The following is a 57,671-nucleotide window of genomic DNA, read 5'->3' as shown; positions in this document are numbered from 1 at the left end:
CGAGACATGCCGCGGATCCACGCGGAGACGGCGGTCGGGCAGTTCACCGGCACGGCCGCGCTCATCCGTGACGAGCTGCCGGGGCTGATCGCGCAGGCGCCGGGCGGCTTCGAGAGGGTCGAGCCGGCGGCGACCGCCGCGATCGCCGCGCTGGACGAGTTCGTCGCGTGGCTGCGGACCCGGTTGGCCGCCGACAGCGGTCCGGGCCGCGACCCGCGTCTGGGCCGGCGCCGCTGGGAGGCGCGGCTCTGGCACACCCTCGACACCGAGCTGGGGGCCGCCGAGATCCAGCGTCGGGCCTGGGCCAACCTGGATCGGGTCACCGAGGAGATCCGCGCGGCGGCCGTCGAGCTGGTCGGTGGTCCGGCCGACGACGAGACGGTACGCCGGGCGCTGGACCTGTTGGCCGCCGAGCACCCGGACGACTCGACGATCGTCGAGCTGGCCGGTGTGACCCTGGACGAGGCGACCGACTTCGTCCGGCTGCACGACCTGGTCACCCTGGTCGACGACCGGTGCGTGATCCAGGAGATGCCGGAGTTCGCGCGGGGCGTCGCGGTGGCGTACTGCGACTCGCCCGGCCCGTTGGAGACCGCGGCCGTGCCGACGTTCTACTGCATCGCGCCCACCCCGGCGGACTGGTCGGCGCAGCGTGTCGACTCCTTCTACCGCGAGTACAACGATCACATGGTTCGTAACCTGACCGTGCACGAGGCGATGCCCGGCCACTTCCTTCAGCTCGCCCACGCCCGGCGTCACGTCGGCGGTACGCGCGTGCGGGCGTTGGCCCGCTCCGGCCCGTTCGTCGAGGGCTGGGCCGTGTACGCCGAGGAGCTGATGGCCGGGCTCGGCTTCGGTGGTCTGCCGGTGCGGATGCAGCAGCTCAAGATGCAGCTCCGGATGACCATCAACGCGCTGCTCGACCAGTTGGTGCACGCCGAGGAGCTGCCCGAGGCCGAGGCCATGGCGTTGATGACCGGTCGTGGCTTCCAGGAGGAGGGCGAGGCCGCCGGCAAGTGGCGGCGCTCCCTGCTCACCTCGACGCAGCTCTCCACGTACTTCGTCGGGTACAGCGAAGTGGCCGAGATCGCCGCCGCCCGCCCGGAGGGCGTGTCGACGCGCGACTGGCACGACGCGATGCTCGCCCACGACTGCCCGCCCCCGCGCCACCTGCGCGCCCTGCTCGGCGTCTGACGCCCCACCGGCCCGTCGGGCGGTCACCCGTCGCGCCGGCACAGCCAGCAGGAGCCGGGGTACGGGGTCAGGAGCCGCCGGGGCGGTTGTCCACGACGCCGGCCCCGGCGGGCGGGTCGAACGCGTCCTTCTCGACCGACTCGGAGTAGTCGCTCAACGCCAGCTCCATCGGTTTGCCGTCGACCGAGCCGAGGAAGCTGCCGAGCACACCCTCGGTGGTCACGCAGGCGCTGAAGTCGCCGTCCGAGCGCTGTACCTCGACGCAGGCGGCGTGGTGCCCGGCGACGGTGGTGTCGCTCTGCTTGATCACCGCCTGCGGGTCGAGGGCGGCGGCGGTCAGCAGGCCGACCACCACGGGTGGGGTGACGAGACCCTGCTGGTTCGCCTCGTCGAACAGGGCCACGGTGGGCTTGCTGCCAGGTGTCGGCGGCGGGACGAGCGTGCACACCGTCCGACCGCCGGTCGCCGTGCAGCGGGTGACGGCGTCGGGGGTGACGGTGAGCCGCCCACCCGGGTAGGTGTAGGCGGAGCGGGCCGGGTCCTGCGCCTGGACGATCGCGGCACTCTGGCCGCCGGGCAGTTGGTAGTCGGCCGTGTAGGTCAACTCCAGTGCCCGGTCGAGGCGGGCGGCGAGGTCGTTGACGAGATCCGAGCGACCCATGGCGCTGCCGGCGTCCTCGAATGTCTGACAGCCGGTGACCGTGAGCGACGCGATGACCGACACGGCGAGCATGCGGAGGGTGGTCGTGGCGGCGGGCATGGCGACCAGCCTGGTGGATCTAGTCCGCGCAGCGCAAACCCGTTGCCGGTTGACGCCCGGAAATACGGGAATGTCCGTCACCTCGGGGCGACTCGGGTGCGCGGGCGACGCCGTGTCCGATCTCGTCGCCCGATACGCTGCGTTCAACACCTGCCTCAGCCGCACCGTCGCGGCCCACCCACGGACCGGATCACAACAACGAGGAGCGACTCAGTGGCAACCATCGAGGGAATCGTCGCGCGGGAGATTCTCGACTCGCGGGGCAACCCGACGGTCGAGGTCGAGATCGGCCTGGACGACGGCACGGTGGCCCGCGCCGCGGTGCCCTCCGGCGCCTCCACCGGCGCGTTCGAGGCGATCGAGCTGCGCGACGGTGACGCCGACCGTTACCAGGGCAAGGGCGTGGAGAAGGCGGTCTCCAACGTCGAAGACAAGATCGTCGACCAGCTCATCGGTTACGAGGCCAGCGAGCAGCGGCTCATCGACCAGAAGATGCTCGACATCGACGGCACCGACAGCAAGTCGGAGCTGGGCGCGAACGCCATCCTCGGGGTCTCCCTCGCGGTGGCGAAGGCCGCCGCCAGCAGCGCCGAGCTGAGCCTCTTCCGCTACCTGGGCGGCCCGAACGCGCACCTGCTGCCGGTGCCGATGATGAACATCCTCAACGGTGGCGCGCACGCCGACTCCAACGTCGACGTCCAGGAGTTCATGATCGCGCCGATCGGCGCGCCCACCTTCCGCGAGGCGCTGCGCTCCGGCGCGGAGGTCTACCACGCGCTGAAGTCGGTGCTCAAGAAGAAGGGCCTGTCGACCGGGCTCGGTGACGAGGGTGGCTTCGCGCCGAACCTGCCCACCAACGCGGCTGCCCTGGACCTGATCGCCGAGGCGGTCGAGAAGGCCGGCTACCGGCTCGGCACCGACATCGTGTTCGCGCTCGACGTGGCGGCCACCGAGTTCTTCGAGAACGGCACCTACACCTTCGAGGGCGCCGCGAAGTCCGCCGAGGACATGAGCACCTACTACACCAAGCTCGCCGACGAGTACCCGATCGTGTCGATCGAGGACCCGCTGGCCGAGGACGACTGGTCCGGCTGGCAGACGCTGACCGCGTCGATCGGCGACCGGGTGCAGATCGTCGGTGACGACCTGTTCGTGACCAACCCGCAGCGCATCGCCCGTGGCATCGCGGAGAAGGCCGCCAACGCCGTCCTCGTGAAGGTCAACCAGATCGGTTCGCTGACCGAGACCCTGGACGCGGTGGACCTGGCCCATCGGGCCGGCTTCAAGTGCATGATGAGCCACCGTTCCGGCGAGACCGAGGACACCACCATCGCCGACCTGGCGGTCGCCACCGGCTGTGGTCAGATCAAGACCGGCGCTCCGGCCCGCTCGGACCGGGTCGCCAAGTACAACCAGCTGCTCCGGATCGAGGAGGAGCTGGCCGACGCGGCGCGCTACGCGGGCGCGGGTGCGTTCCCGCGTTACCGTTCGGCCTGAGTGTGGTTGCCGGGAGGCCCCACGTGGGGTCTCCCGGCGCACGTACGCGACAGACGTAGCCTCGGGGGAGGGGTGTGACGATGCAGCGCCGCACACCGGGTGGTCAACGGCCCGCCCGCCGACCGGGTCAGGCCGGCCGGCCGGGTGTCGGGCGGGCCACCCGCGGGTCGCTCCGGGACGCCGGCGTACGCGCCGAACCACGCGGTGCCGCCGGTCGCGCACCGGGCACGGTCCGGGGCGCCGAGGGTGGGCGCTCCGCGAGTCGTCCGGCCGCTGCCCGGCGTACCGCCGCCGGTGGCGGTGCCGTCAAGCGGCTCGCCGCACCCCATCCCCGTCGCTTCACCGGCCGGGCCACCGTCCTGTTCGCGGTGCTGATCGCGCTCGCCCTGGCGTACACCTACCCGGTGCGGGTCTACCTCGACCAGCAGGCCGACATCGAACGGATGGAGGCCGCGCAGACGGCGCAGGAGAAGGAGATCGCCAAGCTCGCCGCCGAGGCCGCCAAGTGGCAGGACGACGAGTTCATCATGACCAAGGCGCGGGAGCGGTTCTTCATGGGCAAGCCGGGCGAGAAGATGATGGTGGTCCTGAACGACGCCGAGGGCGCGGCCCGCGACGCCGGCAAGCCGGCCGGTTCAGGTGCCCCGGAAGGGCCTTCGACCTGGTACGGCACCCTCTGGTCGAGCGTGCGCGCGGCGGACAGCCAGCAGCCGGGCAAGTGATCCACCGACCAGCACACCAGGAGAGACGAGCACCGTGACTGTCGTACCCCCGTCGGAGCCGGCGGCGGATTCCGTACCCCTGCCGCAGCGGGAACCGGCGACCGAGGCCGACCTGGCCGCGGTGGCCGCGCAGCTCGGCCGCCCGCCCCGGGGCACCCGGGCGGTGGCCCACCGTTGCCCGTGCGGCCTGCCCGACGTGGTGGAGACGACGCCCCGCCTCGCCGACGGCACCCCGTTCCCGACGCTGTTCTACCTGACCTGCCCCCGGGCCACCGCGGCGTGCAGCCGGTTGGAGTCGGCGGGGCTGATGCGGGAGATGGCCGACCGGTTGGCGACCGATCCGGAGCTGGCCGCCCGCTACCGGGCGGCGCACGAGGACTACCTCGCCCGCCGGGACGCGATCGGCGAGGTTCCGGAGATCGCCGGCATCTCGGCCGGTGGAATGCCGGGCCGGGTGAAGTGCCTGCACGTGCACCTCGGCCACGCCCTGGGCGCCGGCCCCGGCGTGAACCCCTTCGGCGACGAGACGTTGGCGCTGGTCGAGCCCTGGTGGACGGCCGGGCCGTGCGTGGACCTACCCGACAGCGAATGACCACACAGGCCGAGGGGCAGATCCTGGTGCGGCGTGCCCGCACCCGGGACGTGCGGGGCATCCGCCGGCTGGTCGACACGTACACCGACGACCGGCGGTTGCTCAGCAAGGCAACCGTGACCCTGTACGAGGACGTGCAGGAGTTCCGGGTCGCGGTCCGGGCCGACGACGGCGTCGTGGTGGGCTGCGGGGCGCTGCACGTGATGTGGGAGGACCTGGCCGAGATTCGTACGGTGGCCGTGGATCCGTCCTGCCGGGGCCAGCGGATCGGGTACCGGCTGGTGCGCGAGCTGATCGACGCGGCTCGCGAGTTGGGCGTGGCACGGATCTTCGTCCTGACCTTCGAGACCCAGTTCTTCGGCTCGTTCGGTTTCCGCGAGATCGACGGCGCGCCGGTGCCGCAGCCGGTCTACGAGCAGCTGCTGCGCTCGTACGACGAGGGCGTCGCGGAATTCCTGGACCTGGAGCGGGTCAAGCCCAACACGTTGGGCAACACCCGGATGCTGCTGCGGTTGTAGTGCTCACCGGCGTCGGTGGCGGGCTGTCGTAGGGTTGCCGGGTGACGACGCGTGTGGCGGCCATCGACTGCGGGACGAACTCGATCCGACTGCTGGTCGCCGACCTGCCGGAGGAGTCGGCCGGGCCGCAGGCCCCGCTGGCCGACGTGACCCGGCGGATGGAGATCGTCCGGCTGGGGCAGGGCGTGGACCGGACGGGCCGGCTCGCCCCGGAGGCGATCGAGCGGACCCGGGTGGCGCTCGCGTCGTACGCCGCCGACATCGAGAAGTTCGGCGCCCAGCGGGTACGCATGTGCGCGACCTCGGCTTCGCGGGACGCCGCCAACGCCGCCGACTTCACCGAGATGGTGCGGCAGACCCTCGGCGTCGCGCCCGAGGTGGTGAGCGGCGACGAGGAGGCCCGGCTGTCGTTCACGGGCGCGGTGCGCGGGCTGCCGGCCGACGCCGAGGAGCCGTTCCTCGTCGTCGACATCGGCGGCGGCTCGACCGAGTTCGTGGTCGGTGACCGGGCCGGTCTGCGGTCGGCGATCTCGGTGGACATCGGCTGCGTCCGGATGACCGAACGGCACCTGGCGGGTGATCCGCCGACGCCGGAGCAGGTCGCGGCGGCGGAGGCCGACATCGCCGCCGTCGTGGACCGGGCGCTCGCGGCGGTGCCCGGCCGCGAGGCCGCCACCCTCATCGGCCTCGCCGGTTCGGTCACCACCGTGGTGGCCATCGCTGAGGGCCTGCAGGGGTACGACCCGGAGCGCATCCACTACGCCCGGGTGTCGTACGAGGCGGTGGCTCGGGTGACCACGGACCTGCTGGAGCTGACCAGGGCGCAGCGGCTGGAGATCCCGGTGATACACCCGGGGCGGGCCGACGTCATCGGCGCGGGTGCGCTGGTGCTGCGCGTGATCATGGAGCGGGCCGGCATGCCCTCGGTGGTGGCGTCCGAGCACGACATCCTCGACGGCATCGCCTGGAGCCTCCGGTAGCAGGCCGCGCCTGACCCTGATCGACTCGACATCGCCGATATCGCGGTATCCGGGCCACCTGGACACCCCGACATCGGCGACCTCGTGTTGATCTAGGCTCAGTTCGTTGACGCTACTTCGCATTGCGCACTAGTGTGCAATGCGTGGACACCACACAGTTGTTGAAGGGCGTGCTCGATCTGGCCGTCCTGGCCGTCCTGCGCGAGGAGGACGGCTACGGCTACGACATCCTGCGCCGGCTCCGCGAGGCCGGCCTGGAGGAGATCGGCGACGCCTCGGTCTACGGCACGCTGCGCCGTCTCTTCACCGCCGGCCTGCTCACCACCTACGTCGTGCCGAGCGAGACCGGCCCGCACCGCAAGTACTACTCACTCAACGCCGCCGGGCGTGACCAGTTGACCCGCTCCGGCAAGCTCTGGCGCTCGTTCGCCACCACCATGGACACGCTGCTCGACGATCGGGGGCTGGCGGCATGACCGTCACGGAGCAGGAGATCACCGACTACGTGGCGCGGGTCCGGGCCGCACTGGCCGACCTGCCGCCGGATCGGCGCACCGAGTTGACCGAGGACCTCGCCGACCACCTCACCGAGGTCGCCGCCGAGGCCGAGGGCACGCTCGTCGAGCGGCTGGGCGAGCCGGAGACGTACGCCGCCGAGTTGCGCGCGGCCGCCGGCGTCGGCGAGGGCGGTGGACGCAACCTCGACCAACGGGTCGCCACCGCCGTGGTCCGGGTCCGCGGCCGGCTGCGCGCGCTCGACTCCCGGCTCGGCCCACCCCTGGGGTACGCGACGGCGAGCGAATTCCTCCGACTGCTGCGCCCCGCCTGGTGGGTGCTGCGCGGCTACCTGGCGGCGATGCTGCTCACCGTGATCAGCACCGGCGGCAGCTTCGGGGTGCTGCCCCGCTTCGGTGGGGAGTTGCTCGCCGGTCTGATCATGCTGGTCGGCTTCGTGCTCGCCTCGATCTGGCTCGGCCGCCGTTCGGCCCAGCTCACCCGCTGGCCGCGATCGGCGGTGCAGATCGGCAGCGCGGTGCTCGTCGTCTTCGCGCTCTCCGCCCTCCTGCAAGCGGAGGACCGGATGCGGTACGGCGACTACGGCTACGAGCCGACCTCGGTCGACAACCCGTACGACCGGATCCGGGACGTCTTCGTCTACGACAGCGAGGGTCGGCTGGTGGAGAACGCCCGACTCTTCGACCAGGACGGCAATCCGATCCGTCTGGGCTACCCGGACTGTGAAGGCCGCGTCGACGAGTACGGCAACCCGCTGCTGCGGCCGTACCCGTACTGCCCGGACCGGCCGCCGTTCGGGCCTCGGGGTCCGCGGCTGCCCGAGGCGACCAGCACGCCGTCGGCCAGCGAGTCACCGACCGTGGCGACGCCGACGGCGACGCCGGCGAGTCCGAGCGCGTCGCCGAGTGACGAGCCGACCCCGACTCCGACCCGGACGAGCTGAGGGACGATGTGAATCAGATCATGCACACGATGCTGGGAAATAGCTGAACGGACGAGGCGAGCGGGACGGCACCGGAAATCAATGATCGTTACGGTGTCGTCTGCTCATCCATCCCTCGGAAGGAACCCCCGTGTCAGAGCAGGTCGCACCGCCCCCCGCGTCCGACGCAGCGCCGGCCCAGCCGGCCGCCGAGACGCCGGCCCAGCCGGCCGTCGGCACGCCGGCCCAGCCGGCCGTCGAGACGCCGCCGCCGGCCGAGCCGGAGGGTAAGTCCGGTGGGAAGAAGGCGCTCGGCATCATCGGCGCGATCGTCATCTTCCTCGTCATCGCCGGCCTGAAGTTCGGCCTGGGCACGGCCATCGGCAACTTCGTGAACAAGGACGAGACCGCCGACGCGAAGGCCGGCGACTGCATCGCCGAGCTGCCCGAGATCAAGGGTGACAAGGAGGAGGAGGTCGACGGCGCCAAGGTCGTCGAGTGCACCTCCACCGACGCGGCGTACAACGTGGTCGGTCGGCTCGACGGGCAGACCGAGGCGCAGGCCAAGTCCGAGACCACCTGCAACGAGTTCTTCAAGGAAGGCGAGGAGGGGTACGTCTTCTACAGCATCGAGTCGGGCAAGAAGGGCTACGTGCTCTGCCTGACCAAGAAGGCCTGATAACACGTCTGAAGCACCGATGACGGCGGCGGGGAACATTCCCCGCCGCCGTCGGCGTACCCGCGGTCACCACCCGGCGAACGGGAGGTGAATGCCACTGTTCCGACGTCTTCCCGGCCGGGGTCACGGCGTGGCAGGCTACCGGCACGTAGGACCACTGGGCGACCAGCCAACGATGACTGACCGCTAGGAGGACGGCCGATGGGCGACATGGTGAGCTACCGCAGCAACGGGGGCACGAGCGAGGGGTATCTCGCGATACCCGCGAGCGGCACGGCCAGCCCGGCCGTCATCGTCCTGCAGGAGTCGTGGGGCCTGGTCCCGCACATCCGGTCGGTCGCGGACCGGTTCGCCGAGGCCGGCTTCGTCGCCCTCGTCCCGAACTTCCGGCACGACACGGAGAGCACCGAGGCGCAGCACGAGTTGGCGACGCGAGTGGCCGAGGCGGCGAAGGACGTCGCGGACGCCGCCGACTACCTCGCCGGGCGTTCCGAGGTCACCGGCAAGGTCGGCGCGGTCGGGTTCGGCGCGGGTGGCAGCCTGGCTCTCAAGTCGGCGACCCGCTCCGAGCGGATCGTGGCCACCGCGGGCTTCTACCCGGCCCTGTCGTGGGAGTCGATGCGTTCCGACTGGGTCGACTACGCCGGCAAGGCGGCCATCGTCCACTGCTCCGATCAGGACGGCACCTCCGCCGACGAGGGTGTGCAGGCAGTACGCCGGGCCGTCGAGGAGGCCGGCGGCACCTGCCAGCTCTACGACTACCCGGGCACCTCGCACGGGTTCTTCGACGACGACCGGCCGGAGGCGTTCGACCAGCGCGCCGCCTCCAGCGCGTGGGCGCGCACCCTCGAACTCTTCCGGGCCAAGCTTGGCTGAGTCCCGTACCCCCGATCAGGTCGTCGCCCGTGCCGAGCGGGCGGCGGACCTGGCCGATCTCGACGCGGCGGTCAGCGACTGTTTCGCCTGCCCCCGGCTGGTCGGGTGGCGGGAGGAGGTGGCCCGCACCCGGCGGGCCGCCTTCCGCGACCAGGAGTACTGGGGTCGGCCGGTGCCCGGATTCGGGCCCGGCGACGCGCCCATCGCCATCCTGGGCCTCGCGCCCGCCGCGCACGGCGGCAACCGCACGGGCCGGATCTTCACCGGCGACCGCTCGGGCGACGTGCTCTTCGCGGCCCTGCACCGGGCCGGACTGGCCAACCAGCCGACAAGCGTCGCCGCCGACGACGGGCTCACCCTGCGGGCCACCCGGATCTTCTCGGCCGTCCGCTGCGCGCCGCCGGACAACAAGCCCACCCCGGACGAACGGGACACCTGCGCGCCCTGGCTGCACCGTGAGGTCACGCTGATCCGACCCACCCTGCGCGTCGTGGTCGCGCTGGGCGCGTTCGCCTGGGCCGCGTGGTGGCCGGTGCTCCGCCACGTGTACGGGCAGCGCCCGCCCAGCCCGCGACCCGCGTTCGGCCATGGGGCACACTGGTCCGGCGCGGCCGTGCCGGAGTTGCTCGGTTGCTACCACGTCAGCCAGCAGAACACCTTCACCGGGCGGCTGACACCGGGGATGTTGGACGACGTCTTCGGCCGGGCCAAGCAGCTGGCCGAAGTGGACTGAGGACGCGTGGGGTGGTGGCGATGACGACCGGAACACGCCCGCCCGCGCCGTCACCGCCCGCCGCGTCGGGTGTGGTCCGCCCGGTGCTCGGCCTGCTGCGCCGTTGGTGGCCGGTGGGTGTGGTGGCGGCCCTGCTCGCGGCGGCCGCGCTCGCGTCCGCCCACTCGTCGATCGGCGCGAGCCGGATCCCGCCGGCCGCCGAGAACGTGCCGTGGGTACCGGAATATCCGACGGACGTGCCGTCGCCGTCGATCCCCGTCGAACCCAGGGACGCCGGCGAGGCCACCCAGGCGCACATCCCGCAGTGGATCGCGACCGTGGCGATGGCCCTGCTCGGGCTGGCCATCCTCGCCGTGCTCGGCTACCTCACCTGGATCCTGCTGCGTGGCGCGCTGCGTCGTACCTCGCGGGCCCTACCGGCCCAGCGGGCCCGGCGTACGGCCGAGGGCACGGCCCGCGAGGTGGTCGCCGCCCTGGACGCCGGCCTGGTGGAGCTGGACGACCAGTCCACCGATCCCCGGGTCGCGGTCATCGCCTGCTGGGTACGCCTGGAGGAGGCCGCGTCCGCCGCCGGGGTGCCCCGGCATCTCGGCGACACACCGACCGACCTGGTCACCCGGTTGCTGCGGGGCGACGAGTCGACAGGTGTCCCGGCGATCGTCAGCGCCGACGTGCTGGCCGAGTTCGCGCACGTCTACCGCGAGGCCCGGTACGCCACGCGTGAGGTCGGTGCGGGCACCCGCGACCAGGCCCGTGCCGCGCTGCGGCGGTTGCGTGGCGAACTCACCATCGTGACGACGGGCCCACCCGGAGTGCCGGCATGAGCGGCAGCGCCAGCATCGACGACCTGCTCACCTTCGAGGAGGAGCGGCCGAGGCACGACGACCGGGGGTCCGGTGGCCGGGCCGGGCGGGTGTTCCGGGCACTTCTCGGCAACGCGGCCCTGGTCGCCGTCCTCGTCGTCGGTCTCCGGGCGGTCGGCCTGCAGATCTCCCTGGCGATCCTGATCGCCGGGGTGTTCGCCGTGTCCGCGGTACGCCGGGTCGCCGCCGCGCTCGCCCCGCCACCCGCGGCGAGGTCCCGCACCCGGCTCGCCCAGGATGACGACGGCACCTGGAACTGGGGTGCCCGGGACGCGCTGCGCGCCGCGATCAACGGCTGGGAACTGCCGCTGGACTGGTCCACCACGCGACCCGAACGCTTCACCGGGGTGATCCTGCCCCGGCTCGCGGAACTGGCCGACGAGCGGCTCCGCCTGAAGCACGCCGTGACCCGTGAGTCGGATCCGGTCCGCGCCCGCGCCCTGCTGGGCGACCGGCTGTGGACGTTCCTGGAAACCCCGCCCCGACGCCCCCCGTCGCCGCGCGACCTCGCGGTGATCGTCGCCGAACTGGAGAAGATCTGATGAACGACGTGGACCGGAGCATGCCCGCCGCCGAGGTCGGTCGCCTGGCGCGGGCCGTCCTGGACGCGGTCGGCACCGTCGTGGTCGGCAAGCGCGACGCGTTGGAACTGGTCCTCGCCGGGATCCTGGCGGGTGGGCACGTGCTCCTGGAGGATCTGCCCGGCCTCGGCAAGACGCTGACCGCGCGCTCCTTCGCGCAGGCGCTCGGGCTGGACTTCCGCCGCCTCCAGTTCACCCCCGACCTGCTCCCCGCCGACGTCACCGGCTCCTTCCTCTACGACCAGCGCAACGGCGACTTCACCTTCCGGGCCGGGCCGGTCTTCACCAACCTGCTCCTCGCCGACGAGATCAACCGGACGCCGCCGAAGACCCAGTCCGCGCTGCTCGAGGCCATGCAGGAGAAGCAGGTCTCCGTCGAGGGCGTCACGTACAAGCTGGACGAACCGTTCCACGTGCTGGCGACCGCCAACCCCATCGAGTACGAGGGCACCTATCCGCTGCCCGAGGCGCAGCTCGACCGGTTCCTGCTGCGGGTCTCCTTCGGCTACCCCCACCAGGAGGAGGAGTGGGAGGTGCTGCGCCGCCGGATGGGCCGCCGCCGCGAGGAGGCGGACATCAAACCGGTGGTGGACGCCGCCACCCTGCGGGCCATGCAGGCCGCCCTGGAGGACGTGGTGGTGGAGGACTCGATCGGCCGGTACATCGTGGCGCTCACGGCGGCCACCCGGGAACACCCGTCGGTGCTGGTCGGCGCCTCGCCGCGTGGCTCGTTGGCGTTGCTGCTGCTGTCCCGGGTACGCGCGGTGTTCGATGGCCGGGACTACGTGGTGCCGGAGGACGTCAAGGCGGTCGCCGCGCCCGCGCTGGCCCACCGGATCACCCTGCGGCCCGAGATGTGGCTGCGCCGTGTCGACCCGGCGTTCGTGGTCGGCGAGGTGTTGGAGGGGACGCCGGCTCCGGCCAGCGGTGCCCTGCCCAGCTACGCCGCCGGCGGGCCCCGGCACTGATGACCGGTCCGACCGCGTCCGCGCCGCGACCCACCGAGCCGGAGTCGAGCGCCGGCTGGGCGCCCACCCCCGCGCTCGGCCGCGCCGTGCTGCTCGCCGGCCTGTTGCTGGTGGCAGGGGTGCTGCTGGGACGGGTCGACCTCGTCGTGCTGGCGGCGCCGTTCGCGCTGGGCACCGCGTACGCCCTTCGTCGCCGGCCCACCGCGCTGCCGCAGGTCTGGATCACCAGTGCCGAGGACGGCCCGCTGGTCGAGGGCGGCGACGTGTCGGCGGCGGTGAGTGTCGGCAACCCGGACACGGTCGACTACGACCTCGTGGTGGTGCGGTCGCGGGTCTCGCCGTGGCTGCGGATCGCCCGTGCCGGTTTCGCCGGTGCCGAACCCGCCACCGCGCCGCCGGCCACCACCACCTCGCCCGCCTCCGGCCGGGGACGGTCAGCCGCCGATCGGCCGTTCGTGACCTCGGTGCCCAGCGGCGCGGCGGTGGACCTGGAACTGGCCGGGCGGGCTCTGCGGTGGGGTCGGCACCCGGTCGGCCCGGCCGGGGCGCGGGTCGCCGCGGCGGGTGGCCTGCTGGTGTCCCGGGCGGTGATCACCGAACCGGTCGGGGTGCGGGTCTACCCGCGTACCGAGCCGTTCGAGGCGGTGGAGGCGATGCCCCGCGCCGCCGGTCTGGTGGGCGCGCACCACTCCCGCCGTCCCGGAGAGGGCGGTGAGCTGGCCGGAGTGCGGGTCTTCGCCCCGGGCGACCGACTCCGCCGCGTCGACTGGCGGGTGTCGCTGCGCGCCCGGCAGTTGCACGTGGCGGCGACACTGTCCGACCGGGACGCCGAGGTGGTGGTGCTGCTCGACGTGCTCGCCGAGGCGGGCCGCTCCGGGGGTGTGGACGGCGCCGCGTCCGTACTGGACACCACCGTGCGGGCCACGGCCGCGATCGCCGAGCACTACCTGCACCGGGGCGACCGGGTGTCGTTGCTGGAGTACGGGCCGGGCGCCCGCCGACTGCGGCCCGCCGCCGGCCGCCGGCAGTACCTGACGGTGCTGGAATGGCTGCTCGACGTACGCGCCGAGGCGGCCCAGCACGAGCCGTACGATCAGGTCTTCGGCCCGCAGTTGCTCTCCTCGGACGCGTTGGTGGTGGTCCTCACCCCGCTGTTGGACGAGCGGTCGGCGCAGATGCTGGCACGGCTGGCGCGCGCCGGCCGGTTCGTGGTGGCGGTCGACACGTTGCCGGCCGACCTGACTCCGCCGAAGGACCGGGGGTGGGCCGAGGTGGCGTACCGCCTGTGGCGACTGGACCGGGAGACGATGATCGGACAGCTCCGGGAGCACGGTGTGCCGGTGGTGCGCTGGGCCGGGGCGGGCAGCCTGGACCAGGTGTTGCGGGACGTGGCCCGGCTGGCGACGGCCCCGCGGGTCGGTGCACGGTGAGCGCGAGGAGTGAGCCGGGTTTGCGAGCCCCGCAGTCGCGAACGACAGGAGCACAGTGAACGCGATCGGGGAGCGGGTTCGGGCTGTTCAGGACGCCGTGACCCGGATCAGCGCCGTACCGCTGCTGGTGCGGGTCGCCATCTTCGTCACGACGCTGGCCGGTTTCGCGGTGGCGTTTCCCGCCGAGGTGTTGACCGGTCGGCCGCTGCTGTTCCTGGCGGTGGCCGCGCTGCTGCCGGCCGTGGGTCCGCGTCGGTTGTGGCCGACGTTCGCGGCGCTGGTGATGGCTGGCGGCTGGCTGCTCGCGACCGACGGGTACGGCCGGCCGGTGGCGTTGTGGCGGTTGCTCGCCGTCGCCGCGCTGCTGTACCTGGGGCACTCCCTGTGCGCGCTGGCGGCGCTGCTGCCGTACGACGGGGTGGTGGACGCGGGGCTGATCACCCGGTGGTTGTCGCGGGTGGCCGCGGTGCTGTTGGGTACGGCCGTGCTGGGGGTGCTGCTGTTGCGGGTGGCGGGCATTGGTGGCGAGACCGGTCACCAGTGGGTCACCGTGCTCGGGTTGCTGGTGGCGGTGGGTGTCGCCGCGTTGCTGGGTTGGCTGCTGCGGCGTAGGTGAACCCGTGATGCGACAGGGTTACGCAGGTCACAGGGGTTGTGTTCCGTCACAGATGGGGGGCGCGAGCGGGATTACCTGAGCAGGGCGGGGAAAGATAGACGACGTGAATCCGAAGCGGATCCTTGTGGTGGGTGCCGGGCACGTCGGTCTCTACGCCGCCCTGCGCCTGTCGAAGAAGCTCAGCTCCCGTGAGGCTGAGGTCATCGTCGTGGACCCCCAGCCCCACATGACCTATCAGCCGTTCCTCCCCGAGGCCGCGGCGGGGAACATCTCCCCCCGACACGCCGTGGTGCCGCTGCGCCGCGAGCTGCGCCGGTGCACGGTCGTGGCGGGAACTGTCACGCGCGTCGAGCACGACCGCAAGGTGGCGACCGTGCAGCCGATCGCCGGCCCGGCCCGGGAGATCGCGTACGACCACGTGATCGTGGCCCCGGGCTCGGTGTCCCGGACGCTGCCGATTCCGGGCCTGCACGAGCAGGGCATCGGGTTCAAGACCATCGGCGAGGCGATCTACCTCCGTAACCACGTGCTGGACCGGCTGGACATCGCGGCCGCGACTCCGGACGCGGAGGTCCGCCGTTCGGCGTTGACCTTCACGTTCGTCGGCGGTGGGTACGCCGGCATCGAGGCGCTCGCCGAGATGGAGGACATGGCCCGGGACGCCCTGCGCTACTACCCGGAGCTGAAGCCGGAGGACATGCGCTGGGTGCTCGTCGAGGCGACCCAGCGGGTGCTGCCCGAGGTCGACCGGGACATGGGCGCCTACACGGTGCAGCAGCTCACGAAGCGCAACATGGACATCCGGCTGGACACCCGCCTGGAGTCCTGTGTCGACGGGGTGGTGAAGCTCTCCGACGGCGACAGCTTCCGGTCCGACACCATCGTCTGGACGGCGGGTGTGAAGCCGTCGCCGATGCTGGACGCGACGGACTTCCCGCGCGACGATCGCCGGCGGGTCACCTGCATCCCCACCCTTCAGGTGGTCGACGGTGACCGGGTGATCGAGGGCGCGTGGAGCGCGGGTGACTGCGCCGCCGTGCCGGACCTGACCAAGGAGCCGGGCAACTTCTGCTCGCCGAGCGCGCAGCACGCGGTGCGTCAGGCGGCGCGGATGGCCGACAACATCGTCGCGGTGATCCGGGGTCGTGAGCCGGTCGACTACAAGCACAAGCACGCCGGCAGCGTGGCCAGCCTCGGCCTGCACAAGGGCGTCGCCCAGGTGTACGGCATCAAGATGACGGGTTGGCCGGCCTGGTTCATGCACCGGACGTACCACATGAGCCGGATCCCCTCGTTCAACCGCAAGGTCCGGGTCGTGGTGGACTGGTCGCTGGCGTTCTTCCTCAAGCGTGAGGTGGTCGCGCTGGGCCAGTTGCACGACCCACGTGAGGAGTTCGTCGAGGCGTCCCAGCCGGTCGGCGCTCCGCGCGTCTGACCAGATCGTCCCGAAAGGGCTCCTCCTGCCAAGGAGGAGCCCTTTCGTGCTGTCCGGTCAGACCTTCCAGGTCCAGGCGTCGGCGATCCTGGTCGCCGGGCCGTAGAGCTGCTCCAGGGTGGTCTTCAGGCTCGCCGCGTGCGGGGCGTCGTCGGTCAGTACCACGCAGGACGCGCCCCAGAAGTCCGCGTCCTTCGCGGCCTGCCGGCGCTGCTCGTCACCGATGGCCGGTTGGTCGCCGCGGCGGGCGACGTCGGCCAGCAGGGCCGAGGTGGGCTGCTTGAAGGTGCCCATGGCGGCGGTGCCGCCGCGCCCGTAGGGGCCGATGAAGAACCCCTCGGGCAGGCCGAAGCCGGCGTCGGCGGCGGCCGCCCAGCGCATCGGCCACGGCTCCTTGGGGGTGGGCAGCGGCACCGGGACCAGCACACCACCGGGCTCGACACACTGCCGCCAGTGCCCGCCGGTGACGAACTCCGGCAGAGCGGGCCGCGCGGCGGTCGGCAGCGGGGTCGGGAAGATCGGCAGGAGAGCCGCGACGACGGCCAGCGGCACCAGCCGACGCGCCCGCCCGGTGCTGCCCAGTGCCCGGTCGACGGCGAGGGTCAGCACCGTCGCGACGATCGGCAGCAGTGCCAGCCCGAACCGCATCGGCAACGCGCCGTCCACCACCGGCAGGCCGGCCAGCAGGGCGTACGGGCCGGGCAGCGCGGTGCGGGTGCCGCCGAGCACCACCTCCGGGCCGAGCGAGAGAGCGCCCATCACGAGGGCCGCCGCCACACACACCAGGATCAGCCGGCGTCGCCCGGCCCAGATCGCGCAGAAGGCGGTGACGAGCAGCAGCGGCCAGCCGAGGAAGGTGTTGTACTCCGCCGGGCCGGTGGTGAGTCGCGACGCCTGGTCGCTGCCGGCCACCGACAGCGGTGAGACCGCCCACCAGCTGCTCAGGTCGGCCGAGAAGTAGGCCGGGCTGAACATGCCGTCGGCGACACCCTGCGGTCCGGCGAACTGGAACCACAGCGGGTAGCCGAGCACCAGCATCGCCAGACCGGCGGCGATCGCCAGTCCGCCAGCGAACCCGGGCAGCGCTCTCCGGGCGAGGTCCCGGTCCGCGAGGGCGTAGGCGATCGCCATCACCAGCAGCGTGACGGCGCTGAGGAAGAGCACCTCCTCGCCGATGAAGACCTGTGCGGTCACGGCGACGGCCAGCCCGACGGCGGAGCTGATCATCCGCCGTCGGTCCGGGGCGGTGGGCCGGCTACGACCCTCGCCGGGGTCGGACGCCCGCAGCAGCCGTACCACCAGCCAGACGATCACCGGCACCAGCCACTGCGCCGTCATGTGCAGGTGACTGTTGGTCTGCGAGACCATGCCGGGACCGAAGCCGCACAGACCGCCGCCGACCGCGGCGGCGAGCCGGCGGACGCGCATCGTCCGGTGGAACAGCAGGTACCAGGCGAGGGCGGTGCCGGCCAGGTTGGCGGCGGCGAGCAGCGCGAAGGAGGTGGGCGCACCGAACAGCAGGGTCACCGGGGCGCAGAGCACACCGAGCGCGATGATCGTGGTGTTGGCCATCAGGTTGACGCCGTCCGGAGCGTTGAGCCGGTCGGTGAGCAGGTGGAAGTCACCGAGCAGCGCTCGTGCGTCGACGGCCAGGAACCATTCGTAGAGCGTCTGGTCCTCGGGGTTGAGTGCCAGGGTGCGCCCACCCGGGTCGGGCCACAGCCCGTGGGTCAGCCAACCGGCCAGCGCCACCCACACGAGGGCGACCAGAAGATCCGTCCGGTGGCGGCGGACGGCGGTGCGCAGCCGTACGGCCCCGCTCGCGCGCTCGACCGGATCGGCGAGGCGGACCGCCTGGTCAGGGGCGGCATCGGGGGCCGTGGGGGCTGCGCTGCTCACGGCATCGACCCTAATGTGGGCAAGCCGGCGGGGTACGCCGGGTCGCCGCAGACCGGCTACGGTGACACTGCACCGTGCGTGTCGACGCGCGGGTGCCACCCGCCCGGGTGGTGGAACGGCAGACACGGCCGCCTTAAAAGCGGCTGCCGAAAGGCATGCGGGTTCGACCCCCGCCCCGGGCACCATCCGCCACGGCCTCGCGTTCCCATTCGTGATCACCAGGAGTGGGCCGCGCAGTCTACTCTTGGGGGGCACGTTCACGTGCAAACGACCCCCTGAGGGAGGCCAGACAGTGAAGACCTCGAACCCGGTGCTCGCCCGGCTCGGCCAGGCGGCCGAGCGGGAGCGCTCCGCCGGGTACGCACCGACCGGGCCGTACGGACAGCCCGGCATTCCGCAGCAGTACCCGTCCCAGGCCGGCTACCCGGCCGCACCGCCCGCCGTGGCGCCGATGACCGTCGACGACGTGGTCGTCAAGACGGTCGCCCTGTTCGGCATCCTCGGCATCACCGCCGCAGCCGCCTGGGTGCTTGTGCCCGACGCGCTGGTCAGCACCGCCTGGATCGGCGCGGCGGTCGTCGGCCTGGTCCTGGGCTTGATCATCTCGTTCTCCCGGATGGCCAACCCGGCGCTGGTCATCGCGTACGCGGTGGTCGAGGGCGTCTTCGTCGGCATGGTCAGCAAGGCGTTCGAGACCTTCTACGACGGCATCGTGCTCCAGGCCGCCGTGGCGAGCTTCGGCATCTTCTTCGTGATGACGATGGTCTACAAGGCGAAGATCATCCGGGCCACCCCGATGTTCGTGAAGATCGTGTCGACGGCCATCATCGGCCTCGCCGCGGTGATGCTGATCAACCTGGTGCTGGCGCTGTTCGGCGTCAACACCGGTCTGCGGGACGGCAGCCCGCTCGCGATCGGCTTCAGCCTCGTCTGCATCGTGGTCGCGTCGCTGAGCTTCGTGCTCAGCTTCAAGGAGATCGAGGACGGCGTCCGGATGGGCCTGCCCCAGCGCTACTCCTGGGTGGCCGCGTTCGGCATCCTGGTCAGCCTGGTCTGGCTCTACATCGAGATCCTGCGCCTGCTGAGCTACTTCCAGGGCGACGACTGACCTCGTCCGCACCGCTGACCGGCGCCCGCTCCCGCTTCCCGCGGGGGCGGGCGCCGTCGTCCGCGCCGTTTCGCCGCCACCGCCGGGCCGTCCGGGGCAGAGTGAATCTCCTGGGGGTACGGGCGAAGGAGGCGACGGTGCGCAGCGACAACCCGGTGCTCAACCGGCTGGACGAGACCGGCCGGTTGGAGTCCCGGGTGGTCAGCTCCCGCGACGTCGAGCCGATGACGGTCGACGACGTCGTGGTGCGTACCGTCGGACTGCTCGTGCTCACCGGCGCGACCGCCGCGGTGTCCTGGGCGGTGGTGCCCGACGCGGTGTGGTTGGGCGCGGCCCTGGCCGGCACCGCCCTGGCCTCTATCGTGCTGGTCCTGGTCATCTCGCTGCGGGGGATCACCAATCCGGTGCCGATCATCGGCTACGCGCTGCTCCAGGGGCTGCTGCTCGGGGTGGCCAGCCGGGCCTTCGAACAGGTCTACCCGGGGATCGTCGTGCAGGCGGTGGCCGGCACGTTCGGTGTGTTCCTCGGCATGGCCGCGTTGTACCGGGCCCGGGTGATCCGCGCGACCCCCCGACTGGCCCGGCTCGTGATCGGCACGCTCCTCGGCATCGCGGTGCTGAGCGTGGTCAACCTCGTCTCCTACCTGATCTCCGGCCGGTCGGGGTTGGCGGTCTACAGCGTCAGCGGGCAGGTCGGCTGGTTGCCGTACGCCTTCTCGGTGGTGGCGATCATCGCGGGCGCGTTCAGCTTCATCCTCGACTTCGACCTGGTCGAGCGTTCGGTGCGCGACGGCCGACCACGCCGGTACGCGTGGCTGAGCGCGTTCGGTCTGCTGACCGGCCTGGTGTTCCTCTACTGGCAGTTGCTGCGGCTGCTCAGCTACCTGCGCCGCTGACCGGCGTCACGCCGGACGGCCGTAGACTCGGCGCGGTGAGCGTAGCGGAGTTGGAGCAGGCCGTGCGGTCGCTGGTCGGCCAGGTCGGGCACTGGGAACAGCCGCGCTGGGCCGCGACCGCGACCATCGGCAACGTGCCCCGCGCCGACCTGGTGCACCGTCTGGTGCAGGAGGTCGCCAACCTCGCGGCCGACGCCGAGGGGCAACCACGTCGCACCGTGCCCCGGCTCGACAACGACCTGGCGCTGCCCGACCAACTGCGGGTGGTGACGGCCGACCTGCTCGCCGCCGGGGCCGACGCCGAGGTGCTGGCGCGGGCCGCCGCCGAGGTGACGGCGACCCGCAACGCTCTCTGAGCCACCGGGCACGCCCTGCCGCCCGACGCGCTCGAACCGTCAGCTGAGCCGCTCGAGCACCATGGCCATGCCCTGGCCGCCGCCGACGCACATGGTCTCCAGACCGATCGTCTTGTCGTGCCATTCGAGGGCGTTGAGCAGGGTGCCGGTGATCCGGGCGCCGGTCATGCCGAACGGGTGGCCGACCGCGATCGCGCCGCCCATCACGTTCAGCTTCTCCTCCGGGATGCCCAACTGGCGGTAGGAGGGGATGACCTGGGCGGCGAACGCCTCGTTGATCTCGACCAGGTCGACGTCGTCGATGGTCATGCCGGCCCGGCGCAGTGCCTGCCGGGACGCCTCGACCGGTCCGAGGCCCATGATCTCCGGCGACAGCGCGGTCACGCCGGTGGAGACGATCCGGGCCAGCGGGGTCAGACCCAGCTCCTCGGCCCGCTGGGCGCTCATGATGACGACGGCGGCAGCACCGTCGTTGAGGGGGCAGCAGTTGCCCGCGGTGATCCGGCCGTCGGGGCGGAACACCGGCTTCAGCCCGGCGACCGCGTCGAGGGTGACGCCGGGTCGGGGACCGTCGTCGGTGCTCACCACGGTGCCGTCAGGCGTGGTGACCGGGGTGATCTCCCGTGCCCAGAAACCGTCGGCGATGGCCTTCTCGGCGAGGTTCTGGCTGCGTACGCCGAACTCGTCCATGTCGGCGCGGGTCACGTCGTACACCTGGGCCAGGTTCTCCGCGGTCTGCCCCATGGTCAGGTAGATGTCCGGCAGGTCGCCGCTGTCGCGCGGGTCGGTCCACACCTCGGCGCCGCCCTGGGCGCGGCGCTTGGAGCGTTCGGCGGCGGACGCGAAGCGCGGGTTCTCCCAGCCGCCGCCGACCAGCGCCTGCGCCTCCGGCGGCAGACCGTCGGAGCTGCCGCGCGCGTACCGGGAGACCATCTCGACCCCGGCGGAGACGAACACGTCGCCCTCCCCGGCGCGGATCGCGTGCAGGGCCATCCGCGTGGTCTGCAACGACGAGGCGCAGTAGCGGGTCAGCGTCGCGCCGGGCACGGTGTCCAGGCCGAGCAGGGTGGCCACCACCCGGGCCATGTTGAAGCCCTGTTCACCGCCGGGCAGGCCGCACCCGAGGTAGATGTCGTCGATGGTGCTCGCGTCGAGCTGGGGGATCTTGTCCAGAGCGGCCTGGACGATGGTCGCGGCGAGGTCGTCGGAGCGGACATCGCGCAGGGACCCCTTGTGGGCCCGGCCGATGGGGGAGCGGGCGGTAGCGACGATGACGGCGTCGCGGGACGACTCAATCGGCATGGGCCAACGTTAACCCGCCGGTAACATGGCGCGGAAGAAGCGGGCGCGGCGGGAAATGTCACCCTCGCCGGGCGTTCGTCACCGCCGGGAAGCGACCTGCGTCAGCGCCGGGAGGCGACTGCCGCGGCGGCCACGATGGCCGGTAGCAGGGCGTGCGCCCACACCCGATAGCCGTCGGCCGACGGGTGGAAACCGTCGTGGCACAGCGTGCCCGCGTCGGCTCGGAACACCGGACCGGTCTCGGTGGCCAGGTCGACCACCGTTCCGCCCGCCTCCAGCACCGCCGTGGTCTGCGCGCGGGCCATCCTCCGACCGGACCAGCCGACGAGCTGCCGCAGCGGCGGCGCGATGGCGCGGACGGCCCCGAGGTCGGGGCAGGTGCCCACCACCACCTCGACGCGCGCCTCCCGCAGCCGGTGCACCGCCGCCCCCAGGTACGCGGACGCGTCGCCGGGCCGGCGCAGCCCGGTGGCGTCGTTCGCGCCGATCAGGATCAGCGCCACGTCGGGCCGGTCGCCGAGCAGGGCCCGGGCGACCTGGGTGGTCAGGTCGGTGGAGCGGGAGCCCGAGACGCCGACGCTGGACAGGTGAACCCGGCGGCCGGACGGCCCCTCCGCGAGCAGGTTGGCCAACTGCCCGCCGATGGTGTCGTCGAGGCGGTCGACGCCGACACCCAGCGCCGACGAGTCACCGAGCAGCACCAGACGCAGCGGCGTGGCGTCGGCCCGGCCGATCGTGGCGCGCAGGGCCAGCCCCAGCTCCGGCTGGGCGTAGCGCCGGTGCCGCGCGACGAACGCCTCGCTGGCCAGGACGGCGGCGCCGCCCACCGTGCCGGCCAGCAGCGAGAGCGCCGCCGCCCGACCCAGCCGGCCGGGGAAGCCGGTGGTCACGCCTCGCTCGCTGCGCTCGTTCATGCCAGTCCCTCCACTGTCGAGGTGTCCGCGGAGCCTGCCTGCGGCACCGCGTGCACACCGAAGAACGCCCGGCGACGCAACTGCGCCCACCGGCCGGCCGGCCCCCGGTCGCGGCCCCGGACCTGGGCGCCGCTGACCTCGGTGCCGGCGTGCCGGGCCGCCTCCTGCGCGGCCTCTGGCAGCGACCGTACGCCCTCGCCCCGCGCCGGTGTAACCCGTCGTTCGTGCCCCGCACCGAGCGCGGACAACATCGTCGGCAGCAGGGCGGCGGCGGCCATGGCGTACCCCTCGGCGGAGGGGTGGAATCGGTCCCAGGCGAACATCCGCAGCGGCTCGGCCGCGAACCGCGGGCCGAGCAGGTCGCCCAGGGACACCGTCGCGCCGCCCGCCTCGACCACGGCCACCGTCTGCGCGGCGGCGAGCTGGCGACTCCACCGGTGCGCCAGCCAGCGCAGCGGTGGCTGGATCGGCCGGATCGCGCCGAGGTCGGGGCAGGTGCCGACGACCACCTCGCAGCCGGCGTCGCGCAGCGAGCGGACCGCCTCGACCAGGTAACGCACGGCCAGGCCACGCGGGGTGCGGTTGGTGATGTCGTTGCCGCCGATGAGGATCACCGCGATGTCCGGGGAGCACTCGAGCGCCGCCTCCACCTGGTGACGCAGGGCCGCGGAGATGGCCCCGACCACCGCGAACCGGCGCAGCAGCACCGGCCGGTGCAGCCGCCGGGAGAGGCCGGTGGCGAGCAGCGCTCCGGGTGTCTCCCGGCTGCGGTGCACCCCGTAGCCGGCCGCCGACGAGTCACCGAGCACGACCATGGTGAGCGCGGGGCCGGGGAACTTCGCGCCGTACATCCCGTCGCAGCGCGGCGGGGGCGCTTCGGCCATCGGAATGGTGCGCCGGGCCTGGCGGGCCTGGCCGAGCAGCACGCCGCCGGTCGCCATCGCGGCCGCTGCGGTGGCGCCCGTGCCGATCGCCGCCAGTCGGGCGATCCGCCAGGCCTGCCGCCAGCGCGGACCAACGGGTACGACAGAACCAGCCACCCCCATATGCCGACATTATCGCGCCGGCCCGACACACCGCTGTCGTCGTCACGGCTCGCGGATGCCTGGAAACCGACGCGACGGGGTACCTGTCCGGTGGAGGCCGGCCGACTTGCGCCGACCCGCCACGCTGATCCGGCGGAGAGGAGCGCGACGATGGGGAAGACACTGAAGCGCAGCGCGGCGTTCGCGGCCCTGGCGCGGGCACTGATGGCGGGGGCGCGGGGCGGACCGTCGCTCGGCGCCCGGTTGGCGGCGGTGCCCCGGATGATCCGGGCCACCACCAGGGGCGAGTACGACGGTGGCCTCCGGCTGGCCCTCATGACGGCGGCCACGGCGTACATCGTCTCGCCCATCGACTTCCTGCCGGAGATCCCGCTGGCGATCTTCGGGCTGGCCGACGACGCCGTCATGGTCACCTGGCTGGCGGGCAGCGTGCTCTCCGAGACGGACCGCTTCCTGGAGTGGGAGGCCCGGCGCAGCTCGGTCATCCCCGGGGGTCTGGTGCACTGACGGCACGTACGCTGGGCGGCGAGGATACGTCTGCCCGGCCGCCGTCGCCGGCGCCGCAACGAAGGGCACACCGTGCAGTACTACGACAACGTCGTCGACATGATCGGCAACACTCCGCTGGTCCGCCTGCGGAGCGTCACCGAGGGCATCCAGGCCACCGTGCTCGCCAAGGTGGAGTACGTCAACCCGGGCGGCTCGGTGAAGGACCGGATCGCGCTGCGCATGGTCGAGGACGCCGAGGCGGCCGGCCTGCTCAAGCCCGGCGGCACCATCGTCGAGCCGACCAGTGGCAACACCGGCGTCGGGCTGGCCCTGGTGGCCCAGCTCAAGGGCTACCGGTGCGTCTTCGTCTGCCCCGACAAGGTCAGCCAGGACAAGCAGGACGTGCTGCGGGCGTACGGCGCCGAGGTGGTGGTCTGCCCGACGGCGGTCGCCCCGGAGGACCCGCGCTCGTACTACAACGTGTCCGACCGGCTGACCCGCGAGATCCCCGGCGCGTGGAAGCCCGACCAGTACAGCAACCCGGCGAACCCGCGCTCGCACTACGAGACCACCGGTCCGGAGCTGTGGAAGCAGACCGAGGGCGGGCTCACCCACTTCGTGGCGGGCGTTGGCACCGGCGGCACGATCTCCGGCATCGGGCGGTACCTCAAGGAGGCCTCCGACGGCCGGGTGAAGATCGTGGGCGCCGACCCGGAGGGTTCGGTCTACTCCGGCGGCACCGGCCGGCCGTACCTGGTGGAGGGCGTCGGCGAGGACTTCTGGCCCGAGACGTACGACCGGGGCGTCGCCGACGAGATCATCGAGGTGTCCGACAAGGCGTCGTTCGAGATGACCCGGCGGCTGGCCCGCGAGGAGGGGCTGCTGGTCGGCGGCTCCTGCGGGATGGCCGTGGTCGCCGCGCTGGAGGTGGCGCGCCGGGCTGCCCCGGACGACGTCGTGGTGGTGCTGCTGCCGGACGGCGGCCGGGGCTACCTCTCGAAGATCTTCAACGACTCGTGGATGGCCCGGTACGGCTTCCTCGACAACTCCGGCGCCGAACCCACCGTGGCCGACGCGCTGGCCAGCAAGCCGGGCGGCCTGCCCGAGTTGGTGCACGTGCACCCGACCGAGACGGTCCGTGACGCGATCGACTACATGCGTGAGTACGGCGTCTCGCAGCTGCCGGTGCTCAAGGCCGAGCCGCCGGTCGTGACCGGCGAGGTCGCCGGCTCGATCGCCGAGCGGGACCTGCTCGACGCGCTGTTCACCGGCCAGGCTCACCTGCACGACACCATCGAGCGGCACATGGGTGACCCGCTGCCGATGATCGGTGGTGGCCAGCCGGTCAGCGAGGCCGTGGGCCTGCTGGAGAAGTCCGACGCCGCCCTCGTCCTGGTCGACGGCAAGCCCAAGGGCGTCCTGACCCGCCAGGACCTCCTGTCCCACCTCGGGGCCCACTAGCTGCTCCTGCCCCCGCATGCCCCCGCAGGCTGCCCCCCGCAGGCTGTCCCCTGCGGGGGCGCAGGACACCCCGCGCGTCCTTTGCTCTGCTTCAACCCAGGCAACACAAACGCCCGGTCACTGTTGCCTCCGCTGAAGCAGAGCAAAGGCTCTGGGTGAGGTGGGTGGGGTGTCCGGATCGGCCGTTGCCGAGCCGCGCTGAGGGCGGTCGGTCCGCTGCCGGGCGGTGCTCAGAGGGGACGGGTGTAGCGGAGTTGAGGCGTGAGGGCGGCGCCCATGTGCTCCTCGCGCTCCGCGCCGGTCGGGGTCCAGCCGCCGCGCTCGTAGAACGCGCGGGCGTGGGCGTTCTCCCGCAGCACCCACAGCACCGCACGACTCCAGCCGCGGTCACGCATGGCGTCGAGCGCGTCCACCATCAACGCGCGACCGACGCCCCGCCCCTGCTCGGCCGGATCCAGGTGGATCGCGTTGAGCAGTCCGGTCGTCGGGTCGTCCTCGTCGTCCGGCCCCACGTAGCTGAACCCGACGAGCGCGCCGACGCGCTCCGCCACGATCAGCCGGTGGGTGTCGCGCTCCCAGTTCCACCGCTCGACCCAGTACCGTCCCATCGCCTCCCCGGTCGGTTCGGCCAGCGCCTCGGCCGGCAGGAACGAGGAGTACGCGGCGACCCGGGACCGCTGGTGCAGGGCACCGACCCCCATCAGGTCGTGATCGGTGGCGGGGCGGAGCGTGACAGTCACCCGGCCGAGGCTACCCGGCGCGGCGGGACCTGCACGGTGGTCAGATCCTCGGCCACGACCAGATCGCCGTCGAAGTGCGCGCGAGCCTCGTCATGGAACCGGCGCGGGTCGGGATAGCGCTGGGAGAAGTGCGTCAGCACCAGCGTGCGTACCCCCGACTCGGTCGCCACCCGCGCGGCCTGCGCCGCGGTCAGATGGCCGACCTCGGCGGCCAACGCGGCCTCCGACTCCAGGAACGTCGATTCGATGACCAGCAGGTCGGCGTGCTCGGCCAGGGCGTACACGCCGTCGCAGAGGCCGGTGTCCATGACGAAGGCGAACCGCTGCCCCGGTCGGGGCTCGCTCACCTCGTCCCGCGTGACGCGATGCCCGTCGAGGTCCAGGTGGCCGACGCGGATCAGCTCGCCGACGGCCGGGCCGGCGATGCCGTACGAGGCCAGCCGCTCCGGCAGCATCCGGTAGCCGTCCGGCTCGACGAGCCGATAGCCGTACGTCTCGATCGGGTGCCGCAGCCGGCGGGCCTCCAGCGTTCCGCAGCGCAGGGCGATCCGTTGCCCGTCGGTCCCGATGGGGGTTACCGCCAGTTCGGCGCTCTCATAGAAGGAGGTGGCGTGCCGCAGCCGGGCGAAGTACTCGGCGCCGCCGGCCGGGAAGTGCACGGCGACCGGATGCGGTACCCGGTCCAGCGAGAGCCGCTGGATCGTGCCGGGCAGACCGAGGCAGTGGTCGCCGTGGAAGTGCGTGACACAGATCCGGGTCAGGTCGCTGGCGGTGACGGTGGTGTGCAGGAGTTGGCGCTGACTGCCCTCGCCCGGGTCGAAGAGGATCACCTCGTCGTCCCAGCGCAGCACGTAACCGTTGTGGTTGCGCTGCCGGGTGGGGGTCTGGCTGGCCGTCCCGAGAATCACCAGCTCGCGCATCGACACGCTGATCTCCCACCGATATGAAGCGACCCCCGGGGCGCTCCACGCTGTCGCGTGGGCCGGCTGGACTAAGCCGGCACCCCGGGGGTCGGGTGGCTGTCGTGGTTTTCGCCGCACCGCTGCCACACGGTCTCGACGGTCGTACTGGTTGCCCGCCTCGCGGCGGACGATCACTGTCGAGGACAGCGGCTAGCGGACAGCCACCTCACGAGTCCGATTGCTATACAAGTCTGGACCACCTCCTTTCACGTGTACTGCCACGCTATCGAGTCCCCGAGGGGCTCGGCAACGGATTTCGATCACAGGGCCAAACGGGAATGCCCGGCCGCGCCGTCATCGGCTGTCTGGGTCGCGGTCCTGCCGGGCTGATCTCACCGCGCGTCGAGCAGTTCGCGGCGCCACTGGGCGAACCGCTCGCGCAGAGCCGGGAGGTCACCGACGGGCACGCCGTAGCAGTCGAAGTCGGCGTCGGTGATCTGATCCAGTGCCCCCAGCGCGTCCGCGAAGACGTGCGGCTGGAATCCAGGGTCTGCGGTCGCTGCCAGCTCCAGGAGGCGGTGCCTGGTGTAGTGCCCGCTCATCAGGCGGCGTCCACGTCCAGGAAGTCACGGGCTTCGGCGCGACCGAAGAGGGCGCACATCTTGTTGGCGACCGCATCATCGGGGTGCAGAACCGGGCCAACAGTGGACATCACCGGAGCATGCGCCCGCCAGTCCGCCGACAACTCAACTTTGTCTGGCTCTGCGGCCGGATCATCAGGACCAGCGACGAGGAGCCGGGCGAACGTGTCGTTCCGGATCACTGTCTCGACCGTATAGCCCGCGCCTTCTAGGGCGACGACGACATTGTCGACCGCCTCCGGAAACGAGGCGCGCATGGACCAGGCGGTGAACAGGTCGACATCGCCGCTGAGCCGGGAGCCCATGCCGTGTGCGCTTACGGCGTAGCCGCCCGCCAGTGCGAAACCGAAGCGACCGGCCGCGTCGAGAGCTATCTTGGTGATCTTGATGTGGTTGGGCAGCATCAGATTACGCGGCGCGGTGAGGAACGAGACGAAGTTCCGGGAAGCGCTCTTCCCACGCGCGACGCACCGCTCGGGGCAGCCACATGGCTGGCCACAGCCGGATCAGCGGATCGCGGCTGAGGTAACTGTGCAGGTCCTGCGGGCTCGCCGCCTCGTTCAGGACAGTCCGGTAGAGGTCGCTCAGGCGTCCGGGTTGCGAAAGGTCGTACCGGGGGTTGCCCGACCACTTCAGGTGGCGTGGCAGCTCCACCATGCCGGTGGTGGGGCCGCGCAGATCATCCAAAGTCTCGGGCACGACAACCGGCTTGGCGTAACCGTCTGGACGGATCGCGCTGTCGCCGCTCATCGTGCCCTCCTCACGTCCGAATCAGGCTAACGCCCGCACTCAGCCGGCGGTACGGGCCACGCCGACCGGGCAGCTCATCCCGTTCGGGCCGTGGTTGCAGTACCCGTTCGGGTTCTTGGTCGGCGCCAGGTACTGCTGGTGGTAGTCCTCGGCGAAGAAGTAGCTGCCGAGCGGGGCGATCTCGGTGGTGATCTCACCCTTGCCGGCCCGGGTTACGATCGGCTGGAAGGCGTCCCGCGAAGACTCCGCGATGGCCCGCTGCTCGTCGGTGGTCGTGTAGATCGCCGACCGGTACTGGGTGCCCACGTCGTTGCCCTGGCGCATGCCCTGGGTCGGGTCGTGGTTCTCCCAGAAGACCTTGAGCAGGTCCTCGTACGTGATCTTGCTGGGGTCGTACACCACCTGGACGACCTCGGCGTGCCCGGTGCGGCCGGAACACGTCTCCTCGTACGTCGGGTTGGTGGTGAAGCCGCCCGCGTAGCCGGCGGAGGTCGTGTACACGCCGGGCAGCGTCCAGAACAGCCGCTCGGCGCCCCAGAAGCAGCCCATGCCGAAGACGGCCACCTGGAGGCCCTCCGGGAACGGACCCTTCAGCGGGGTGCCCAGAACCTCGTGGCGGTCGGCGACCGGCATCGAGATGGGGCGGCCCGGCAGGGCCTGCTCGGGCGTGATCATCTCGGCGTTCATACGGCGCAGGAACACGGTGGGACTCCTCTCATGCGTCTCCCAGCGTGTAACACCGGTGGGTTCTGCTTCCTTACCCGCGCCACTGTGACTCAGGCCCCGCCGTCGAGGGCGGTGGCGATCCGGTCGGCGTAGGTCTGTGCCTCGGCGTCGTCGGCGTACCGGGTGCGCGGCCAGAAGAAGCCACGCAGCCCGTCACCCTTGGTACGGGGGACCACGTGGGTGTGCAGATGGGGGACGGACTGGGACACCCGGTTGTTCATCGCCACGAACGTGCCACCGGCTCCCAGACCGGCCTCCACCGCCACGGCCAGCCGCTGGACCAGCGCGAAGTAGCCGGGCAGCAGGTCGGCCGGTAGTTCGGCCAGGGTCACCAGGTGCGTCCGGGGCACCACCAGCACGTGTCCCGCGAAGACCGGGCGGGTGTCCAGGAACGCCACCCCGTCCGGCTCGTCGGCGACCCGGAACGCCGGAACGTCACCCGACACGATCCCGCAGAACACACACCCGCTCATCGCGCCAGGCTATAGCGCCCATCTGCGGTGACGTGCCCCCCACGTACGCATCGACTGTGGTACTCATTTACGAGTCTGGATCAATACATGGGGGGAACGCACGTGCATAACAAGAGAAGCACGACCCTGGCACTGGCCGTACTGGCCGCCGGGTTGCTCACCGCCGGTCTCCCGGGCCCTGCCCAGGCCGCCCCCGCGCCGACGGCCACTCCGCTGTCGTTGCCGGCGGTGGCCGACGTGGTCTCGGCCGGTGACCGGGTCTTCGTCAGCGGCGGTCCGTCCTCGACCGACGTCGTGGTGGCCAGCGCGACGGGTGCGGTCGTGGGCACCCTGTCCGGCCTGCCCGGCCCGTCCGACCTGCTGCTCAGTGCCGACCGGCAGACCCTCTACGTGGCGCTGCCGACCGCCAACGCCATCGCCGCCTTCGACACCGGCACGCTCGTCGAGTCGGCCCGGTACGACACCGGCGCGGGCGAGTGCCCCTCGTCGCTGGCGCTGACCGGTCGGTACCTGTGGTTCGGGTACGGCTGTGGCGGTTGGGACGGCAACATCGGCCGGATCGACCTGGGTCGCCAGCCGGCGCGGGTGACCACGGGTCTGGACACCGGTAGTGGTTTCTACGGCGCTCCGTTGCTGACCGCCGCCAGCCAGAACCGTTCGGTGCTGCTGGCCGGGCAGCCCGGCCTGAGCCCCGCGTCGGTGTACACGTACACGATCGGCGCGGGGGGTGCGCTGAGCGCGCCCGGCACCAACGAGTTCATGGCGATCGGCAGCAACCTGCGGGACATCGCCCTCGACCCGACCGGCGCCACCGTGTTCACCGCGTCCGGCGCCCCGTACGAGGTGCAGGCGTTCCCGTTCGCCGACATCACCACCCCGTCGGCGACCTACCGCACCGGCGCGTACCCCAATGCTGTCGAGGTCTCGCGCGACGGCACCCGGATCGCCGGCGGTGCGGACGCCTCCTACGACCCGGACGTGTTCGTCTTCTCCACGGGCGGCACCGAGCTGGCCCACTTCGAGCTGGGCGACGAGCTCAGCCCCGGCGCGCTGGCCTGGGCCCCGAACGGCGCCCGGCTCTACGCGGTCTCCTACGACTGGACCGGAACCCACCCGGTCACCCTGCACGTCCTGCCCGTCCCGGCCGCCTGAGGGCCGTTCCCGGCGCTGAATCGGAGCGGGGGGTCGGGCCGGACGGTCCGACCCCCCGCCCCGGAGCGCGGGTTCCGTGCCAGGTCGGCGGGGCGGGGCACTAGCCTCACCAGAATGAGTCACGGCTTCGAGACGCTCGCCATTCACGCCGGTCAGGACCCTGAGGCCCGGACCGGCGCGGTGATCCCGCCGATCTACCAGACCAGCACGTACGCCCAGGATGCCGTCGGCGCGCCCCGGCTCGGCTACGAGTACAGCCGCTCCGGCAACCCGACCCGCGACGCCCTCCAGGAGTGCCTGGCCGCGTTGGAGGGCGGGCCGGTGGGTCTCGCCTTCGCCAGTGGCCTGGCCGCCGAGGACACCCTGCTGCGGGCGGTGTGCCAGCCGGGCGACCACGTGATCATTCCGGACGACGCGTACGGCGGCACCTACCGGCTCTTCGCCCGGGTGGCCCAGCGCTGGGGGCTGGAGTTCACGCCAGCCAAGGTCTCCGACCCGGCCGCGGTCCGGGCCGCCGTGCAGCCCGGTCGGACGAAGATCATCTGGGTGGAGACGCCGACGAACCCGCTGCTCGGCATCGCCGACATCGCGGTCCTGGCCGCTGTGGCGCACGACGCCGGTGCGCTGCTCGTGGTCGACAACACCTTCGCCTCGCCGTACCTCCAGCAGCCGATCGCGTACGGCGCCGACGTCGTCGTGCACTCCACCACGAAGTACATCGGCGGGCACTCGGACGTGGTGGGCGGCGCGCTCGTCGTCGCCGACGCCGCGCTCGGCGAGGAGCTGCGCTACCACCAGAACGCGATGGGCGCGATCAACGGCCCGTTCGACGCGTGGCTCACCCTGCGCGGCATCAAGACCCTCGGGGTACGCATGGACCGGCACTGCGACAACGCCGAGCGCCTCGCCGCGTACCTCGACGGGCACGCCAAGGTGTCCGAGGTGATCTACCCCGGGCTGCCCTCGCACCCTGGCCACGAGGTGGCGGCCAAGCAGATGCGCCGGTTCGGCGGCATGATCTCGTTCCGGGCGGCCGGCGGCGAGGACCACGCCGTCGAGATCTGCAACCGGTCCAAGCTCTTCGTGCTCGCCGAGTCGCTGGGCGGTGTCGAGTCGCTGATCGAGCACCCGGGTCGGATGACACACGCAAGTGCTGCCGGCTCGCCGCTTGAAGTTCCCGGCGATCTCGTGCGACTGTCTGTCGGCATCGAGACGGTCGACGACCTGCTCGCCGATCTGGAGCAGGCGCTGGGCTGACCGCTGGGGAGGACGGCCGTGCAGGACATCATGGCGACCTGGGTCGGGGCGACCGCCAAGCAGATCGCCCGGGGCGTACGGCGGGGTGACGTCTCGGCCACCCAGGTCGTCGCCGACCACCTCGAGTACATCGCCTCCGCCGACCGCGAACTGGCCGCGTTCCGCGCCGTTCGCGGCGGCGAGGCGATCACCGAGGCGGAAAAGGTCGACGAGCAGGAGGACCTGGCCAACCTCCCCCTGGCCGGGGTGCCGGTGGCCGTCAAGGAGAACACCCCGGTCGCCGGCCTGCCCACCTGGAACGGGTCGGCCGCCGCGCGGACCGAGGTCGCGGAGGCCGACCACGAGGTCGTCCGGCGGCTGCGTGGCGCCGGCGCGGTGATCCTCGGGGTCACCCGGATGCCCGAGCTGGGGCTCTGGGCGCTCACCGACGACGACAGCGCGGTGACGCGCAACCCGTGGGACAACACGCGTACCCCCGGCGGTTCGTCGGGCGGCGCGGCCGCCGCGGTCGCCGCTGGCCTGGTGCCGATCGCGCACGGCAACGACGGCCTCGGCTCGATCCGCATCCCGGCGGCCTGCTGCGGCCTGGTCGGTCTCAAACCCGGTCGCGGTGTGGTGCCCTGCCAGCTCGGCGCGGACGACTGGTTCGGTCTCACCGAGCACGGGATGCTCGCCAGCACGGTCGCCGACGCCGCCGTCGGCTTCTCGGTGCTCGCCGGCCGACGCCCCGAGAAACTGGTCCCGCCGCAGCGGCTGCGTGTCGGTGTCTCGCTGCGCTCGCCGGTGCGTGGAGTCTCGCCGGACGAGCCCAACCGGGACGCGGTGGCCGCCGCCGGTCGGCTGCTCGCCGCCGCCGGGCACGACACCGTACCGGCCGATCCGGTCTACCCCACCGCCCTGGGCCTGCAGGGCCTCGCCACCTGGTTCGCCGCGGCAGCCGCCGACGTCCGGGCCGCCGGGCTGGACCGGCGCGGCCTGCAACGCCGTACCCGGCGGCACGTCGCGCTGGGCGAGTGGGCACAGCGGCGCGGCTACGTCCGGGAGGCCGACCGGGCCGCCTGGCGGCAGCGGTCCGTCGACTTCTTCACCGACCACTCCGTCGACCTGCTGCTCACGCCCGCCCTGGCGAGCGCGCCGCCGGAGGCCGGCCGCTGGTCGGAGCGGTCCTGGCGGGCGAACCTGTCGGCCAACATCAGGTACGCCCCGTACGCCGCGCCGTGGAACGTCGCCGGCCTGCCGGCGATCGTCGTGCCGGTGGGACGCCGCCCGGACGGGCTGCCGGTCGCCGTGCAGATCGTCGGTCCGCCCGGTTCGGAGCTGCTGCTGCTCGGCGTGGCCGGTCAGTTCGAGATGACCGCCCCGTGGTCGCGCCACGCCCCCGGCTATCCCCTCGTCGGAACGGGGTCGCCGGCCAGCGCATGATCGTCTAGCGTGTGCGCGCACCGTCGCGCGAACCACGGGGGACACCAATGCGCTGCCAGACCTGCGGAGACGCCACGTCCTCCGAGCACAACGAATGCCCGCGTTGCTACACGCCGCTCGGCCAGCCGGCGGTCACGCCGGGGCTGGCGACCTACCGCGTACGGGGGATCGGGCTGGCGGCCAGCGTCGCCGTCGGCGCGACCGCCGTGCTCTACCTGGTGGTGGCGCTGTCCCCGCTGATCGGGATGGCGCTGGCCCGGCGGGCCATGGCCAACGACGATCCGGACCTGCTCCTCGGTGTGGTGATCATCAACGTCCTGGTGGCGCTCATCATGGCCGTGGTCTACCTCACCGCCGCCGTCCTGGTGATCATCTGGACCTGGCGGGCGCGCAAGAACACCGATGCCTTCCCCGGCGCACTGCCCACCCTCGGAGCGGGCTGGGCGATCGCCGGCTGGCTGGTGCCGTTCGCGAACTTCGTGGTGCCGGCCCGGGTCGTGGCGAGCGTGGCGCGGGACAGCCTCTGGCGGCGGTTCACGCCCACCCTCGTGAGCGTCTGGTGGTGCTCCTGGCTGGTGTTCAGCATCGGCGAGCGGCTGAGCAGCCGCCTCGACGACAGGGCGTACGCGAAGCTGCCGGAGACCCCGTTCAACGACGTGGGCTACCAGGCGTACGTCGACCACTACCGGGACTCGCTGCTCCGCAACGCCCTGCCGGCGCTGGGCTGCGCGGTCGCGGCGGTGACCCTGATCCTGCTGATCCACCGGATCTCCGCGGCCCAGGAGGCCCGGATCGCCCGCGCCGCCCCGGCGTGGCCGACCGCCCCGGTCTGGCCAGCACAAGCATGGCCGCCTGCCCCGCCGGTCGTGCCGGCGCAGCCCTCCCCGGTCGCCGTCGCCGCCCCGGCGACCCAGTCCACGCCGCCCGCTGCCGGGGCCCCGCAGGCGCCGTCGTCGCCCACCCCGGTGTCGCCGACGGAGTAGCCGGAGTCGGATGGCACGATCGGGGCATGACGGAACTGGTCGGCCTCGACGACGTACGGGCTGCGCGGAAACTGCTGGCCGACGTCGTCCGGACCACCCCGCTGGAGCCCTCCCGGCCGCTGAGCGCGGCGCTGGGCGGGCCGACGTGGCTCAAGTGCGAGAACGTGCAGCGCGCCGGCTCGTACAAGGTGCGCGGCGCGTACGTGCGGATCTCCCGGCTGTCGGCGGCGGAGCGTGAGCGTGGCGTGGTCGCGGCGAGCGCCGGCAACCACGCCCAGGGCGTGGCGCTCGCCGCCGGGCTGGTCGGCACGCACGCGACGGTCTTCATGCCGATCAACGCGCCGCTGCCGAAGGTCGCGGCCACCAAGGGGTACGGCGCACAGGTCGAGCTGGCCGGCAACACCGTCGACGAGTCGCTGGTGGCCGCGCAGACGTACGCCGAGCGGACCGGCGCGGTGCTCATCCACCCGTTCGACCACCGGGACGTGATCGCCGGGCAGGGCACGGTCGCCCTGGAGATCCTCGACCAGTGCCCCGACGTGCGGACGATCATCACGGGGGTGGGCGGCGGCGGCCTGATCTCGGGTATGGCCGTGGCCGCCAAGGCGCTCCGGCCGGACGTACGCATCATCGGGGTGCAGGCGGCGGGCGCGGCGGCCTTCCCGCCCTCCCTGGTGGCCGGCGAGCCGGTCCGGCTGCCGGCGTTCGCCACCATCGCGGACGGCATCGCGGTCGGACGGCCGGGGGAGATCACCTTCAACCATGTCCGCAAGCTCGTCGACGAGATCGTCACGGTCTCCGAGGAGGACATCTCGCGGGCCCTGCTGATGCTGCTGGAGCGCGGCAAGCAGGTCGTCGAACCGGCCGGGGCGGTCGGCGTGGCCGCGCTCCTGGCCGGTGTGGTGGAGGTGGAGACGCCGGTGGTCGCGGTCCTCTCCGGCGGCAACATCGATCCCCTGCTGATGATGCGGGTGATCGAGCACGGTCTCGCCGCGGCCGGCCGCTACCTGCGGGTGACCGTGCGCTGTACGGACCGGCCCGGGCAGCTCGCGTCACTGCTCAGTCAGATCGCCGAGCACCGGGCCAACGTGGTGGACGTGGAACACCAGCGGGCCAACCCGCACCTCGGCCTCGGCGAGGTGGAGGTGGCGCTGTCGGTGGAGACCCGTGGTGTGGAGCACTCCGACACGTTGATCAGCGCGCTGCGGGCCAGTGGCTACCAGGTGGTGTTCGCCGCCGAGGCGTGACAGGCGGGTGCCACGCCCCGACGGCGTTACGCCGTAGGGGAGTTGCCGCTCAGCCGGAGAACGGCTCGAAGCTGACCACGGTCACCTTGATGTCGGCGCCACTCGGTGCCGTGTAGGTGCAGGTCTGCCCGGCGCGACCACCCAGGATCGCCTTGCCCAGGGCCGACTCGGGGCTGTAGACCGTCAGGTCGGTGGTGGCGGCGATCTCCCGTGAGCCGAGCAGGAAGGTCTCGGTGTCGTCGGTGTCGTCGTCGAAGTAGATCGTCACCACCATGCCGGGTGACACCGCGTCGGCCGTCGGCGCGGCGCCGACCTTGGCGGTGCGCAGCAGCTCCTGCAGGTAGCGGATGCGACCCTCGGCCTTGCCCTGCTCCTCGCGGGCGGCGTGGTAGCCGCCGTTCTCACGCAGGTCGCCCTCTTCGCGGCGGGCGTTGATCTCGGCCGCGATAGCCGGACGGTTGGCGATGTGCTCGTCGAGCTCGGCCTGGAGGCGGTCGTACGCGTCCTGCGACAGCCAGGTGGCGGGCGCCTCGTTGCCAGTGGACACAGGCGTTCTCCTCGGTTGTGCGTGGCTGGCTGACAGGTGAACTACCAAGTTACCAGTGCGGTACGACACAGCGTGTCGGCGATCACCGGCGGTGTCCGGATCCGACACCTACCGTCGATGCCCGGCGACGGCCGCTATCAGCTATGTCTCCGCAGCTCAGGACGGCGCGCGGCAGCGCAGCACCTCGCCGATGAACGGTCGGGCGCTGGTGTTCAGCCGGTGCCGGGCGCTGACGTGCCGCTCACCCGGGGCGGCGGTCACCGTGACCTCGTCGCGGGCCACCTCGACGCCGGCGCGGTCCCGGGCGCGCAGGACGCAGACGGCCGAGCCGCCCTCCGGCACACGCACCCGGAAGTCGACCACCACCTGGTTGTCCGTGATGTCGGTGTAGGTGATCACCTGGGCGTCGTAGACCGGGTCGCCGTACTGCCGGTAGAGCCGCAGCGAGATCAGGCTCAGCCCCACCACCAGCACCAGGAGCACCAGGGCGGCCAGCAGCGTACGGCGCCGGCCTCCGCCGGGTGCCCGGCGTCGGCCGTAGCGCCCGGCCGGGAAGACCGGCGCGCCCGGTGAAATTGTGGCGTGCGTCTCGGTCACCGGCGGGTATCTCCTGGCGTTGTTGTCGGCGGCATCGGCAAGAATGGCAGGAGTCCATCCTCCCAGCCCGGCCGAATGCCAGGAACGGCAGGTCGGGTCCCGCAGGTGCCGACCGGCGGCGGGGCGAGGGAGGTTCCTGGCAGGTCAGCCGGTCGAGCCCGGTCGGGTCCACCGGCCGGCACAGACGAGGAGCGCCGAAAGTTGGCAGAGCAGCTGCGTCTCATGGCCGTCCACGCGCACCCGGACGACGAGTCGAGCAAGGGTGCGGCGACCATGGCGAAGTACGTCGCCCAGGGGGTCGACGTGCTGGTGGTGACGTGCACCGGCGGTGAGCGCGGCAGCGTGCTCAACCCCAAGCTCGATCGGCCCGACGTCTGGGCCAACATCGCGGACATCCGGCGGGCCGAGATGGACGCCGCGCGGGCGATCCTCGGCGTCGACCAGGCCTGGCTCGGGTTCGTCGACAGCGGCCTGCCCGAGGGCGACCCGCTGCCGCCGCTCCCCGAGGGCTGCTTCGCCCTCCAGGACGTCGAGGTGGCCGCCGGCCCGCTGGTCCGGCTGATGCGGGAGTTCCGTCCGCACGTGGTGACCACGTACGACGAGGAGGGTGGCTACCCCCACCCCGACCACATCATGTGCCACAAGGTGAGCGTGGCCGCCTTCGAGGCCGCCGGTGACGCGGAGCGCTACCCCGAGCTGGGCGCCCCCTGGCAGCCGCTGAAGCTCTACTACGACATCGGCTTCTCCAAGGCCAAGATCATGGCGCTGCACGAGGCGATGCTCGCCACGGGCGCCGAGTCGCCGTACGAGGACTGGCTCAAGCGCTGGGACGAGCGTCCGGACAAGGGCCCACGGATCACCACCCGGGTCGACTGCGCCGAATACTTCCCCGTGCGGGACGACGCGCTGCGCGCCCACGCCACCCAGGTCGACCCGGACGGCTTCTGGTTCCACGTGCCCATGGAGATGCAGCAGCGGGCCTGGCCGACGGAGGATTTCCAGCTGGTCCGCACCATGGTGGAGAGCCCGCTGCCGGAGTCCGACCTCTTCGCCGGAGTGCGGGAGACGGCGCACGCGCGCTGATTCCGGCCGGGGCTACCCTGGTAGGCAATCGCACATCGGAGGACGACCATGCTGACCGCTGCCCAGGTGCTCGCGGAGAACAACTTCGGGGACACCCGCACGGGTGGTCTGGCCGGCCCGATGGGCCTCCTCCTCATCCTGCTGCTGGCCACCGCCACCATCCTGCTGATCCGCAACATGAACGCCCGACTGCGGCGTCTGCCCGACCGGTTCCCGCAGCCGGGGCGGGCTGTCGATCCGACCAGCGCCGACGCTTCAGTCGTCGATCCGACAGACGGGACCGACGCGCATGATTCCTCCGCGCACGCTCCCAATGGGCACCAGCAGCAGCGGAACGGGTAGTCCGCACGTGATTCACGCCGAACCGGGTGGTGGACCCCTGTTGCGACCACCCGGTTTGGCTTAGCCTTCCGCCGGGGGACCAAAAGTCCCCGAGACGTGCGCGGGAGGGGGCGCCGATGGCCAGCACAGCACCGGCTGCCCGCCGTACCGTCGGTCGGTCGGCTGACGGGGAAGGTCGATGACCTCCGGTCCGGCCGGCGACCCGTTCGACCGGCTCGGGGTACACGGCATGCCGGTCCGGCTGCGCGTGCTGACGGTCGCGGTGACGCTGACCGCCTTGGTCGCGGCCGCGGTCGGGTTGACGCTTCCGTCCGGGCTGCCGGCCGACGACCCGCTGGGTGGTCCGGCCCGCTTCGGCATCGCGGTCGGTGTCCTGGCCCTGGCCCAACTCGCCCGGCTCCGGTTCCGCGGCGCCGCCGGCATGGTCAGCATCACCTGGGGTGAAGCGGCCCTGATCGTCTGCCTCTATCTCGCTCCGGCCGGCTGGCTTCCGTCGGCCACGCTGATCGGCGCCGGGCTGGCCTGGACGGGGTTGTCCCTGCACAGCGACCGCCGTCCGCCGCTGGAGATCGTCCGGATCGCCGCGTCGCTGGCCGCCGCGTCGGCGCTGGCCGTGTCCGTGACCACCGCGTTGGGGCACCCCCTGCTCACCCCTCCCACCCCGGTGCTGGCGCTTGCCGTGATCGCCGGGTCGGTGACGTACCTGATGGTGACGGGTTGGCTCGGCGCGGTGAGCCTGAGCCTGCGGCACGGGCTGCCGATCGGGCCGCCGCTGCTGGCCGCGCTGCGCGGCAAGTTGCTGATGTTCGTCGGCAACGTGGCGGTCGGCCTGGTCGTGATCGCGCTGCTGGAGCTGGACCCGCGCTGGTTGCTGCTGCTCCCGCCGCTGCTCTGGCTGCTGCAACAGACCTACCGTTACCGCCTGCGGGCGGACCAGGAACGCCGGACGTGGCGCGCCTTCGCCGAGGCCACCGCTGCTCTCAACCAGCTCGACGAGCGGGGCGTGGCCAGCGCGGCGGTGACGGGCGCGCTGGCGCTGTTCAACGCCGAGTTGGTCGATGTCGAGGTGGCCCGGCCCGACGGCAGGTGGCGTCGCTACCGGGGCGACGCCGGGGGCCAGTTGCTCGACCGGGAGGTCGGCCCGCCCGACAAGTCCGAGCCCGACGAGTACGAGTTGGTCCGCCCCCTGTCCGTGGGCGCCGTTCCGGTCGGGCGGCTCCGGGTCCGGTTCCCCCGCTCCGCCCCGCCCACGACCCGCGAACGGGACGCGGTGGCCGCGTTCGGCGACGCGCTCGCCGCCGCACTGCACGACGCCGCTACCCACCGCGAGCTGCGCCTGGTCACCGCCCGATCGTCGTACGAGGCGGTGCACGACGCGCTCACCGGGCTGGCGAACCGTACGGCCATGCTCGGCAAGGGCGACCAGTCGTTGCGGCAGCTCGCACACGACCATCCGGTGGCCCTGCTGCTGTTGGACATCAACCAGTTCAAAGAGGTCAACGACACCCTCGGGCACGCGGCCGGCGACCAGTTGCTGCGGCTGACCGCCAATCGGCTCAGCGCGTTGGCCCGCCCGGGTGACCTGCTCGGCCGGCTCGGCGGCGACGAGTTCGCGCTGCTGCTCACCTCGGTTCCCGTGCTGGGTGACCGGACCGCGCCCATGGCACACGCGCTGCGGCAGGCTCGTGAGATCGCCGAGCGGCTGGCCGCGCCGACCGAGGTGGCCGGGGTGCGGATGTCCATCGAGGTCTCGGTGGGCGTGGTCGTGGCCGACGCCGGCACCGCCGACCTGACCGAGCTGCTGCGCCGCGCGGACATCGCCATGTACCAGGCGAAGGAGGGCGGCGGCAGCGTCGCCGCCTACGACAGCACCCGGGACGCGGCCAGCACCGACCAGCTCGCCCTGCTCGCCGAACTGCGCGAGGCGCTGAAGGTCGACGACCAGTTGGTGTTGGCGTTGCAGCCGGCGGTCGACCTGGCGACCGGCGCGCCCACCGGGGTGGAGGCGCTGATCCGCTGGCAGCACCCCCGGCGCGGTTGGCTGAGCCCGGCCGACTTCATCCGCCCGGTGGAGAACAGCGAGCAGCTCGGCACGTTCACCCGGTACGTGCTCGACAAGGCGCTCGGGGTGGCCGCCGGCTGGGCCCGCGAGGGGCTGGACGTTCCGATCTCGGTCAACCTGTCCGCGCGTAGCCTGCTCGACCCCCGCCTCCCGGCGGAGATCGGCGACGCGCTGCGCCGCCACCAGGTGCCACCCCGCCGGCTGGTCCTGGAGATCACCGAAACGGTGGTGATGAGCGAGCTGGAGATCATCGACGAGGTGCTCGCCAACCTCCGGTCGATGGGCGTGCAGCTCGCCGTGGACGACTTCGGCACCGGCTTCTCCTCGTTGACGTTCCTGACCCGGATCGCCGTGGACGAGTTGAAGGTGGACCGCTCCTTCGTGATCCGGATGGCCGACTCGCCGGAGGCGGCGGCGATCGTCCGGACCACCGTCGGGCTCGCCCACGAGTTGGGGCTGCGGGTGGTCGCCGAGGGCGTGGAGACGGCCGAACAGCGCCTGGCCCTGGCCGAGCTGGGCTGCACGTCCGCCCAGGGCTACCACTTCTTCAAGCCGATGCCGGCCGACAAGATCGGTGCGGTGCTGGGCACGCTGCGCGACTCGGCCGAGTCGAACGTCTTCCGCCTGCGCGCCGACGGCGCTTCCTGACCGCCCGGCACGTACCGGCGCGGGTGGTTATGGTCGTCGGGTGAATCGACTCGCCGACGCGACCTCCCCGTACCTGCTCCAGCACGCCGACAACCCGGTCGACTGGTGGCCCTGGTGCGACGAGGCGTTCGCCGAGGCGAAACGACGCGACGTACCGGTGCTCATCTCGGTGGGCTACGCGGCCTGCCACTGGTGCCACGTCATGGCGCACGAGTCGTTCGAGAACGAGCAGGTCGCCGCCCTGCTCAACGACAACTTCGTGTCGATCAAGGTGGACCGCGAGGAGCGTCCCGACGTCGACGCCGTCTACATGACCGCCACCCAGGCGATGACCGGTCAGGGCGGCTGGCCGATGACGGTCTTCGCCACCGGAGACGGCACCCCGTTCTTCTGCGGCACCTACTTCCCGCGCGCCAACTTCACCCGCCTGCTCCAGTCGGTCACCACCGCCTGGCGGGACCAGCGGGACGAGGTGCTGCGCCAGGGCGCCGCCGTGGTCGAGGCCATCGGGGGCGCGCAGGCCGTGGGTGGCCCCACCGCGCCGCTGGACGGCCCACTGCTCGACGCCGCGGCCGGCAACCTGGCCGGTGAGTACGACGAGACGAACGGCGGCTTCGGGGGCGCCCCGAAGTTCCCGCCGCACATGAACCTGCTCTTCCTGCTGCGCCACCACCAGCGCACCGGCGACCCGCGCAGCCTGGAGATCGTGCGGCACACCGCCGAGGCGATGGCCCGGGGCGGCATCTACGACCAGCTCGCCGGCGGTTTCGCCCGATACTCGGTGGACGCGCACTGGACGGTGCCGCACTTCGAGAAGATGCTCTACGACAACGCGCTGCTGCTGCGCGTCTACACGCAGCTCTGGCGGCTGACCGGCGATCCGTTGGCCCGGCGGGTCGCCCGGGACACGGCCCGGTTCCTCGCCGACGAGCTGCACCGGCCGGGTGAGGGGTTCGCGTCGGCGCTGGACGCCGACACCGAGGGCGTGGAGGGCCTGACCTACGCCTGGACACCCGCACAGCTCGTCGAGGCGCTGGGCGAGGACGACGGCCGCTTCGCCGCCGACCTGTTCGCGGTCACCGACGAAGGCACCTTCGAACACGGCACGAGCGTGCTCAAGCTCGCGCGGGACGTCGACGACGCCGCGCCCGAAGTTCGTACCCGCTGGCAGGGGGTGGTCGGGCAACTGCTCGCGTCCCGCGACACCCGGCCCCAGCCGGCCCGCGACGACAAGGTGGTGGCCGCCTGGAACGGCCTGGCGATCACCGCGATCGTCGAGTTCCTCCAGGTCGCCGCGCTGACCCTGGAGAAGCGGGACGAGGGCGCCAACCTGTTGGAGGGCGTCACCATCGTCGCCGACGGCGCGATGCGGGACGCCGCCGAGCACCTGGCCAGCGTGCACATCGTCGACGGCCGGCTGCGCCGGGTCTCCCGCGACGGCAGGGTCGGCGAGCCGGCCGGGGTGCTGGAGGACTACGGCTGCGTGGCCGAGGCGTTCTGCGCGCTGCACCAGCTCACCGGCGAGGGGCGCTGGCTGACCCTGGCCGGTCAGCTGCTGGACACCGCCCTGGAGCGCTTCGCCGCGCCCGGCGGCGCCTACTACGACACGGCCGACGACGCGGAGCGGTTGGTCGCCCGGCCGGCCGATCCGACCGACAACGCCACCCCGTCGGGGCGGTCCGCGCTGGTCGCCGGGCTGGTCGCGTACTCCGCGCTGACCGGCCAGGCCCGCTACCGCGAGGCCGCCGAGGCGGCGCTCGCCACCGTGGCGCCGATCGTCGGGCGGCACGCCCGCTTCGCCGGGTACGCGGCCACGGTCGGCGAGGCGCTGCTGTCCGGGCCGTACGAGATCGCGGTGGTGACCCACGATCCGGCCGGCGATCCGCTGGTGGCCGCCGCCCACCGGCACGCCCCGCCCGGAGCGGTGGTGGTCGCCGGTGTTCCGGACCAGCCCGGTGTGCCGTTGCTCGCCGACCGGCCGTTGGTCGACGGGCGGTCCGCCGCGTACGTCTGCCGGGGTTTCGTCTGCCAGCGGCCGGTCACCTCCGTCGACGAGCTGGTCGCCGAGCTGGGCTGAGTCGGGCACCGGTAGGCTGGCCGCGCTATGGATTCCCGTACCGGTCTGCCTGTTGTCGGCATGGTGGGTGGCGGCCAGTTGGCCCGGATGACCCACCAGGCCGCGATCGCCCTCGGCCAGTCACTGCGTGTGCTCGCGAGCGCCCCCGACGACGGCGCGGCGCTTGTCGCCGCCGACGTCCAGTACGGGGACCACACCGACCTGGCCGCCCTGCGCACCTTCGCCAAGGGCTGTGACGTGGTCACCTTCGACCATGAGCACGTGCCCAACGAGCACATTCGCACGCTGGCGGCCGAAGGGGCGACCCTGTACCCGCCGGCGGACGCGCTGCTGCACGCCCAGGACAAGCAGGTCATGCGGGAGCGCCTCACCGAGCTGGGTGCGCCCAACCCGGTCTGGCGGCCGGTCGGCGACCCCGCCGAGCTGGTCGAGTTCGGCGAGCAGGTCGGCTGGCCGGTGGTGCTCAAGGCGGCCCGGGGCGGCTACGACGGTCGGGGCGTCTGGATGGTGGACGACGTCACCCAGGCCGCCGAGCTGGCCGCGACGCTGCTCGCGGGCGGCACCCGGCTGATCGTCGAGGAGCGGGTGCCGCTGCGCCGCGAACTCGCCGTGCAGGTGGCCCGCTCGCCGTTCGGCCAGGTGGCCGCGTACCCGGTGGTCGAGACGGTGCAGCGCGACGGCATCAACGTCGAGGTGCTGGCTCCGGCGCCCGGTCTCGACGAGGAGTTGGCGGTCTCCGCCCAACAGCTCGCCATCGACCTGGCCACCGCGCTCGGTGTGGTCGGGCTGCTCGCCGTGGAGCTCTTCGAGGTGCGCGACGACGCCGGCCGACCCGCGATCGTGGTCAACGAGCTGGCGATGCGTCCGCACAACTCGGGGCACTGGACCATCGAGGGTGCCCGGACCTCGCAGTTCGAGCAGCACGTGCGGGCGGTGCTGGACTACCCGATGGGGGACACCGCGCTGACCGCGCCCGTCGTCGTGTCGGCGAACGTCCTCGGCGGCGAGCCGGACGGGATGTCGATCGACGAGCGGCTGCACCACCTCTTCGCCGCCGAGCCGGGGGCCAAGGTGCACCTCTACGGCAAGCAGGTACGCCCCGGACGCAAGATCGGGCACGTCACCGTGCTCGGTGACGACCTGGACGACGTACGGGCACGGGCGGCGCGGGCCGTGCGCTGGCTCCAGGTGGGGCACGAGTGACCCGGGTGGCCGCGAACCAAGGAGGACTCCGGTGACCACGGTTGGGCTGATCATGGGCAGCGACTCGGACTGGCCGACCATGCGGGCCGCCGCCGAGGTGCTCGACGACTTCGAGGTGTCGTACGAGGTGCGGGTCATCTCGGCACACCGGACCCCGGTCGCGATGATCGATTACGGCCGTGACGCGGTCGACCGAGGGCTCAAGGTGATCATCGCCGGTGCCGGTGGCGCCGCCGCGCTGCCGGGAATGGTCGCCTCGGTGACCCCGTTGCCGGTGATCGGCGTGCCGGTGCCGCTGAAGCACCTCGACGGCATGGACTCGCTGCTGTCCATCGTGCAGATGCCGGCGGGGATTCCGGTGGCCACCGTGTCGATCGGCAACGCCCGCAACGCCGGCCTGCTGGCCGTCCGGATCCTGGGCGCGTCCGACGAGACGCTACGGACCCGGATGGCCACCTACCAGCAGGACCTGGAGAAGCTCATCAAGACCAAGGACGCGGCCCTCCAAGCCACTTTGCCCTAACCCCCGAAGACCCCGCACCCCCACGCACCCTCCCACCCGGCGATCTTGCACTTTCGGTGGTCGTTGCGCGGCATTTGTCCACCTATGCGGCGACAGAAAGTGCAAGATCGCGGGAGGCCCCACCGACGAACCCGGCACGCTCACCGCGCCCACTCACCCACGCCGCCGTGACCCTCCGGTTTATCTCATGCCGCGTAGCGCGGTCTGGAGGCGTTCCTGGGCGCGACGACGGCGTTCGTTGCTGGCTCCGAGAACGAGCAGCAGGATGCCCACGGGGATCAGCACCAGCCACGGGCCGAGGCTGAACAGCGCGTGGATGGCGGCGATCGCGGTGACCGACGCGCCGACGATCACCGGTGCCTGCTGCCGGCTGGACGAGCCGAAGATCAGCACCGCCACCGCACCGAGCAGCAGCAGCATCTGCCGCAGCGTGCTGGACTCGGTGGCGAGCACGATCGCCAGGGTCGGCAGGAACGCGGCGACCAGCGCCGGCCCGTACGCCACCCAGCTGCTCAGGTCCGGTCGGTGGCGTAGTTCCAGCACGCCGACCAGCAGGGCCAGCGCGGCGAACGGCAGCGTGTACGCCTCGGGCAGCGCCACGTCGGCGACGCGCATCAGGATCCACCAGGCGGTGATCTCGCAGAACACGACCGCCCAGAAGAGGATCCGGCGCTCCACGGGCCGCCGGCCGGGCCGGGTCGCCGCGACACCGAGCACGGCGCCCCAGGCGGCCAGCAGGGCGGCGATGTGCCGTGGAGAGTCGAAGGCGAGCGCCAGCGCGATCAGGGCCGCGGCGTAGCCGGTCCACTGCACGGTGGATGCCTCGCGCTGTGCCTCGGGGCGGTGCAGCTGGGGCAGGGTCGCCGCGAGCACCTGGAGGACCGCGCCGACGGCGAGCACCCCGAACGCGGACCAGACCGGGGCCAGCCCGGCGATCAGGCCGGCGGTGAGCACGAAGAGCTGGGCCATGACCGAGGCGAACAGCCAGCCGAGGATCCGGGCGCGCTGGGTGGCGCCGAACAGGGCCGCCACCGCGCCCACGCCCACCGCGCCGCCGAGGGTGAACAGGGTGAGTTGCTCCTCGGCCAGGCTGCCGGCCAGGCCGGCGCCCCCGGCGGCCAGACCGATGACGAACACGAGCACCCGGGCCAGCCGCAGCGAACGGGCCGGCTCGACGAGCGGCGGTGGCGGGGTGAGGGCGAGACCGAGCATGGAGATGGTGAACACGGACAGCGCCGCCAGGGTGCTCGCCGGCCACCTGCTGCCCAGCGCGATGGGCGCGATCAGCAGCGTGACGGCCGCGCCGGGGAGCACCACCGGTACGGCACGGGACCGCCGTCCGCCGCTGAAACCGGTGGCGGCCAGGGCCGCCGTCGCCGTGAGCAGCAGCGCGGTCAGCACGTGGGTCGGATTGACCAGTTCCGGCGGCGGGGTGCGCAGTTCCGGCGGCGGACCCTGCCAGATCCGGTTCAACGTGCGCTGCGGCTCGACCAGGGCGAAGACCAGCGCGGGCGCGATCGAGACGAGGGCCAGGGCGGTCGGCAGGGCGGCGGCCGCGAGCGCGCCGGCGGAGGGGCTGACCCGCCACCGCCGCCGATCCGGGTCGTCCGGCAGCCGGCGCAGCGCGCCGTCGAGCAGCACCGCCCAACGGCGGACCGGCTGCGCGGCGGCGGTGGGCGGCACGGTCGCCGCGCGGATCAGCTCGGCGAGGACACCGAGCAGCGCGGCCGCGGCCGCGTAGACCCCGACGGGCAGGCCGGTCGGGATGGCGGCGAGCGCGCTGATGCTCGCACCGCCGACCACGGCCACACTGACCCACGGCAGGTACTGCGGCACGTGCCGGCGTACGGCGGCCACCCCGGCCAGACCGAGGCTCGACGCGGCCAGCGCGGCGGTCAGCACCACCTGCGCCGAGTGCTGGAACTCGACGGCCAGCGCCGCCACCGCGCCGGGCAACGCCAGCAGCGCGGCACCGGCCGCCGCGCCGCCGATCTGCGCCAGGTGCGGCGGCATGCCCTCCGTCTCGAGGTCGGTCACCTGGGGCCGGGCGAGGACGCGTGCCAGCGTCGCGACGACGACACCGATGAGCGCGATGCTGCCCAGCGCCAGCGCGGTGGTCCACGGGCGGACCAGGCCGGCGCCGGCCCCGTGCAACGCGACCACCCCGGCCACGGTGGCCCGGGACAGCCCGGCCCGAGCCTCCTCGGTGGCCACCGCCGCCATCCCGAAGACGGTGGCGACCATGGCTCCGACCAGCACCGGCGACCACCAGGGCAGGTCGAACGCGGCCGGCGCGCCGATGGTGGCGAGCACCACGGCCACGCCGGACGCGTCCCAGCGCCACGGCGGTGGCAGCAGGACGCCGGCGGCGACGGCCAGCAGCAGCAGCGCGATCGGCGCCTGCCAGGTCGAGCCGCCGGTCGGCGCCGCCGGCCAGTTGCTCAGGTCGCCGTTCCAGATCGGCCCGGGCGTGGCCAGCACGCCCACCCCGCCGCGCAGCGCCGTCCAACCGGCGAGCACCCCGATGAGGAGGCCGCCGACGGCGATGCCGAGGATCGGGCCGCGTCGCCACTCCTCGGGCATGGCGCGGGCGGCCACGGCGACGACCAGGACCAGGCCGGCGGCCACCGCCAACTGCCCACCCGGGGCGAGAACCGCAGCGATCCGCACCATGGTGGCGATCAGTGCGGTGGTCACCGCCGCGGCGGCCAGGTCCGAGCCGTCCATGGTGAGGTCGGAGCGGCGGCCGGCGTCGATCGAGGGGGCCAGGAAGAGCAGCACCGCGGCGATCAGCAGGAGCGCCCCGACCCACGCGTCGGCGACGGTGGCGCCGGGCGCGCCGAAGGCGGCGGCGGTGACGACGAGCGCGCCCATCCCGGTGCCGACCGACAGGGGTACCGGGATGCGCCGCTGGGAGACCTGCACCATCGCGGCGTACCCGAGGGTCACGCAGACGGCCAGGAAGCTCGCGGCGAGCACCGGTACGGTCGCCTCGCGCAGGCTGGCCGGGGTGGGAGTCTCGTCGACGGGGACGGTGGCGGCCACGAACGCGGCCACCGCGCCGGGCAGCGCGAAGGCCGCGCCTCCGGCGGCCCAGTCGGTGACCGTCTCGGCGGCGGCCGAGGCGATCCGGACCCGGGGCGCCAACGCGACCAGCGCGCCGGCCGCGAAGAGGGCGAGCAGGACCGCAGCCGTGAGCGCGGGCCGGGACAGGCCGGCGCCCGCGCCGAACAGGCCGACCACGGCGGCGCCGACTCCGTGGGCCAGGGCGGCCCGGGGGGTACGCGCGGAGAGGCCGACGACTCCGATGCCGATCGCGGTGACCACCATCGGCCAGGGGGCGGCCGCCCAACCGAGGCCGAACGACGCCGGCACGGCGAGCGCCGTCAGCGCGGCTCCGGCGACCGCGAACTCGCGGCGGATCTCCGGTGGCAGGGCCAGCATCGCGGCGATGGTGAGCAGGAACGCGGCGGCGGCGAGCTGCCACGTGGTCGGGCCGACGGCGGCGGCCAGCTCGGCGGCGTGCCGGTCCAGGTCGGCGTCCCAGGCGGGCAGTGCCGCCCGCACGGGGGCGACGCCGGCCCGCAGGGCTCCTCCGGCGACCACCAGCCCGCTGACGGTGAGCGCTACCGCCGAGGCGATCTGTGGACCGCGGCGGGCGGCCTCGGGGATCGCGCGTACCGCGAGACCGGTCGCCGTGATCACCGCCGCGATCAGCAGCAACGCCTGACCGGGCAGGGCTACGGAGGCGACCCGGCCGAACGCGCCGATCACGGCCAGGGTGACGATGCCGGCCGCCACGTCGGGCAGCGGTGGGCGGCGCAGCACCAGCGCGCCGGCCAGCCCGACGGCGGCGGCCAGTAGCAGCACCAGCCCCGCGCCGGTGGCCGTCGGCACGGCCTGTGCCCGTAGCAGCGCGGTGACCGCGTACGCCAGGGCGACCGCGACGGCCACCGCGTGCAGCGACCAGGTCAGCTCGCGCAGTCCGGGCACCGGGCGGGCGGACGGGGTGTCGGCGGCGCCCGCGCCAACGTCGACCACCTCGCCGGCCTCCTCCGGGTCGCCCTCCGGTCGGGCCTCGGCGTCGCGTTGCCGGGGCGTCGTCGACGGCGGGGCCGGCTCCGGCAGGTCCTGCCCGACGGCGCGCTCCACCACGATCGGCGAGCGGGCCAACCAGAGGTCGAGCAGGGCCACCAGGGTCAGCACCAGCGCCCAACCACCCGGCCCGGTGATCCGGTCGTACGCGAGCAGCGGCAGGACCGGCTGCGCGGCGACCACGGTCGCGAAGCGGGGTGCCCGCAGACCTGTCCAGGCCGCGTACCCGACGGACACGGCGGCGGTGGCCGCGAAGATCAACCCGGCGAAGACGGCGCCGGAGGTGCCGCTGCCGATCCGGTCCACCGCCCAGAGCGCGTAGCCGGCCAGCGGCACGAGCAGCAGACCCACCGCCGAGATCGTCTCCGCGGTGGAGGTGAGCCCGCGTCGCGCCAGCGCCGGCGGGGCGAGCAGCATCAGCGCGGTGGCGAGCAGCAGTACGCCGAGGCGGGCCAGCGCGTCCATCGAGCTGGTCGCCACCGCGGCGAAGACCACCGCGGCCACGGCGAGCAGCAGCGCGCCCAGCCCGAGCGGGATGTTCTGCACCTCCCGGCTGGACGCCTCCGGCGGGTGTTCGGGATCGTCGGCGTCCAGCCAGGACGGCCGGGGCGGGGGCGGCGGCGGGTCCTCCGGAACGGGCGGCGTGCCCTGGCGCGGAACCCGGGGCGGCGGCGCGCCGGTGCCGGGGCTGGCCGTCGGCGGCCGCCGACCGGGGCGCCGGCGCAGCACCCGGCGGGGCCGGGTGGCCTGCTTGATCCGCTCCTCACCGGCGTGGGAGAGGATGTCCCGCTGGAAGAGCGCGGCCTGCATCTTGGCAGCGATCTGCCGCTGCTCGCTGGCGATGGCGGCGTCGCGCCTCTTCATCTCCGCGATCGAGCGCTCGATGTCCGCCAGATGCTCGACCCACTGCGGCTGGTCGGCCCCGCAGTGGGGGCAGTGCACGGCCGGCTTGATCTCCCGGCCGCACGAGGAGCATTGAAAGGTCGCCACGACACCCCTCCACCCGCCGCACTGTGGACTCCCACTGTCGCAGCATGCCCAAAGCTGGCGCGGATTTCGACACTTGACGGCGGGTCCGGGGCAAACAACATCACCGGCCGGCCGCGTGGAGCGCTTCGCGGCCGGCCGGTGAGTCGTGAATCGTCAGGGTCGGCCCATGCCCCGGTACTCCCAGCCGGCCTGCGTCCACAGTGCCGAGTCGAGGCAGTTTCGCCCGTCGACGACCTTGCGGCCGCGGACCAGTTCGCCCAGGGCGACCGGGTCGGCGTTTCGGAAGTCCGCCCACTCGGTGAGGACGCAGACCAGGTCGGCGTCGGCGACCGCCTCGTTGATGCCGGGCTCGTAGGTCAGCTCGGGCACCGCGCGGCGGGCGTTCTCGGTGCCCTGCGGGTCGTACACGTGGACGTCGGCCCCGGCCTTCTGCAGCAGCGCGGCGACGGCGAGCGCCGGGGCGTCGCGGACGTCGTCGGTGTTGGGCTTGAAGGTCGCGCCCAGCACGGCGATCCGGGTGCCGGAGAAGTCCGGACCGGCCGGCCCGGAGCGGCGGCCGAGCAGGTCCGCCGCGAGCTGGAGCACGCGGGTCCGGCGACGCAGGTTGATCAGGTCGACCTCGTGCAGGAAGCGCAGCGCCTCGCCCGCGCCCAGCTCCTGCGCGCGGGCCTGGAAGGCGCGGATGTCCTTGGGCAGGCAGGCGCCGCCGAAGCCGAGGCCGGCCTGGAGGAATCGGTTGCCGATGCGCGGGTCGTAGCCGATCGCGCGGGCCAGTTGGGTGACGTCGCCGCCGCTGGCCTCGCAGACCTCGGCCATGGCGTTGATGAACGAGATCTTGGTGGCCAGGAAGGCGTTCGCCGCGACCTTGACCAGCTCGGCCGTGGCGAAGTCGGTGACCACCAGGGGCACCTCGCGGTCCTCGGTGGCGGCCAGGTCGAAGACGCCCTTGTGCGCGGCGTAGAGCATGCCGTTGGCCCACTCGCTCTTGACGCCGACCACGATCCGGTTGGGTCGCAGCACGTCGTCGACGGCGAAGCCCTCCTGGAGGAACTCGGGGCTCCACGCCACCTCGACGCCCAGGTCGTCCGGGGTGTGCTTGCCGACGAGCTGCTCGACCCACTCGGCGGTGCCCACCGGCACGGTCGACTTGCCCACGATCAGCGCCTTGCGGGTCAGGTGCTGGGCGAGGCCGGTCACCGACGCCTCGACGTACGACAGGTCGGCGCCCATTCCGTCGGCCCGCTGCGGGGTGCCGACGCAGATGAAGTGCACGTCACCGAAGTCGGCGGTCTCGGCGATGTCGGTCGAGAACCGCAGCCGGCCGGCGGCGAGGTTGCGCTTGAGCAGCTCGTCCAGGCCGGGCTCGTGGATCGGCACCTCGCCGGCGTTCAGCATCGCGATCTTGTCCGCGTCGACGTCGAAGCCGAGCACCTCGTAGCCCAGCTCGGCGTAGCAGATGGCGTACGTCGCACCGAGGTAACCGGTCCCCAGGAACGTCACCCGCGGCCGAGACGCGCCCGAAGGCGGCGTCACCGCGGCGATGGCGGGGGTCGGCTGGATGGTGGGGTAGGGGATCGTCACGCCTGTCTTCTCCGCTCGCACTGGCGGCGCGTCGTCGCGTCGCATTCTGCTGCGGCGCCTGGGCGGGCACCGGAGGGGTGGCTCACTGTCTGCCTTCCATCATCGCCCAGCGGCGCGGGTGCTCCGTCATGCCCATACCTACGCGCCGGTAACATCACCTGAACTGCAGTCGCTATCCTTCAGTCTGCGCGGTCGGCGGTCAGGGGAGGCCACAGACTGCGCATGATAGCGGTGAAGGGGAGGGGCCGACATGGCCGCAGGGGAGTCGTTCGACGTCTACCGGTTGCCGGAGGAGCACGAGGCGATCCGGGAGGCGGTCCGGGAGGTCTGCGCCGCCAAGGTGGCGCCGCACGCCGCCGAGGCCGACGAGACCGGGGAGTTCCCGAAGGCGTCCTACGACGCGCTGCGGGCCGCCGACTTCCACGCCCCGCACGTCCCTGAGGAGTACGGCGGCGCGGGCGCGGACGCCCTGGCCACCGCCATCGTGATCGAGGAGGTGGCGCGCGCCTGCGCGTCCTCCTCACTGATCCCGGCGGTGAACAAGCTCGGCACGATGCCGCTGCTGCTGGCCGGCTCCGACGAGATCAAGCGCCGCTACCTGACGCCGGTCGCGGCGGGCGATGCCATGTTCTCGTACTGCCTCTCCGAGCCGGAGGCCGGCAGCGACGCGGCGTCGATGACCACCCGCGCGGTGCGTGACGGGGATCACTGGGTGCTCAACGGCGTGAAGCGGTGGATCACCAACGCCGGCGTCTCCGAGTTCTACACCGTCTTCGCCGTGACGGACCCCGCTGCGCGTTCCCGGGGCATTTCGGCGTTCGTGGTCGAGAAGTCCGATCCGGGCGTGAGCTTCGGCGCGCCGGAGAAGAAGCTCGGCATCAAGGGCTCGCCGACGCGCGAGGTCTACCTCGACAACGTGCGGATCCCCGCCGACCGGATGATCGGCGCGGAGGGCACCGGCTTCGCCACCGCCATGAAGACCCTGGACCACACCCGGGTCACCATCGCCGCGCAGGCCGTCGGGATCGCCCAGGGCGCGCTTGACTACGCCAAGGGGTACGTCGCCGAGCGCCGGCAGTTCGGCAAGGCGGTCGCCGAGTTCCAGGGCATCCAGTTCATGCTCGCCGACATGGGCATGAAGCTGGAGGCGGCCCGGCAGCTCACGTACGCCGCCGCCGGCAAGTCCGAGCGGGGCGACGCCGACCTGACCTACTTCGGCGCGGCCGCGAAGTGCTTCGCCTCCGACGCCGCCATGGAGATCACCACCGACGCGGTGCAGTTGCTCGGCGGCTACGGCTACACGCGGGACTACCCGGTCGAGCGGATGATGCGGGACGCCAAGATCACCCAGATCTACGAGGGCACCAACCAGGTCCAGCGGATCGTCATGGCCCGGCAGCTCCTCGCCAACGTCGTCTAGGACCTGCCACAGACGTCCCCGCCGGCCCGCCCACGAACCGACCGGCAACGCCCCGGCCGCCGCAACCCCACGCGGCGGTCGGTGGCGCTGCCGATCCGTCCCCACGACGGTCGCCGGTGCGGTCGGTCATCCGATCGCCGTTCGCAACGCGGCGCCCAGCCCGGCCGTCTCGATCTCGGCGGAGTCCAGCAGGGCCCGGTGCGGGTTGCCGACCGGGGTCGGTTTGCCGACGGCGTAGCCCTGGGCGAAGTCCACCCCGTAGTCGCGCAGCAGGCGCAGGGTGGCCTCGCTCTGGACGAACTCGGCGGCGGTCCGGATCCCCAACCCCCGGCACATGTCGACGAACGACTGGACGATCACCTGGTCGGGACGGGACTCTTCGATCTTGCTGATGAAGTCGCCGTCGATCTTCACCAGGTCGATCGGGAAGTACTTCAGGTGGGTGAACGTGCCGTATCCGGAGCCGAAGTCGTCCAGGGCCAGCCGACAGCCGATGTCCCGGATCCCGCAGGCGAAGTCGATCGCCTGCGTCAGGTTGCCGATCAACGCCGTCTCGGTGATCTCGAAGGTGACCTGGGAGGGGTCGATGGCGTGCCGCTTCATGACCTCGTGGACATGCTCCAACAGGTGCGGATCGCCGAGCGACCGGCCCGAGACGTTCACCTGGTAGTGCGAGGTTCGTGGTCCGTGGGCGATCAGTTCCATGGTGTGGTCGATGACCCAGCGGTCTATCGGCCAGATCTCGTCGACCCGTTCGGCGACGTTCAGGAACGCCGACGGCGGTACCGGCTGGCCGGTGCCGTCGAGGACGCGCAGCAGGATCTCCTGGCGGGTGATCTGGTTGAGGCTCAGGTCGAGAATCGGCTGGGCATAGAGCGTGAAGCTGTTGCCGGCGACCGCCGCCCGGATTCGGCTCCGGCAGGTCTCCTGCCGGTCCTCGGGCCGGGCCGGCTGTCGCAGCACGGTCAGCGGCACCTGCTCCCGCTTGGCCTGTCGCCACGCGCTCTCCGCGTCCACCAGCAGGTCGAAGCCGCTGCTGTCGTCGCCGTCCTGGTACCGGACGAGACCGCCCCAGGCGTCGAGGCGTACCCGGTCCCGGTCCTGGCCGACGACGAACGAGTGACCGCGCAGGCTGTCGATGATGCTCTCCGCGATGGTCGTCGCCGACCTCATCGTGGTGTTCTGCAGCAGCACGCCGAACTCGCCCGGGCCGACGAGCCCGCACACGGCGGTCCGGCGGGCCACGTTCTTCACCACACCGGCGATCGCGGCGGCGAGCCGATCCTGGGTCGCGTGGTCGTGCCCGGAGGTCGGTAGGTTCAGCGGCTCGGCGGCCACCACGAGCAGGGCGCCCGACCCGCCGCGCTGGGTCCGGTCGACCTCGTCGGCGAAGCGCGGGCGGGTCAGCAGGCCGGTGGCCGGGTCGCGGCTGATCAGTTCGGTGCGTGCGGTCTCGCACCGGCGGGCGAGCCGGTCCCGCTCCTGGCGGGCCAGCTCCAGGTCGGTGACGTCCTGACCGGTGCCGATGATGCCGTGCGGCCGGTCGAACCGGTCGATCAGGACCTCGATGTAGCAGTGCACGTACCTGGTCGCTCCGTCCGGTCGGACCACCCGGTACGTCGTCTCCTTGACCGTCTGCGCACGCCACGCCAGGTGAATGGTCCGACGAACGGCCTGTGCGTCCTCGGGATGGACCAGCTCGAAGAGCAGATCGGCGGAGGGCCGGATCGTGCCGGGGGCACAGCCGAGGATCAGCGACATCTCGTCGGACCAGGAGATCTCTCCGGTGGCGGAGATCCAGGTGATGGTGCCCAACTTCGCCAGCTGGGCCGCACGGGCGATCCGGGCGGCTTCGTCGGCGTCGGCGTCGGCGTTCAGCGGGTCGTGCGGGTCGACGTCCACGACGAGATCCCGCCCGGCCGTCACGGCGTGGGCGTAGGCCTGCTGGATCTGCCGGCTGGCGCGTCGGGCGCGCGCGCGTTCGAGGGGGGTGGGAGCACGTTCGGCCGCGAGTGCCAGGACGTCGTCGAGGTTCACGATGACCTCCCCGTGGGCTTGTTGAAACCGGCCTGTTCCGCGAGGCGCTGCAGATGCTGACGCGCCTGCTGCTTGTAGGCGCGAACGGTGGTGTGGGCGAGACCCAGCATCCTGGCGATGTCGAGGTCGCGCCAGCCGTCGAAGAAGAGGACGAACACCTCCGCCTGCCGGGGCGGCAGTTGCTGCAGCCACGCGACGAGCAACTCGTCCGCCTCCCGAGGATCGGTCGGCTGGGTGAGGAACTCGGGGGGCACCTCGTCCAGGTTCGTCGTGGTCGTGCTGGTCCGGGTTCGCCGGCTCTGCTGCCCCTGGAGCTTGTGCCGCGCCGTCTTGAGCACCCAGGCCAGGGGCTTCTCGAAGGTGCGGATCTGCGCCCACTTGGCCCGAGTGGTGATGAATGTCTCCTGGACCGCCTCGTCGACGAGGTCCCGATTGGCGCAGCGGGCCCGCAGGAAGCGCTCGACCCGCAGGAAGTTGTCGTCGCAGAAGGCCGTGAAGGACGCCTCCAACTCGGCCGGGGTGGGTTCGGGCGAGCGGGTCGCGGCGCGGGCCGCGGCAGAACTGTTCCGGTTCACGCCGCCTCCTCGTCGCTGGTCTGTCGAGGTCCACGTAGCTCCACGACGCGGTGCCCGTCACGGTCCCGCTCGTCGACCGTGATGTTCTCGTGGCGACCACTGACCAGGGTGATCAAGCCGGCCGCCCGGGCCGCCGTCCGTGTAGACAGCTCCCGCTCCGCGTGGAGCCGGGTGCGGTGCCGGAGGTAGGCGCGGACCAGCCCGATCACCGCCCCGGCCACCAGTCCCAGAACCACTGCGGTCGAGCTGTCGGGAACAAGCCCTCGCAATTGATCGATCATTCTCGCCTCACGCATCCGTAGTGGCCATTCCGCATATAACTCTCTGTGGAGGGGCGGAATGTAGATGGGGATGCTCGTGGAATCTGTGAACATGATCAACTGACGGCTCTTAGCTGTATCTATTCCACCGTTCGGCCACAATAGACGGTTCGTTCGGGCAGGCGGCGGCGGAAACGCGAATATCGCGCTCCGTAGTCGAACTGCGGCTGATGGTGCTCGACCAAAAATGGGATTTGCATTGAGCGAAAATCGCGACCCAGTTGGACTGGGTTCATTCGTCGCTCGTGGCGACTCCGCCCGGTGGGAATCGTGCCCGGCCCGGATGGCGTTGCAGGGCGAGAGGATCATTCTCCCCGCGCCGTCCGGTCACCACCGTCGACGGCGCGTCCGCCCGCGCACAGAGATCGAGATGATGAAGCAGCTGTCGGAGAAGATCGGCCACGACGCCTCGCCGGGGCCGGACGCGCTGCCTGGCGACCTGATGACCAACCGCCAACGCACCCAACTCGTGCTCGTGCTCGGTGCGTTGATCGCCATCGGCCCCCTGACCATCGACATGTACCTGCCGGCGCTGCCGGCCATCACCACCGGCCTGCAGACCACCGAGACCGCCGTGCAGTTGACGCTCACCGGCACGTTGGTCGGCCTCGCGCTGGGCCAGTTGCTGATCGGGCCGGTCTCCGACGTGGTCGGCCGACGCCTGCCGCTGCTCGCCGGCCTCGCCGCGCACATCGTGGCGTCCGTACTGTGCGTCGTCGCGCCCAACATCGCCGTGCTCGGCGCACTACGCGTCCTGCAGGGCCTCGGCGTCGCCGCCGCCACCGTGGTCGCCACGGCCGTCGTCCGCGACCTGTTCAGCGGCGCGTCGTTCGCGCGGATCTTCTCCCGGTTGATGCTGGTCATGGGTCTCGCGCCGGTTCTCGCACCGACGCTGGGCAGCGGGCTGCTGCGCTGGACCGAGTGGCGCGGCGTGTTCGCGGCGTTGGCCGTACTGGGCGCGTTGCTGATCGTCGTCGCGGCCACGAAGCTGCCGGAGACCCTCGACGTGTCGCGCCGCCGGCGCGGTGGTGTCGCGGCGACCCTGCGGGACTACCGAGGACTGGTGAACGATCGGGCCTTCGTCGGTCTGGTGCTGGTCGCCGGGCTGGCCATGGCGTCGCTGTTCGCGTACGTCTCCGGGTCGTCCTTCGTCCTCCAGCGGGAGTACGGCCTCGACGAGCAGCAGTTCGGCCTGGCCTTCGGCGCCGGCGCGGTGGGCCTGATCGGGGCCACCCAGTTCAACGTCCGGCTGCTGCGGCGCTACACGCCCCAGCAGATTCTCGTCATGGCCCTGATCGCGGGGACGGCGGCCGGTCTGCTGCTGGTGCTGTTCGCCGCCACCGGCATCGGGGGCCTCGGCACCCTGCTCGCGTCGCTGTGGCTGGTGCTGGCCGCGGCCGGTCTGGCCCTGCCGAACGCGCCCGCGCTGGCGATGAGCCGACACAGCGAGGCGGCGGGTACGGCAGCGGCGCTGCTCGGTGCCGTCCAGTTCGGCGTCGGCGCGCTGTCCGCGCCCCTTGCCGGCCTGTTCGGGACGGGGAGCGTACCGATGGCGATCGTCATCGCGGGCGGCATGGCCGCGGCGCTGGCGGTCATGGTCCTGGTCGTGCCCCGCGCCACCCTCGGCGCGGTCGACCCGGACCTGGCCGTCGCCGTGCACTAGGCAGCGGGTCTGGTCGGGCGGGCCGGGTTTCCGGCCCCCCCCCCCCGCCCCCGCTAGACGGGGGGTGCGCGGGCCGCCGCGGACCCCGCCGCCGGCGGGGCCCCCGCCGGTGGGGCCCCCCCCCGCCCCGCCCCGGCCGGCGGGGCCGCCCGGGGGGCCGGGGGGGGGGGGGCGGGGGCGGGGGGGGGGGGGGCGGGGGGGGGCCCCCCGACCGGGTGGCGGTCGGGGTGGCCGAGCGGCTCATCGCCGAACGGGTCAGCCA

General features: G+C 72.5%; 52 protein-coding genes, 1 tRNA gene and 1 pseudogene (1 of these 54 running past the window's edge). 36 read left to right on the top strand and 18 right to left on the bottom strand.

Going from position 1 to position 57,671, the window contains the following annotated elements; all coding sequences use genetic code 11:
• Nucleotides 1-1,194, top strand: the 3' portion of a protein-coding gene (locus ACIA3K_RS12480) for a DUF885 domain-containing protein (protein WP_396800898.1). It extends 426 nt beyond the left edge of the window; only the last 1,194 of its 1,620 coding nucleotides appear in the window; the start codon falls outside the window, past its left edge; the stop codon is at nt 1,192-1,194.
• A gap of 67 nt (nt 1,195-1,261) precedes the next feature.
• On the opposite strand, the gene ACIA3K_RS12475 is transcribed toward ACIA3K_RS12480, so the two are convergent.
• Nucleotides 1,262-1,954, bottom strand: coding sequence for a hypothetical protein (locus ACIA3K_RS12475; protein WP_396800896.1), 693 nt, complete (start codon nt 1,952-1,954; stop codon nt 1,262-1,264).
• Nucleotides 1,955-2,167: 213 nt separating this feature from the next.
• Between ACIA3K_RS12475 and eno the strand changes: the two genes are divergently transcribed.
• The 16 genes from eno to ACIA3K_RS12395 all read left to right on the top strand — a co-directional run bounded on the left by eno (nt 2,168) and on the right by ACIA3K_RS12395 (nt 15,882).
• Complete coding sequence (gene eno, locus ACIA3K_RS12470) at nt 2,168-3,451, top strand: phosphopyruvate hydratase (protein WP_355048850.1); 1,284 nt, start codon at nt 2,168-2,170, stop codon at nt 3,449-3,451.
• 80 nt (nt 3,452-3,531) lie between these two features.
• Entirely contained in the window at nt 3,532-4,173 is a 642-nt protein-coding gene (locus ACIA3K_RS12465) for a septum formation initiator family protein (protein WP_396800895.1), read from the top strand.
• Nucleotides 4,174-4,207: 34 nt separating this feature from the next.
• Nucleotides 4,208-4,765, top strand: coding sequence for a DUF501 domain-containing protein (locus tag ACIA3K_RS12460; protein ID WP_396800894.1), 558 nt, complete (start codon nt 4,208-4,210; stop codon nt 4,763-4,765).
• Nucleotides 4,762-5,283, top strand: a complete 522-nt coding sequence (locus ACIA3K_RS12455; RefSeq protein ID WP_396800893.1) for an amino-acid N-acetyltransferase — start codon at nt 4,762-4,764, stop codon at nt 5,281-5,283. Before ACIA3K_RS12460 ends, ACIA3K_RS12455 begins: the two co-directional genes overlap by 4 nt.
• Before the next feature lie 53 nt (nt 5,284-5,336).
• Nucleotides 5,337-6,263, top strand: a complete 927-nt coding sequence (locus ACIA3K_RS12450; protein ID WP_396801280.1) for an exopolyphosphatase — start codon at nt 5,337-5,339, stop codon at nt 6,261-6,263.
• Between the two features lie 143 nt (nt 6,264-6,406).
• Nucleotides 6,407-6,739 (top strand): PadR family transcriptional regulator, encoded by a 333-nt coding sequence (locus ACIA3K_RS12445; RefSeq protein WP_396800892.1) that lies wholly within the window; start codon nt 6,407-6,409, stop codon nt 6,737-6,739.
• Entirely contained in the window at nt 6,736-7,722 is a 987-nt protein-coding gene (locus tag ACIA3K_RS12440) for an HAAS signaling domain-containing protein (protein WP_396800890.1), read from the top strand. The genes ACIA3K_RS12445 and ACIA3K_RS12440 overlap by 4 nt, the downstream gene beginning before the upstream one ends.
• 130 nt (nt 7,723-7,852) lie before the next feature.
• Nucleotides 7,853-8,380, top strand: coding sequence for a hypothetical protein (locus ACIA3K_RS12435; protein ID WP_396800889.1), 528 nt, complete (start codon nt 7,853-7,855; stop codon nt 8,378-8,380).
• Nucleotides 8,381-8,581: 201 nt separating this feature from the next.
• The gene (locus ACIA3K_RS12430) at nt 8,582-9,256 is read left to right on the top strand and encodes a dienelactone hydrolase family protein (RefSeq protein ID WP_396800888.1); all 675 of its coding nucleotides are present in this window, start codon (nt 8,582-8,584) and stop codon (nt 9,254-9,256) included.
• Entirely contained in the window at nt 9,249-9,989 is a 741-nt protein-coding gene (locus ACIA3K_RS12425; RefSeq protein ID WP_396800887.1) for a uracil-DNA glycosylase, read from the top strand. The genes ACIA3K_RS12430 and ACIA3K_RS12425 overlap by 8 nt, the downstream gene beginning before the upstream one ends.
• A 20-nt stretch (nt 9,990-10,009) precedes the next feature.
• Nucleotides 10,010-10,813 (top strand): DUF4129 domain-containing protein, encoded by an 804-nt coding sequence (locus ACIA3K_RS12420; RefSeq protein WP_396800886.1) that lies wholly within the window; start codon nt 10,010-10,012, stop codon nt 10,811-10,813.
• Nucleotides 10,810-11,394, top strand: a complete 585-nt coding sequence (locus ACIA3K_RS12415; RefSeq protein ID WP_396800885.1) for a hypothetical protein — start codon at nt 10,810-10,812, stop codon at nt 11,392-11,394. The genes ACIA3K_RS12420 and ACIA3K_RS12415 overlap by 4 nt, the downstream gene beginning before the upstream one ends.
• Complete coding sequence (locus ACIA3K_RS12410) at nt 11,394-12,401, top strand: AAA family ATPase (protein ID WP_396800884.1); 1,008 nt, start codon at nt 11,394-11,396, stop codon at nt 12,399-12,401. The genes ACIA3K_RS12415 and ACIA3K_RS12410 overlap by 1 nt, the downstream gene beginning before the upstream one ends.
• Nucleotides 12,401-13,831 (top strand): DUF58 domain-containing protein, encoded by a 1,431-nt coding sequence (locus ACIA3K_RS12405; protein ID WP_396800883.1) that lies wholly within the window; start codon nt 12,401-12,403, stop codon nt 13,829-13,831. The genes ACIA3K_RS12410 and ACIA3K_RS12405 overlap by 1 nt, the downstream gene beginning before the upstream one ends.
• 55 nt (nt 13,832-13,886) lie before the next feature.
• A complete protein-coding gene (locus ACIA3K_RS12400; protein ID WP_396800881.1) occupies nt 13,887-14,447 on the top strand; it encodes a hypothetical protein in 561 nt (186 codons plus the stop codon).
• A gap of 103 nt (nt 14,448-14,550) precedes the next feature.
• Nucleotides 14,551-15,882, top strand: coding sequence for an NAD(P)/FAD-dependent oxidoreductase (locus tag ACIA3K_RS12395; protein WP_357130099.1), 1,332 nt, complete (start codon nt 14,551-14,553; stop codon nt 15,880-15,882).
• A 57-nt stretch (nt 15,883-15,939) separates the two neighbouring features.
• Here the strand turns inward: ACIA3K_RS12395 and ACIA3K_RS12390 are convergent, their stop codons facing one another.
• A complete protein-coding gene (locus ACIA3K_RS12390; RefSeq protein ID WP_396800880.1) occupies nt 15,940-17,781 on the bottom strand; it encodes a hypothetical protein in 1,842 nt (613 codons plus the stop codon).
• Between the two features lie 101 nt (nt 17,782-17,882).
• Between ACIA3K_RS12390 and ACIA3K_RS12385 the strand changes: the two genes are divergently transcribed.
• The 4 genes from ACIA3K_RS12385 to ACIA3K_RS12370 all read left to right on the top strand — a co-directional run bounded on the left by ACIA3K_RS12385 (nt 17,883) and on the right by ACIA3K_RS12370 (nt 20,141).
• A tRNA-Leu gene (locus ACIA3K_RS12385) sits at nt 17,883-17,966 on the top strand.
• 107 nt (nt 17,967-18,073) lie between these two features.
• Nucleotides 18,074-18,889 carry a Bax inhibitor-1/YccA family protein gene (locus tag ACIA3K_RS12380; RefSeq protein ID WP_396800879.1) on the top strand — a complete coding sequence of 272 codons (816 nt, stop codon included), beginning with the start codon at nt 18,074-18,076 and terminating at the stop codon, nt 18,887-18,889.
• A gap of 137 nt (nt 18,890-19,026) precedes the next feature.
• A complete protein-coding gene (locus ACIA3K_RS12375) occupies nt 19,027-19,785 on the top strand; it encodes a Bax inhibitor-1/YccA family protein (RefSeq protein ID WP_396800878.1) in 759 nt (252 codons plus the stop codon).
• Between the two features lie 35 nt (nt 19,786-19,820).
• Nucleotides 19,821-20,141: a hypothetical protein gene (locus tag ACIA3K_RS12370; protein WP_396800877.1), complete on the top strand. Its 321-nt coding sequence runs from the start codon at nt 19,821-19,823 to the stop codon at nt 20,139-20,141.
• A 39-nt stretch (nt 20,142-20,180) separates the two neighbouring features.
• On the opposite strand, the gene ACIA3K_RS12365 is transcribed toward ACIA3K_RS12370, so the two are convergent.
• The 3 genes from ACIA3K_RS12365 to ACIA3K_RS12355 all read right to left on the bottom strand — a co-directional run bounded on the left by ACIA3K_RS12365 (nt 20,181) and on the right by ACIA3K_RS12355 (nt 23,403).
• Nucleotides 20,181-21,443 carry an acetyl-CoA C-acetyltransferase gene (locus ACIA3K_RS12365; RefSeq protein ID WP_396800875.1) on the bottom strand — a complete coding sequence of 421 codons (1,263 nt, stop codon included), beginning with the start codon at nt 21,441-21,443 and terminating at the stop codon, nt 20,181-20,183.
• Between the two features lie 101 nt (nt 21,444-21,544).
• Nucleotides 21,545-22,357 carry an SGNH/GDSL hydrolase family protein gene (locus ACIA3K_RS12360; RefSeq protein WP_396800874.1) on the bottom strand — a complete coding sequence of 271 codons (813 nt, stop codon included), beginning with the start codon at nt 22,355-22,357 and terminating at the stop codon, nt 21,545-21,547.
• Nucleotides 22,354-23,403 (bottom strand): SGNH/GDSL hydrolase family protein, encoded by a 1,050-nt coding sequence (locus ACIA3K_RS12355; RefSeq protein ID WP_396800872.1) that lies wholly within the window; start codon nt 23,401-23,403, stop codon nt 22,354-22,356. The genes ACIA3K_RS12360 and ACIA3K_RS12355 overlap by 4 nt, the downstream gene beginning before the upstream one ends.
• Nucleotides 23,404-23,553: 150 nt before the next feature.
• On the opposite strand from ACIA3K_RS12355, the gene ACIA3K_RS12350 reads away from it, so the two are divergent.
• Together ACIA3K_RS12350 and ACIA3K_RS12345 are read left to right on the top strand one after the other, a co-directional pair.
• A complete protein-coding gene (locus ACIA3K_RS12350) occupies nt 23,554-23,910 on the top strand; it encodes a YkvA family protein (protein ID WP_396800871.1) in 357 nt (118 codons plus the stop codon).
• A 72-nt stretch (nt 23,911-23,982) separates the two neighbouring features.
• Nucleotides 23,983-25,353: a cystathionine beta-synthase gene (locus ACIA3K_RS12345; protein ID WP_357130075.1), complete on the top strand. Its 1,371-nt coding sequence runs from the start codon at nt 23,983-23,985 to the stop codon at nt 25,351-25,353.
• A 230-nt stretch (nt 25,354-25,583) separates the two neighbouring features.
• Here the strand turns inward: ACIA3K_RS12345 and ACIA3K_RS12340 are convergent, their stop codons facing one another.
• The 6 genes and pseudogenes from ACIA3K_RS12340 to ACIA3K_RS12315 form a co-directional block, all read right to left on the bottom strand.
• Nucleotides 25,584-26,093 (bottom strand): GNAT family N-acetyltransferase, encoded by a 510-nt coding sequence (locus tag ACIA3K_RS12340; protein WP_396800870.1) that lies wholly within the window; start codon nt 26,091-26,093, stop codon nt 25,584-25,586.
• The gene (locus tag ACIA3K_RS12335; protein WP_396800869.1) at nt 26,090-27,019 is read right to left on the bottom strand and encodes a ribonuclease Z; all 930 of its coding nucleotides are present in this window, start codon (nt 27,017-27,019) and stop codon (nt 26,090-26,092) included. The genes ACIA3K_RS12340 and ACIA3K_RS12335 overlap by 4 nt, the downstream gene beginning before the upstream one ends.
• Nucleotides 27,020-27,387: 368 nt before the next feature.
• A pseudogene (locus tag ACIA3K_RS12330) lies at nt 27,388-28,040 on the bottom strand (nucleotidyl transferase AbiEii/AbiGii toxin family protein).
• 4 nt (nt 28,041-28,044) lie between these two features.
• On the bottom strand, nt 28,045-28,386 hold the full coding sequence (locus ACIA3K_RS12325) for a hypothetical protein (protein ID WP_396800867.1): 342 nt from the start codon (nt 28,384-28,386) through the stop codon (nt 28,045-28,047).
• Nucleotides 28,387-28,425: 39 nt separating this feature from the next.
• Entirely contained in the window at nt 28,426-29,088 is a 663-nt protein-coding gene (gene msrA, locus ACIA3K_RS12320; protein WP_396800865.1) for a peptide-methionine (S)-S-oxide reductase MsrA, read from the bottom strand.
• A 74-nt stretch (nt 29,089-29,162) separates the two neighbouring features.
• The gene (locus tag ACIA3K_RS12315) at nt 29,163-29,585 is read right to left on the bottom strand and encodes an HIT family protein (RefSeq protein ID WP_396800864.1); all 423 of its coding nucleotides are present in this window, start codon (nt 29,583-29,585) and stop codon (nt 29,163-29,165) included.
• Between the two features lie 102 nt (nt 29,586-29,687).
• Here ACIA3K_RS12315 and ACIA3K_RS12310 point away from each other — a divergent pair, with 102 nt between their 5' ends.
• From ACIA3K_RS12310 to ilvA, 5 genes are all read left to right on the top strand, one after another.
• Nucleotides 29,688-30,737 carry a hypothetical protein gene (locus ACIA3K_RS12310; RefSeq protein WP_396800863.1) on the top strand — a complete coding sequence of 350 codons (1,050 nt, stop codon included), beginning with the start codon at nt 29,688-29,690 and terminating at the stop codon, nt 30,735-30,737.
• A gap of 114 nt (nt 30,738-30,851) precedes the next feature.
• A complete protein-coding gene (locus tag ACIA3K_RS12305) occupies nt 30,852-31,994 on the top strand; it encodes a cystathionine gamma-synthase (RefSeq protein ID WP_396800861.1) in 1,143 nt (380 codons plus the stop codon).
• Between the two features lie 30 nt (nt 31,995-32,024).
• The gene (locus ACIA3K_RS12300) at nt 32,025-33,416 is read left to right on the top strand and encodes an amidase (RefSeq protein WP_396801278.1); all 1,392 of its coding nucleotides are present in this window, start codon (nt 32,025-32,027) and stop codon (nt 33,414-33,416) included.
• A 47-nt stretch (nt 33,417-33,463) separates the two neighbouring features.
• Entirely contained in the window at nt 33,464-34,399 is a 936-nt protein-coding gene (locus ACIA3K_RS12295; protein WP_396800859.1) for a DUF4328 domain-containing protein, read from the top strand.
• Between the two features lie 26 nt (nt 34,400-34,425).
• Nucleotides 34,426-35,646, top strand: a complete 1,221-nt coding sequence (ilvA, locus tag ACIA3K_RS12290; protein ID WP_396800858.1) for a threonine ammonia-lyase — start codon at nt 34,426-34,428, stop codon at nt 35,644-35,646.
• 49 nt (nt 35,647-35,695) lie between these two features.
• On the opposite strand, the gene greA is transcribed toward ilvA, so the two are convergent.
• Both greA and ACIA3K_RS12280 read right to left on the bottom strand, forming a co-directional pair.
• Entirely contained in the window at nt 35,696-36,193 is a 498-nt protein-coding gene (greA, locus tag ACIA3K_RS12285) for a transcription elongation factor GreA (protein ID WP_355048818.1), read from the bottom strand.
• A gap of 156 nt (nt 36,194-36,349) precedes the next feature.
• Nucleotides 36,350-36,790 (bottom strand): DUF4307 domain-containing protein, encoded by a 441-nt coding sequence (locus ACIA3K_RS12280; RefSeq protein ID WP_355048817.1) that lies wholly within the window; start codon nt 36,788-36,790, stop codon nt 36,350-36,352.
• Between the two features lie 201 nt (nt 36,791-36,991).
• Here ACIA3K_RS12280 and mca point away from each other — a divergent pair, with 201 nt between their 5' ends.
• The 6 genes from mca to purE all read left to right on the top strand — a co-directional run bounded on the left by mca (nt 36,992) and on the right by purE (nt 44,728).
• A complete protein-coding gene (gene mca / locus ACIA3K_RS12275; protein WP_396800856.1) occupies nt 36,992-37,873 on the top strand; it encodes a mycothiol conjugate amidase Mca in 882 nt (293 codons plus the stop codon).
• A 48-nt stretch (nt 37,874-37,921) separates the two neighbouring features.
• Nucleotides 37,922-38,215, top strand: coding sequence for a hypothetical protein (locus ACIA3K_RS12270; protein ID WP_396800854.1), 294 nt, complete (start codon nt 37,922-37,924; stop codon nt 38,213-38,215).
• Nucleotides 38,216-38,444: 229 nt separating this feature from the next.
• Complete coding sequence (locus ACIA3K_RS12265) at nt 38,445-40,925, top strand: putative bifunctional diguanylate cyclase/phosphodiesterase (protein ID WP_396801276.1); 2,481 nt, start codon at nt 38,445-38,447, stop codon at nt 40,923-40,925.
• 40 nt (nt 40,926-40,965) lie between these two features.
• Entirely contained in the window at nt 40,966-43,002 is a 2,037-nt protein-coding gene (locus ACIA3K_RS12260; protein ID WP_396800852.1) for a thioredoxin domain-containing protein, read from the top strand.
• 27 nt (nt 43,003-43,029) lie between these two features.
• Nucleotides 43,030-44,205 (top strand): 5-(carboxyamino)imidazole ribonucleotide synthase, encoded by a 1,176-nt coding sequence (locus tag ACIA3K_RS12255; protein WP_396800850.1) that lies wholly within the window; start codon nt 43,030-43,032, stop codon nt 44,203-44,205.
• Nucleotides 44,206-44,236: 31 nt separating this feature from the next.
• A complete protein-coding gene (gene purE / locus ACIA3K_RS12250) occupies nt 44,237-44,728 on the top strand; it encodes a 5-(carboxyamino)imidazole ribonucleotide mutase (protein WP_396800849.1) in 492 nt (163 codons plus the stop codon).
• A gap of 180 nt (nt 44,729-44,908) precedes the next feature.
• On the opposite strand, the gene ACIA3K_RS12245 is transcribed toward purE, so the two are convergent.
• Nucleotides 44,909-49,813, bottom strand: a complete 4,905-nt coding sequence (locus ACIA3K_RS12245; RefSeq protein ID WP_396800847.1) for an SCO7613 C-terminal domain-containing membrane protein — start codon at nt 49,811-49,813, stop codon at nt 44,909-44,911.
• A gap of 153 nt (nt 49,814-49,966) precedes the next feature.
• Nucleotides 49,967-51,394 carry a UDP-glucose/GDP-mannose dehydrogenase family protein gene (locus ACIA3K_RS12240; protein WP_355048810.1) on the bottom strand — a complete coding sequence of 476 codons (1,428 nt, stop codon included), beginning with the start codon at nt 51,392-51,394 and terminating at the stop codon, nt 49,967-49,969.
• Between the two features lie 250 nt (nt 51,395-51,644).
• Here ACIA3K_RS12240 and ACIA3K_RS12235 point away from each other — a divergent pair, with 250 nt between their 5' ends.
• On the top strand, nt 51,645-52,814 hold the full coding sequence (locus tag ACIA3K_RS12235; protein ID WP_396800844.1) for an acyl-CoA dehydrogenase family protein: 1,170 nt from the start codon (nt 51,645-51,647) through the stop codon (nt 52,812-52,814).
• A 126-nt stretch (nt 52,815-52,940) separates the two neighbouring features.
• Here ACIA3K_RS12235 and ACIA3K_RS12230 read toward each other — a convergent pair whose 3' ends face one another.
• Genes ACIA3K_RS12230 through ACIA3K_RS12220 form a run of 3 tightly spaced genes read right to left on the bottom strand, consistent with a single transcriptional unit; the run spans nt 52,941 to nt 55,662 of the window.
• A complete protein-coding gene (locus ACIA3K_RS12230; protein ID WP_396800842.1) occupies nt 52,941-54,851 on the bottom strand; it encodes an EAL domain-containing protein in 1,911 nt (636 codons plus the stop codon).
• Nucleotides 54,848-55,426 carry an RNA polymerase sigma factor gene (locus ACIA3K_RS12225; RefSeq protein ID WP_355048807.1) on the bottom strand — a complete coding sequence of 193 codons (579 nt, stop codon included), beginning with the start codon at nt 55,424-55,426 and terminating at the stop codon, nt 54,848-54,850. The genes ACIA3K_RS12230 and ACIA3K_RS12225 overlap by 4 nt, the downstream gene beginning before the upstream one ends.
• Entirely contained in the window at nt 55,423-55,662 is a 240-nt protein-coding gene (locus ACIA3K_RS12220; protein ID WP_396800841.1) for a hypothetical protein, read from the bottom strand. The genes ACIA3K_RS12225 and ACIA3K_RS12220 overlap by 4 nt, the downstream gene beginning before the upstream one ends.
• Nucleotides 55,663-56,116: 454 nt before the next feature.
• Between ACIA3K_RS12220 and ACIA3K_RS12215 the strand changes: the two genes are divergently transcribed.
• Nucleotides 56,117-57,409 (top strand): multidrug effflux MFS transporter, encoded by a 1,293-nt coding sequence (locus ACIA3K_RS12215; protein WP_396800839.1) that lies wholly within the window; start codon nt 56,117-56,119, stop codon nt 57,407-57,409.
• Nucleotides 57,410-57,671 lie beyond the last annotated feature (262 nt).

The organism is Micromonospora sp. NPDC051543 (assembly GCF_044454415.1).
Classification (GTDB): Bacteria; Actinomycetota; Actinomycetes; order Mycobacteriales; family Micromonosporaceae; genus Micromonospora.
This window is presented reverse-complemented; position numbering and strand designations above follow the sequence as displayed.

Bases quoted from the DNA above. Each gene is read 5' to 3' on its own strand.
- ACIA3K_RS12440 (WP_396800890.1), top strand. From the start codon at position 6,736: ATGACCGTCACGGAGCAGGAGATCACCGACTACGTGGCGCGGGTCCGG.
- ACIA3K_RS12355 (WP_396800872.1), bottom strand. From the start codon at position 23,403: ATGGGGGTGGCTGGTTCTGTCGTACCCGTTGGTCCGCGCTGGCGGCAG.
- ACIA3K_RS12325 (WP_396800867.1), bottom strand. From the start codon at position 28,386: ATGAGCGGCGACAGCGCGATCCGTCCAGACGGTTACGCCAAGCCGGTT.
- ACIA3K_RS12305 (WP_396800861.1), top strand. From the start codon at position 30,852: ATGAGTCACGGCTTCGAGACGCTCGCCATTCACGCCGGTCAGGACCCT.
- ACIA3K_RS12405 (WP_396800883.1), top strand. From the start codon at position 12,401: ATGACCGGTCCGACCGCGTCCGCGCCGCGACCCACCGAGCCGGAGTCG.
- ACIA3K_RS12255 (WP_396800850.1), top strand. From the start codon at position 43,030: ATGGATTCCCGTACCGGTCTGCCTGTTGTCGGCATGGTGGGTGGCGGC.
- ACIA3K_RS12350 (WP_396800871.1), top strand. From the start codon at position 23,554: ATGGGGAAGACACTGAAGCGCAGCGCGGCGTTCGCGGCCCTGGCGCGG.
- ACIA3K_RS12415 (WP_396800885.1), top strand. From the start codon at position 10,810: ATGAGCGGCAGCGCCAGCATCGACGACCTGCTCACCTTCGAGGAGGAG.
- ACIA3K_RS12270 (WP_396800854.1), top strand. From the start codon at position 37,922: ATGCTGACCGCTGCCCAGGTGCTCGCGGAGAACAACTTCGGGGACACC.
- ACIA3K_RS12465 (WP_396800895.1), top strand. From the start codon at position 3,532: ATGCAGCGCCGCACACCGGGTGGTCAACGGCCCGCCCGCCGACCGGGT.
- ilvA (WP_396800858.1), top strand. From the start codon at position 34,426: ATGACGGAACTGGTCGGCCTCGACGACGTACGGGCTGCGCGGAAACTG.
- ACIA3K_RS12235 (WP_396800844.1), top strand. From the start codon at position 51,645: ATGGCCGCAGGGGAGTCGTTCGACGTCTACCGGTTGCCGGAGGAGCAC.
- ACIA3K_RS12410 (WP_396800884.1), top strand. From the start codon at position 11,394: ATGAACGACGTGGACCGGAGCATGCCCGCCGCCGAGGTCGGTCGCCTG.
- ACIA3K_RS12315 (WP_396800864.1), bottom strand. From the start codon at position 29,585: ATGAGCGGGTGTGTGTTCTGCGGGATCGTGTCGGGTGACGTTCCGGCG.
- ACIA3K_RS12420 (WP_396800886.1), top strand. From the start codon at position 10,010: ATGACGACCGGAACACGCCCGCCCGCGCCGTCACCGCCCGCCGCGTCG.
- ACIA3K_RS12475 (WP_396800896.1), bottom strand. From the start codon at position 1,954: ATGCCCGCCGCCACGACCACCCTCCGCATGCTCGCCGTGTCGGTCATC.
- ACIA3K_RS12360 (WP_396800874.1), bottom strand. From the start codon at position 22,357: ATGAACGAGCGCAGCGAGCGAGGCGTGACCACCGGCTTCCCCGGCCGG.
- ACIA3K_RS12265 (WP_396801276.1), top strand. From the start codon at position 38,445: ATGCCGGTCCGGCTGCGCGTGCTGACGGTCGCGGTGACGCTGACCGCC.
- ACIA3K_RS12295 (WP_396800859.1), top strand. From the start codon at position 33,464: ATGCGCTGCCAGACCTGCGGAGACGCCACGTCCTCCGAGCACAACGAA.
- ACIA3K_RS12365 (WP_396800875.1), bottom strand. From the start codon at position 21,443: ATGCCGATTGAGTCGTCCCGCGACGCCGTCATCGTCGCTACCGCCCGC.
- ACIA3K_RS12215 (WP_396800839.1), top strand. From the start codon at position 56,117: ATGATGAAGCAGCTGTCGGAGAAGATCGGCCACGACGCCTCGCCGGGG.
- ACIA3K_RS12300 (WP_396801278.1), top strand. From the start codon at position 32,025: ATGGCGACCTGGGTCGGGGCGACCGCCAAGCAGATCGCCCGGGGCGTA.
- ACIA3K_RS12455 (WP_396800893.1), top strand. From the start codon at position 4,762: ATGACCACACAGGCCGAGGGGCAGATCCTGGTGCGGCGTGCCCGCACC.
- ACIA3K_RS12430 (WP_396800888.1), top strand. From the start codon at position 8,582: ATGGGCGACATGGTGAGCTACCGCAGCAACGGGGGCACGAGCGAGGGG.